Here is a 56,514-nt window from a genome sequence, read left to right on the forward strand (position 1 = left end):
TCCCCGCCGCCGGACTCCCCGCCGCCGGACTCCCCGCCGCCGGACTCCCCGCCCTGCTCGGTGACGGGAGCCGACTCGTCCACGTCGAAGGTGATCGGGTTGTCCTGCTCGCCGGTCTCGGGGTTGACCTTCCACTCGGGGTAGGAGTCCTGATCCGGGCAGGCGAACACCTCGGGCGGCGCCTGTCGCAGGACGCTCAGGACCGCTCGGTAGACGTGACAGACGTACCGCCACTCGGTCACTCCCGTGGGTCCGTACAGGGAGACCGTGCGGTCGTAGTAGCGGCGGGCTGCCGCCTCGTCCCCCTCGCAGAGGTAGGCGCCGGCCAGGTACAGCAGCACGTTCTGGGGGCTCTGGAAGCCGCTCCAGTTCTCCTCGACCCAGGTCGACGCGCCCTGGCACTCGCGCAGCCGGTCGTAGCCGGCGATCTCGGCGCCGCCGACGGAGCCGTCTCCTTCCGGCAGGCCCCAGTCGAAGTCGGTGTCCTCGCCGCCACCGCCCGAGCCACCACCCGAGCCGCCACCACCCGAGCCACCACCGCCGGAGCCACCGCCCGACCCACCGCCCGAGCCGCCACCGCCGGAGCCACCGCCGGACCCACCACCGCCCGAGCCACCACCGGAACCGCCACCGCCGGAGCCACCGCCGGACCCACCGCCGGAACCACCACCGCCCGAGCCACCGCCCGAGCCGTCGTCCTGGTCGTCCGTGCCGGGGGCCTCCGAGCCACCGCTACCGGGGCTCGTCCCCCCGTCCGCCTCCACGGAGCCCCCGCCGCCCGGATCCGACCCGCCGGCACCGCCGCCGCCGCAGGCGACGAGGAGCAGTGCAGCCGCGACGGCCACCGCGCTCCGCGCACGGCGGGACGGCACGGACCCCACCAGGCCGGCTCTCACGGCGCACTTCCCCCTGGGTACGGGCGCAGCGAGCCCTGACCACGCTCACCCACGCCGCGTCGTCGCGTCGTCACACCTCATCGAGGCTTCTCCGGGGGCTGAGATACCTCCAGGGACTTTGGTCCGAGCACCGGCCCGGGCCACGGCGCCCGCGGCCGGAGCGTGCACGTCCGCGGACGTGCACGGGGCATCTCCGCGGACGTGCGCCGTCAGCGGGCGGCGTCCGGCGAGGGCGGTGCGGAGCCGCCCTGGGGGGCCTCGGTGGTCATGATCCGCACGATCTCCTCGCGGTCGGCGGCCGACGGCATGCCCCAGCCGGGCTCGTAGCCGTACACCTCGGCCAGCGGCGTGGACGCGCTGCGCCCGGTGAGCACCTCCACCGAGTCGGTGCCGATCAGCCCGGGGTGCTCCACGCCGCAGGCCTCGGCCACCTTGAGCAGGTCGCGGCGCAGGGTGGCCACGTAGCCGGCCAGCCGGACCGACTTGAGCGCGGGGTCCAGGCCGTGCGCCAGCCAGGCGTTCTGGGTGGCGACACCGGTCGGGCAGGTGTCGGTGTGGCACTTCTGCGCCTGGATGCAGCCGATCGCCAGCATCGCCTCGCGGGCGACGTTGACCAGGTCGCAGCCCAGCGCGAACGCCACGACCGCGTTGTCGGGCAGGCCGAGCTTGCCCCCGCCGACGAAGGTGACCTGCTCGGTCAGGCCGCGGCGGGCGAAGATCGAGTACACGCGGGCGAAGCCGAGCTGGAAGGGCAGCGACACCGAGTCGGTGAAGATCAGCGGCGCGGCGCCGGTGCCGCCCTCGCCGCCGTCGATCGTCACGAAGTCCACGCCGCGGCCGGTGGTCGCCATGAGTTCCGTCAGCTCGTCCCAGAACGCCAGGTCGCCGACGGCGGACTTGATGCCCACCGGCAGGCCGGTCTCGGCGGCCAGCAGCTCCACCCAGTCGAGCAGGCTGTCGGCGTCGGAGAACTCCGCGTGCCGCGACGGGCTCACGCAGTCCACACCCGGCGGCACCCCCCGTGCCGCGGCGATCTCGGCCGACACCTTCGCCGCGGGCAGCACCCCGCCCAGGCCCGGCTTGGCCCCCTGGCTGAGCTTGACCTCCAGCGCCCGCACCGGGGCCGACGCCACCAGGTCCTCCAGCCGCTGCAGGTCGAAGCGGCCGTGCTCGTCACGGCAGCCGAAGTAGGCGGTGCCGAGCTGGAACACCAGCTCGCCGCCGTGCCGGTGGTGCACCGACAGCCCGCCCTCGCCGGTGTTCTGCAGGCACCCCGCCAGCGCCGCGCCGCGGTTGAGCGCCTCGACCGCCGCGCCCGACAGCGAGCCGAAGCTCATCGCCGACACGTTCACCACCGACGCCGGCCGGAAGGCGTGCCGCCGCCCGCGGGGGCCGCCGAGCACCTTGGCCCCGGGCAGCCGGACGTCGGCGGCCGACGCGGGGTGCGAGGGCGGCACGGCGCGGCCGAAGGTGCGGTGGTTGATCACCGGGTAGCCGGCGGTGTACTCGAGGTCGTTGTCGGTGCCGAAGCCGAAGTAGTTGTTCTCGCCCTTGGCCGAGGCGTAGACCCAGCGCCGCTGGTCGCGGGTGAACGGCCGCTCCTCGTTGTTGCCGGCCACCAGGTACTGCCGCAGCTCCGGGCCGATCGACTCCAGCAGGTACCGGGCGTGCCCGAGCACCGGGAAGTTGCGCAGCAGCGTGTGCTCTCGCTGCAGCAGGTCCCGCGCGGCCACCGCCGCCACCGCACCGACCCCGGCCACCGCCGCCCGCGCCACAGCCCTCATGTCGCTCCCTCCACCTCCCGGTCAGGGCGCCATCCTGGCCCGGAATCGCGGCGTCCGGACCGGTCCGGGCTACAGGAAGAGGCTGAGCACGAGGGCGAGGACGAACCCGATCGTCCCGAGCAGCGTCTCCATGACCGTCCAGGTCTTCAGCGTCGTCTTCTCGTCCATCCGGAAGAAGCGGCTGACCAGCCAGAACCCCGAGTCGTTGACGTGGGAGAGCACCGTGGCGCCACCGGCGATCGCGATGACGACGAGCGCCAGGTCGATCGAGCTCAGCCCGTCGGTGGCCTCCACCACCGGCGCCATCAGCCCGGCGGTGGTGGTGAGGGCGACGGTCGCCGAGCCCTGGGCCACCCGCAGCAGCACCGAGACGACGAACGCGGCCACGATGACCGGCAGCCCGATGTCACCGAGCACGTCGGCCAGCGCGGTGCCGATCCCGCTGGCGCGCAGCACGCCGCCGAACATGCCGCCGGCGCCGGTGATCAGGATGATCGCGCAGACCGGCCCGAGCGCGCTGTTGACGATCGACTCGACCTGCGCGCCGCTCTCCCCGCGGCGCACGCCGAGCACGACCATCGCCACGAGGACGGTGACGAGCAGGGCCACCGGGGTGGCGCCGAGCAGCTGCCCGGCCCGGACGACGACCGAGGTCTCGTCGAGCGCGCCCGCGGTGGACAGCGTGGACAGGCCGGTGTTGAGGAAGATCAGCACCAGCGGCAGCAGCAGGATGCCGACGACGGTGCCGAACCGCGGCGGCGCCGGCCGGGTCGCCGTCCCCAGGCGTGCCCCGCCCGAGCCGATGGCGGGTGAGGTGCCCTCGACGGAGGGGTCGGGCTCGTCGTCGGCGGTGCGCGGCGCGTCGTCCTCCGCCTCGTCGGGGACGGCGACGTCGAAGCGGCGCCCCGCCCACAGACCGAACAGGTAGCCGCCCAGGTACCAGGTGGGCAGGCCGATGAGCAGCCCGAAGACCAGCACCAGCCCGATGTCGGCGCCGATGAGCTCGGCGGCGGCCACCGGCCCGGGGTGCGGCGGGACGAAGGCGTGCATGACGGCGAAGGCGCCGGCGGTGGGCAGGCCGTAGAGCAGCAGCGACCCGCCGAGCCGGCGGGCGACGGTGAACACGATCGGCAGGAAGACGACCAGGCCGGCGTCGAAGAAGATCGGGAAGCCGAACAGCAGCGCCGCGATGCCGAGCGCGAGCGGCGCCCGCTTCTCCCCGAACCGGCCGATCAGGCTGTCGGCGAGCACCTGCGCCCCGCCGCTGTGCTCCAGCAGCCGGCCGAGCATGGCGCCCAGCCCGACCAGCAGCGCGACGTTGGCCAGCGTGCCGCCGAACCCCTCGGTGAGGGTGGTCACGACGTCCTCGAGCGGGATCCGTGTGGCCAGCGCCACCAGCAGGCTGACCAGGATCAGCGCCAGGAAGGCGTGCAGCTTCAGCTTCATGATCAGGAACAGCAGGACCCCGACCGCCACCGCGGCGATGAGCAGCAGCGGGCCGGCGCCCAGCGCCGGTTCGACCTCGGGCACGGCAGGACCTCCAGGAGTCAGGCGGGGGTGTGGGACGGGGAGTCGTCGAGGGCGTCGAGGGTGGTGAGGACGCCGGTCAGCGCCTGCGTGGACTGCTCGAGCAGCGGGCGGGTCCGCGCGTAGAGGGCGGCGGCCGCCGGGTCGGGCAGGACCGGGTCGGAGACGCCGACCAGGCCGGTGGCGTCGTCGAGGTCGGGCAGCGCGCCGAGCGCGTGCAGCCCGAGCAGGCAGGCACCCAGGCCGGTGCCCTCGGGCGAGTCGGCCACCCGCACCGGCAGGTCCAGCGCGGCGGCCAGCGTGGCCACCCACAGCGGGGAGGCGACCGCCCCGCCGGTGGCCCGGACCTCGCCGACCGGCAGCCCGGTGGCCGAGAACGCGTCGCGGACGAGCGCCAGTTGCTGGCAGACCCCCTCGACGGCGGCCCGGACCAGGTGCGGGCGGCGGTGCTCGCGGCGCAGCCCGACGTAGGCGCCGCGCAGGCCCGAGCGCCACCACGGCGCGCGCTCGCCCAGCAGGTAGGGCAGGCACAGCAGCGCGTCGCTGCCGGGCGGCACCTCCGCCGCCTCGTCGAGCAGCCGGGCATCGAGCGCGTCGGCGTCCTCCCCCGTGACCTCGTCCCCCGACGCCAGCGCCTGCGCCGCCCAGCGCACCACCGACCCGCCGTTGTTGACCGCGCCGCCCACCACCCAGTGGGCGTCGGTGAGCGCGTAGCAGAACAGCCGGTGCGCGGGGTCCACCGTCGGCGCCGGGACGACGACCCGCATCGCGCCGCTGGTGCCCAGCGAGACCGCGGCGACCTCGGGGCGGACCGCGCCGATGCCGAGGTTGGCCAGCACGCCGTCGGAGGCGCCGAGCACCAGGGGGGTGTCGGCGGGCAGGCCGGTCGCGGCGGCCACCCCGGGGCGCAGCCCGCGCAGCACCGCCGTGGTGGGCAGGACCTCGCCGAGCTGGCCGGCGCGGACGCCGGCGACCTCGAGCGCCTCGGTGTCCCAGGTGCCCGCGGCCAGCCCGTAGAGGCCGGTGGCCGACGCGCAGGAGCGGTCGAGCACCTGGGGCCCGCCGCGCAGCGCCGCGACGACGAGCTCCTTGACGCCGCCCCAGCGGGGCACCGCGGCCAGCCGGTCGGGGTCCTCGGCGCGCAGCGCGGCGAGCTTGAGCAGCGGCGACATGGGGTGCACCGGCGTCCCGGTGCGGGCGTGCAGCCCGCCGGCGCGGCCGTCGGCGCGCAGCGCCTCGGCGAACCCGGCGGCGCGGTCGTCGGCCCAGGTGACGACCGGCCCCAGCGGGCGGCCGTCGTCGTCCATGGGGACCAGGCCGTGCATCGCGGCCGACAGGCAGACGCCGACGACCCGGTCGCCGCGGTCACGGGCGCGGGCGGCGACCGCGGCCAGCGCCTGCACGGCCGCGTCGGCCAGCCGCTGCGCGTCGAGCTCGGCGCGGCCGGGTGCGGGCACCGACAGCGGGTAGCCGACGCTGGCCAGGTCGCGGACCCGCCCGTCGACGCCGGCGGTGACCGCCTTGGTGGCCGTCGTCCCGGAGTCCAGCCCGACCACCACGTCCATGCCCCGTGATCGTGCCGAGGCCCGGCCGCCCGCGCGACCGGGGGGCGGGGGTCAGCCGCGGTAGGCCGAGCCCCCGCGCAGCCGGGCGCCGACGGCGACGTGCAGCGGCGCGAGGACGACGCCGTCGCGGGCCAGCCGCGCCCGCAGCGCCCGCCGGTGGTGCAGCAGGCCCACCAGCCCGACCGCCCAGAAGACGTACTGCACGGCGAAGGCGGCCCGGAAGGCGCCGAGGTCGTAGGCGGTCGAGGACCCCGGCGTGAGCAGGTCGAGCACCGCGCCGATGGCCAGGACCGTGAGCAGCGAGGCGACGAAGCCGCCGACGTTGACCACGCCGCTGGCGCTGCCCTGCCGCTCGGCCGGGTTCCAGGTGCGGGCGAAGTCGAAGCCGATCATCGAGCCCGGCCCGTTGGTGCCCAGCACCAGGACCAGGACGACGAGCAGCCACAGCGGCGCCCGCCCGGGCCACAGCAGCACGACGGTCCACACGGTCGCGGTGGCGGCGAGGATGCCCAGCACCAGCACCGAGCGGCGCAGCGGCCAGCGGCCGCACAGCCGGCCCAGCAGCGGGCCCACGCCCATCCCGACGAGCACCAGCAGGGTGAGCAGGCCCGCCGCCGTCCCCGGCGCCAGTCCCTGGCCGACGACGAGGAACGGGTAGCCCCAGAGCAGCGCGAACACGGTCCCGGAGAACTGGGTGACCAGGTGTGTGTAGAGGCCGATGCGGGTGCCGGGCTCGTGCCAGGTCAGCGACAGGCTGCGGCGCACCTCGGCAAGGCCCGCGGGGCGGGTGGTCGCCGTGCCGGGCGGGGCGTCGCGCAGCGCGACCAGGACCAGGACGGCGGCGAGCACGCCCACCGCCGCCGCGCCCAGGAAGGTGTTGCGCCAGCCCGCGGCGTGCAGCAGGGACACCAGCGGGTAGGCGGCCGCGATCTGCCCGACCTGGCCCAGGATGCCGGTGAGCTGGGTGACCAGCGGGACGGTCGGGCCGGGGAACCAGAAGCCGATCACCCGCAGCACGCTGATGAACGTCATGGCGTCACCGGCGCCGACGAGCACCCGCGCGGCGACGGCGGTGGGCACGTCGGTGGCCAGCGCCAGCACCAGCTGACCGGCGGCCATCGTCAGCCCGCCCACCAGCACGAGCCGGCGCGAGCCGAACCGGTCCAACGCCACCCCCACCGGCACCTGCAGCCCGGCGTAGACCGCCAGCTGGAGCACGAGGAACAGCGAGATCGCCGACGCCCCGGCGGAGAAGCGCTCCTGCGCCTCCACCCCGGCCACGCCGAGGGAGGCGCGGTGGAACACGGCGACGGCGTAGGCGGCCAGCGCGGTGAGCCAGACGGCGTAGGCGCGCGCGGGGGCGCGGACGGGCGTCGTGGTGGTCACCCCGGTGACGACAGCCGCGGCCCGGCGGTTTGTTCCCCGACCGGCGGTGAGCCCCCTCACCCGGGTCCCGCGTCGCGGGCGGCGCGCACCCCGCGGACGCCTAGGATCGGCCAGGTGAGCGCCCTGGTCGTGCCCGAGGACATGACCGAGGACGACGCCGCCCGGCGGGTCCGGATCCTCCTCGCGCTGGCCGGCTGCATGGCCGAGAAGGGCTACCGCGCCACGACGATCTCCGACATCGCCCGCGCGGGCCGGGTGTCCAAGACCGTCGTCTACGCGCACTTCCGGGACAAGGAGCACTGCCTCCTCGAGCTCTACACCCACGCCTCGGACAAGGTGCTGGCCGCGGTCCGCGACGCGCAGGGGGCCGCCGCGGCCGCCGGGCTCCCCTGGCGCGAGCGGCTGCGCAGCGCCGTGCAGGCCTACGTGGAGCTGCTGGCCGCCAACCCCGCGGTGGCCTGGGCCGCGCTGGTCGAGGTGCAGGCCGCCGGCCGCCCGGCGCTCACCCTGCGGCGGCGGGTCATCGACCGCTACGTCGAGCTGCTCTGCGACGTCGCCGCGGACCTGGCCGGGCGGCACCCCGACCAGGTGCGCCCGGTGGACCGGGCCCTGGTGCTCGCCGCCGTCGGCGGGCTGAACGAGCTGATGCTCGCCCGCGTCGAGCGCGGCGAGGTCACCGCGCTGGCCGACGACACCGACGTCGCCACCGAGGTGCTCGTCCGGCTCCTCGGCCGCCGTTGCTGAGCCCGCCGCTGCTGAGCCGCCGCTGCTGAACCGGCGGGTCAGGCCGCCCGGCGGGCCGGGCGCAGCGCCAGCACGGCCAACGCCCCGGCCGCGCTGAGCCCCGCCGCGGCCAGCGCCGCGGCGTCCCAGCCGTCGAGCAGCGCGGTGGTCGCCCCCGCGCCGCCCGGTGCCGCGGCGGTGACCAGCAGCACGACGAGGGTGGCCCCGACGGCGGCGCCGAGGTAGCGGGCGGTGTTGTTGGCCCCGCTGCCCATGGCCGCGCGCTCCGCGGGCACGTGCGCGACCGCCTCCCGGCCCAGCGCCGCGTTGGCCGCGCCGTAGCCGACGCCCAGGACGACGAGGCCGGGCAGCACCGCGGTGCCCCGGTCGCCGACGTCGAGCACGGCGAGCGCGGCCAGCCCGGCCGCCGACACCGCCAGGCCGCCGGCCAGCAGCAGGCGCCCGTCGAGGGCGGGCACCCAGCGCAGCCCCCAGGACGTCGCGGTGGCGATCCCCGACCAGACGACCACCGGCACCGTCGTGGCCAGCAGGCTCTCCCCCAGCCCGCGCTGCAGCACGGTGGCGAGGTAGGACATCAGCCCGACCGTGGCCGCGCCGGTCACCAGCGCCCCGACGTTGGCCGCGACGAAGCCGCGGACGCGGAACAGCGCCAGGTCGACCATCGGCGCCCGCACCCGCGCCTCGGCCAGCACGAACCCGGCGGCGAGCAGCACGCCGGCGGCCAGCAGCGCCGCGCCGGTCGCCGTCCCCGCGCCGGACCGGGGCGCCACCAGGCCGACCAGCAGGCAGCACACCGCGGACACCAGCAGCACCGGCCCGGCGACGTCGACCCGGGGCCGGCGCGGGCGCGGCGACTCCGGCAGCAGCAGCCGCGCGGCCACGGCCAGGGCGAGGGTGGCGGCGGCCGTGACCGCGTGGGTGGCCCGCCAGCCGGTGTCGCCGTCCAGGACCACGGCGGCGAGCCCGCCCACGCCGGTGCCGGCGCCGAGGCTGGCGCCCCACACGGCCGCCGCGCGCGCCCGCGGCGGGCCGAGCGGGAACACCTGGGCCAGCAGGCCGAGCGAGCAGGCGAGCACGGCCGCGCCGCCGACGCCCTGCACCAGCCGGCCGGCGACGAAGACGCCGGTGGACCCGGCGGCCGCGGTCAGCCCCGCGCCGGCGGCCAGCAGCACCAGCCCGGCGGTGAACACCCGGCGGCGGCCCACGTCGTCGGCACCGGCGCCGGCGACCAGCAGGGCGGCGGCCAGCCCGACGCTCATCGCCGACAGCAGCCACGCCTGCCCGCCCGGGCCGGCGCCGAGCTCGCGGGCGGTGGCGACGGCGGTGGCCAGCGGGGTGACGAACGCGGCGAGCACGACCAGCGTGCTGGCGGCGACCACGGCCAGCGTGCGGCGCTGCACGGTCCGCACCGCGGCCGGTGCCGGGGTGGTGGCCGCGGGGGTGGGTGGAGCGGTCCGGGTCACCGGCGCCTCCTGCCGGACGAGTCAGTTGGATTTCCGAACTGACGGTGCGGCGACCGTAGCAGGCGCCGGCGCCCCGGGCCAGCCCCACCGGACGCGACGGGCCGGGCGCATGGGCGGGACGGGTCGCGGGCAGGAGGACCGCCGAGAGGGCACCGACCGGGTGCCGAGCGACCAGGGAGGAGCAGCGCCGATGGCGTCCGTCATCCACTTCACCATCGCCACCACCGCGGAGGAGAGCCCCGACTTCCGCCGCGTCCTGTGGACCGGGACGAACACCCAGCTCGTGATCATGACCATCCCACCCGGTGGGGAGATCGGCGAGGAGGTCCACGAGGACATCGACCAGATCCTGACCTTCGTCAGCGGCGTCGGGGAGGCGAAGGTCGGCGGGGCCACCAAGAAGGTGGCGCAGGGCGACCTCGTCGTCGTCCCGGCGGGGACCAAGCACAACTTCCTCAACACCGGCGAGCTGCCGCTGGTGCTCTACACCGTCTACGGACCGCCGGAGCACGCCGACGGCGCGGTGCACCACACCAAGGAGGAGGCCGACGAGGCGGAGGAGTCCGGCGAGGACGAGCCGCCGACGCAGGACTGACCCCTCCCCGGAGCCGCCCGCACGCGCGGGCGGCTCCGGGGGACACTGCCCGGGTGACCCTCGTCGACTCCCCGGCCTCGCAGGACACCGCCGAGCTCGCCGCCGCGCTCCGCCGGGCCGGCATCGGCGACGTCGACGACTCGGGCCTCGCCCGGGCGCTGTACTCCTCCGACGGTTCGCTGTACCGGGTGCTGCCGCGCGCCGTCGTGCGGCCGCGGCACGCCGACGAGGTGGTCGCCGCGCTGGAGGTGTGCCGCGGGCTCGGCGTCCCGCTGACCATGCGCGGGGCGGGCACCTCCATCGCAGGCAACGCGGTGGGCACCGGGGTCGTCGTCGACACCAGCCGGTACCTCGACCGGGTGCACGCGATCGACCCCGAGGCGCGCACCGCCGTCGTCGACCCCGGTGTCGTCCAGGCCCGGCTGCAGACCGCCGCCCGCCCGCACGGGCTGCGCTTCGGCCCCGACCCGAGCACCTCCAACCGCTGCACGATCGGCGGGATGATCGGCAACAACGCCTGCGGCTCCCGGGCGCTGGGCTACGGCCGGACGTCGGACAACGTGGCCGGCCTCGACGTGGTCACCGGCACCGGGCAGCGGTTGCGGCTGTCCTCCGGGTCGGCGCCCGGCGGGCTCGACGAGCTGCAGGCGCTGGTCGGGCGCGAGCTGGCCACCATCCGCACCGAGCTCGGCACCTTCGGCCGCCAGGTGTCGGGCTACTCGCTGGAGCACCTGCTGCCCGAGCACGGCTTCGACGTCGCGCGGGCGCTCGTGGGCAGCGAGGGCACGCTCGCCGTCGTCCTGGGCGCCACCGTCCGGCTGGTGGCCGACGCCCCCCACCGCGGGCTGGTGGTGCTCGGGTACCCGTCGATGGCCGACGCCGCCGACGCGACCCCCGGCCTGCTCCGGCACGGGCCGACCGCCGTCGAGGGCCTCGACGAGCGGATCGTGCAGCGGCTGCGCGACGTGCCGGCCGCCGTCGTCCCCGACCTGCCGAAGGGCGCCGGCTGGCTGATCGTCGAGGTCACCGGCGACACCGTCGCCGAGGTGGCCGCCACCGGCGCCCGGGTGGTTGCCGACGCCGGTGCGCTCGACAGCACGGTGGTCACCGACGTCGCGCACGCCGCGGCGATCTGGCGGATCCGGGAGGACGGCGCGGGGCTGGCCGCGCGCACCTCCGACGGCCGGCCCGCGCACGCCGGCTGGGAGGACGCCGCCGTCCCGGTGACCTCGCTGGGGGCCTACCTGCGCGAGTTCGACGCGCTGCTCGAGCAGCACGGGCTGCAGGGCGTCCCCTACGGCCACTTCGGCGACGGCTGCGTGCACGTGCGCATCGACTTCCCCTTCGGGCGCGAGCCCGACCGCGGCCGCGCCGCCTACCGCGCCTTCGTGGAGGACGCCGCCCGGCTGGTGGCCCGCTACGGCGGGTCGGTGTCCGGCGAGCACGGCGACGGCCGCGCCCGCAGCGAGCTGCTCGGCACCATGTACTCCCCCGCGGCCCTCGACCTGTTCGCGCAGGTCAAGGGCCTGTTCGACCCCGACGACGTGCTCAACCCCGGCGTCCTGGTGCGCCCCGCGCGGCTCGACGACGACGTCCGGGTGGCCGCCGCCCCCCGGCTGCGCACCGGGCTGGCGCTGGCCTACCGGCACGACGAGGGCGACCTCTCCCACGCCGTGCACCGCTGCACCGGCGTCGGCAAGTGCCGGGCCGACCCCTCGGGCGTGGCGGTGATGTGCCCGTCGTACCCGGCCACCCGGGAGGAGAAGGACTCCACCCGCGGCCGCGCCCGGGTGCTGCAGGAGATGCTCGCCCCCGGCGGCCCTGTGCGGGACTGGCGCTCGCCGGAGGTGCACGAGGCGCTGGACCTGTGCCTGTCGTGCAAGGGCTGCTCGCGCGACTGCCCCACCGGCGTGGACATGGCCAGCTACAAGTCCGAGGTGCTGCACCAGAGCTACCGGCGGCGGCTGCGGCCGCTGTCGCACTACACGCTGGGCAGGCTGCCGATGTGGTCCGACCTGGCCGCGCGGGCGCCGCGGCTGGTCAACGCGGTGCTGCGGTCGCGCGTGGGCGGGCGGCTCGCGAAGTGGGGCGCCGGCGTCGACCGGCGCCGCGACCTGCCGGCCTTCGCGCCGCGCACCTTCCGGCAGCAGTGGGCGCCGGGCCGGCAGGAGGGCGCCCCCGTCGCGCTGTGGGTGGACTCCTTCACCGACCACTTCGCCCCGGAGGTCGCGCTCGCCGCGGCCCGGGTGCTCGAGGCGGCCGGCTACGCCGTGCAGGTGCCCGGCGACGACACCTGCTGCGGGCTCACCTGGACCACCACCGGCCAGCTCGACACCGCCAAGCGCATCCTCGGCCACACGGTGCGCGCGCTGGCCCCGCTGGCCGACGCCGGGATCCCGATCGTGGGGGTCGAGCCCTCGTGCACCGCGGCGCTGCGCAGCGACGCCGTCGAGCTGCTCGACGGGGCGGGTGGGGGTGACATGGCCGGGCGGGTGGCCGCGGGCACGCGGACGCTGGCCGAGCTGCTCACCGCCACCGAGGGGTGGACGCCGCCGTCGCTGGCCGGCGTGGAGGTGGTCGCCCAGCCGCACTGCCACCACCACGCGGTGATGGGCTGGGCCACCGACGAGCGGCTGCTGCGCTCGGCCGGTGCAACGGTCACCCGGCTCGGCGGCTGCTGCGGGCTGGCCGGCAACTGGGGCGTCGAGCGCGGGCACCACGACGTGTCGGTGGCGATCGCCGGCCAGCAGCTGCTGCCCGCCGTGGAGGCGGCCGGCCCGGACGCCGTCGTGCTGGCCGACGGCTTCTCCTGCCGCACCCAGCTCGACCAGCTCGCCGACCGCCCCGGCCGGCACCTCGCCCAGCTGCTCGCCGACGCGCTGGACCGGGAATGAGCTGCCCACCGGGGCGTTGCCGCCGGACATGACGACTCTCGGCATCATCGGCGCCGGCCACATCGGCACGGCGCTCGCCCAGGCAGCCACCGACGCCGGCTACGACGTGGTGCTGTCCAACTCCCGCGGACCGGAGACGCTCACCGAGCTGGTCGAGGCGATCGGGGCGCGGCCGTCGCGGCGCGGCTCGGTGCGCGCGGCCACCGCGGCCGAGGCCGGCGCCGCGGGCGACCTCGTCGTCGTCACGGTGCCGCTCAAGGCGGTCGACGACGTCCCGGTCGAGCCCCTGGCCGGCAAGGTGGTCATCGACACCAACAACTACTACCCGGAGCGGGACGGGCACGTCCCCGCGCTCGACGACGAGTCGACGACCACCTCGGAGCTGCTGCAGGACCACCTGCCCAGCTCGCGGGTGGTCAAGGCGTTCAACCACATCCTGGCCGCCGACATCACCGCCCGCCGCACGCCGCCGGGCACGCCCAACCGCCGGGCGCTGGCGATCGCCGGCGACGACGCGTCGGCCAAGGAGACGGTGGCCTCGTTCATCGACGAGCTCGGCTTCGACGTCGTCGACCTCGGGCCGCTGGCCGAGGGCTGGCGCATCCAGCGCGACACCCCCGGCTACGGCGCCGACCTCGACGCCGGCCGGCTGACCGAGGCCCTCGCGGCCGCGAAGCGCTACCGCGACGTGTGAGCGCAGGCGCCGGGCGGCTCAGGCCGCCCGGCGGGCCCGGCGGGCGCGGGCGGCGGCGAGCACCGTCGGGGCGACCGCGGCGGCGATGCGCGCGTAGCCGGCCGAGGACGGGTGGAACCGGTCGGCGGCGAACAGCGTCGGGTCGTCGGTGAAGGCCCGGCCGACCTCGGCGGACACCGCGGCCACCGTGGCGCCGTGCGCCTCGGCGACGGCGGCCTGCTGCCGCTGCAGCAGCGCGCAGGCGGCCTGCACCGCGGGCCGGAAGGCCGGCGGGACGAACGGCACGCTGGACATGTCCGGCGCCGGGACGACGACGACGTCGGTGCCCGCGGCGCGCAGGTCGGCCACCGCGGCGCCCAGCGCCTGCGCGGCCTGGTCGGCGGGCAGGAAGCGGGCGAGGTCGTTGGCGCCCACCACGACGACGGCGAGGTCGGCGGCCAGCGGCGCGGCCCGGCGCACCTGGGCGGCGAGGTCGCGGGACACCGCGCCCGGGACGGCGAGGACGGTGAGCTCGACGTCGGCGCCGTCGCTGCGCAGCACCTGCGCCAGCCGCGGGCCGAGGCCGTCCTCGACCCGCGCGGCACCGGTGCCGTGGGCGATGGAGTCCCCGAGGAGGACGAGACGGAACGGTGCGGTCACGGTGGGTGCAACACCACCGGGGGCGCCGGTGTGCCCGGCGGCGTCGTGCCGCGGGCCACGCACGACACGAGGCCGCCCGCTCCCGACGGGGAACGGGCGGCCTCGGTGCCGTTGCGCCCCCTGCAGGGTCCCGCCCCGAGCGGGGCGAGGGGTGGGGGGTGGGGGGCAGGTGACGTGCTGGAACGGCCTGCCTGCAGGGTCCCGCCCCGAGCGGAGCGAGGGGTGGGGGGCAGGCAGGTCCTTGTTCAGGCCTTGGGGCCGCCGGCGGCGTAGACCACCTGGCCGGACACGAAGCCGGCGCCCTCGCTGACGAAGAACGACACCAGGTGGGCGATGTCCTCGGGCTGGCCGACGCGCTGCACCGGGATCTCCTTGGCGGCGTAGGCGATGAAGTCCTCGAACGCCACGCCCATGCGCTCGGCGGTCGCCTTGGTCATCTCGGTCTGGATGAAGCCCGGCGCGATGGCGTTGGCGGTGACGCCGAACTTGCCCAGCTCGATGGCGAGGGTCTTGGTGAAGCCCTGCAGGCCGGCCTTGGCCGTGGAGTAGTTGGCCTGGCCGCGGTTGCCCAGCGCCGAGGTCGACGACAGGTTGACCACCCGGCCCCACTTGGCGTCGACCATGTACTTCTGCACGGCGCGGGCCATGAGGAAGGCACCGCGCAGGTGCACGTTCATGACCAGGTCCCAGTCGACCTCGGTCATCTTGAACAGCATGTTGTCGCGGATGACGCCGGCGTTGTTCACCAGCACGACCGGCGCGCCCAGCTCGGCGGCGATCCGCTCGACGGCGGCCTGCACCTGCTCGGCGTCGCTCACGTCGGCGCCCACCCCGAGGGCCCGGCCGCCGGCGGCCTCGATGGCCTCCACGGTCTCCTTGGTGGCGGCCTCCTCGAGGTCGAGCACGGCCACGGCGAAGCCGTCGGCGGCCAGCCGCTGTGCCGTCGCGGCCCCGATGCCCCGGGCAGCGCCGGTCACGATCGCGACGCGGGGGGTTCCCTCGCTCATTGCGGTTCCTCTCATGCTGGTGGCGGCGTCGTCGCCGCCCTCTCCGGGCGCAGGGCGCGACGGGTGACCCGCCGTGCGCCCGCGCGCTGCGCCCGACACGTTACGGGTGAGTAGGTTCCGCGCCGTCCTGGGCCCGGCGGCGCGTCGCGCGCCGCGGGGCTCAGGGCCAGATCGAGGCGACGATGATCGCGGCGACCGACAGCTGGGCCGCGGCGCTGACCAGGCTCGCCGGGTGGAACCCGACCTCGGTGACCAGCGCGCCGAGCTTGCCGGGGGTGAGCAGGTCGAGCAGGACGAAGGCGCCGGCCTGCAGCAGCACGCCCAGCACGCCGAACACGACGGTGTAGAGCAGCGCCTGCCCGAAGCCGGAGGTGGCGTTGGTCCAGATGGTGGTGAAGGTGATCGCGCCCTGCGCGAGGAAGCCCGCGGCCAGCACGACCGCCGCGCTCACCGACCGGTCCTCGTAGATGCGCCGGCCCAGGTGGCCGGGCGTGAGCAGGTCGAGGGTGAGGTAGCCCAGCGCCAGCAGCGCGAGGCCGACGGCGGTGTAGGCGACGGCGTAGCCGATGCTGGCCAGCACGAGGGAGACCTCCGGGAGGGCGGGCGCGGACGGGCCTGCAAGGTCTACCGCACCGGTCGCCCGGGCCGCACCCGGCGGTCCGCCGGTCAGCTCCCGGGACGGACGACGTCGACCCGGTCGAAGCCCTCGTCCACGGACGGCGGGCGGAACCGCGCGCGGGTGGCCAGGACGCCGACCAGCGGCACCCGGGCCGGGCCCTCGCGGGCGTCGTTGCGGGCCAGGCAGTCCTCCGCCGGCGTGTCCACCCACACCGCCCGCACCGGGACCCCGGCGGCCCGGGCGGCGGCCACCAGGGGCGCCCGCTCCTCCGGCGACGGGGAGGTGTTGTCGACGACCACGCTGCGCCCGGCCGCGAGCAGCTCGGCGACCACCCGCTGCTGGCGCGCCTCGCGGCGGCGGGCCCGCGGCCAGTGGTCCTTGCTCACCACGGCGTGGGTGGCGGCCAGGTGCCGCGCCACCCAGGTCGACTTGCCCGCCCCCTGCAGCCCCACCATGACGACCAGTTCCGGTGCCACCTCCGGCCGCCGCGGTGGTGACGTGCTGGGACGGCCTGCCAGCGGCCCCGTCCCGGGGCCCGCCCTGAGCGTCAGGCGGTGCGCCGCAGCGGGGTCACCGGCTCGTCGTCGTCGAGCAGCGGACGGGCGGCCGGGTGCTCGACCAGGGCGAGCACCCGCCCGGACATGAACCGCGCGGTGCGCACGGCCGTGCCGCCGCGGGTGGTCTCGGTGACCTCCACGACGCCGCGGCCGTGGGTCACGTCCACCCGGCGGCCGGCGCGGGTGGCCTCGATCTCGTAGGTGCGGGTGTCGCCACCGGCGTCGATGACGACCTCGACACGGTCACCCTTCACGGGGTCCTCCTCGGGTCTCGCCGGGCGCGTCGCCCGACGTGTGGACAACGTCCCGCAGACCCCTGACATTCCGGGAAGACGCAGGTCAGTCCGTGGGTCCGCGCCGTCCGGGCCAGTGCGGGTGCAGCGCCCGCACCGAGGCCAGCGCGGCCCTCCGGTCGTGCGCGCGCTTGCGGGCGCGGCTGGTCCGCGGCGGCCGCGGCTCCTCCCGCAGCAGCGCGTCGAGCCAGTGGCCGCGCGGGTCGACGTCGACCAGCAGCGCCTTGACCAGCAGGGTGAGCGGGATGGCCAGCAGCGCGCCGAGCGCCCCGAGCACCCAGCCCCAGAACAGCAGCGCGAGGAACGTGACCGTCATCGACAGGCCCACCGAGTCGCCCACGAAGCGCGGCTGGACGAGCGTCTGGACGACGAAGTTGAGCAGCGAGTAGACGACGATGACGACCCAGAACTCGGTCCAGCCGCCGTCGAGGAGGCCGAGCAGCGCCGGCGGGATGACCCCGAGGACGAACCCGATGTTGGGCACGTAGTTGGTGATGAACGACAGCAGCCCCCACAGCAGGGGCATCGGCACGCCGAGGATCTCCAGGGCGATGGTGTCGCCGACGGCGACGATCGCGCCGAAGACGGTGCTCACCAGCAGGTAGCTGCGGGTGCCGCGGGCGAACAGGCCCAGCGCGATCGGCAGGTGCGGGCGCTCCTCGGCGACCAGCGCCAGCCGCCGCCCGAAGCCGCCGGACTCGATGGCGAGGAAGACCATCGCCGACAGCAGCAGCACCAGCGTGGTGGCGGTGTCGGTGACGCGGGCCAGCAGGCCCGTGGCCAGGCCCACGAGCTGGCCGTAGTCGAAACGGTCGACCAGCTCGGCGATCTGCGCCGAGGACATGCCGGCCTCGTCCAGCCGCCGCACGGCGTCGTCGAGCAGGACCTGGAACTGCGGCGCGTAGTCGGGCAGCAGGAGGGCGAACTGGGCGATCGCCACGACCAGCAGCGACCCGAGGCCCAGCAGCACCCCCCACACGAGCACCAGCAGCACCGCCGCGCTCAGCCAGCGGGGCACGTGGTGGCGCAGCAGCCAGCGCTGCACGGGCATGAGCGCGATGACGACGACCAGCGCCAGCAGCACCGGCGCCAGCAGCCAGGCGATCTCCCGGACGCCGGCCACCGCGATGGTCGCCGCGGCCCCGCCGACCAGGAGCACCAGCCAGCGCGGCAGCACCGAGGACCCGCCCGGCGGGACGGGCGGCTCGGCGGTGTCCAGCGCGTCGGCGCCGAGCACGTCGACGGCGCTGCTGGTGCCCGGCGCGGTGCCGGGCTGCACGGCGGCGACGACGGCGGCCTGCAGGTCGGTGGCGTCGGGCGGCGTCAGCCGGGTCGCCCCGCCGTCGGCGCGGTCGCCGCCCGGGGGCGGCAGGTGCTGCTGCGCGGCCATGGTCTGGGTGCGTCCTCCTCCGCCGCCGCCGTGGGGCACCAGCCTGACACGCGCGGGGCCCGTCCGGGGGGAGGCGTCAGCGGGGCGGCCGCGGCAGGAGCGCCGACGTCTCCGGCAGCTCGGAGGAGACCGCCGTCCCGCGGGCGCCGAGGCCGCCGGCGTCGGGGTCGGCGCTCCGCGCCAGCAGCGCGGCCACCGTGCCGGGGTGGGTGTCAGGCGGCGAGGACGGTCAGGGGATCGCCCGGCTCGCTCACGACGCGGCACCCCCGGCCCGGTCCACCAGCGCGAGCAGCCGGTCCCAGGCGTCCCGGCAGGCGTCCTCCCACTCCGGCGCCGCGCGGTCGAAGAAGGAGTGCGGCGCCCCGTCGTAGACGGCGGTCTCGACGTCGGCCCCGGCGGCGCGCATCGTCCCGGCGAGCGCGAGCTGGTCCTCCACGGGCGTCGCGGCGTCGGCACCGGCGATGAGCATCAGCGTCGGACGGCGGGCGCGGGAGGCGGCGTCGCCGACCATGACCGGCCGGCCGTAGAAGCCCGCGCACGCGGCGACGTCGAGGTCCCCGCCCGACTGCCGCCACGAGTGGCTGCCGCCGAAGCAGAACCCGACGGTCACCACCGGCAGGTCCGGCCGGGTGCGGCGGCGCAGCTCGGCGACCGCCGCGGTGAGGTCGGCGTCGATGCCCCCGGGGGTGGTCTGCGGGACGTGCGTCTGCCAGTCGAAGTCGCCGTCGCGGGTGCCGCCGTCGGCCAGGCCCGCCGTGCGGCCGAACCAGTCGATCGCCAGGGCCGGGACGCCGGCCTCGGCGAACCGCTCGGCCAGCGCGACGTAGTAGGGGTGCAGGCCGCGGATGTCGGGCAGGACGACGACGCCGGCGGTCGCGGCGGCGGGGTCGGCCGGCCCCGCGAACGCGGCCGAGGACCGGGTGCCGTCGGCCGCCGTCAGGACGAACAGGTCGGTCGGGCCGACCTCCCCGCCGGCGCGGGGCGGGGCGGGCGGGCGGCTGCTGGGGTCGTGGCACACGGCGACGTTGCTACCAGCCGCCGCGCCCGGCCGCTCAGTGGCCGCCGGTGCGCTCGGCCGCCGCGGGCCGGCCGCCGAAGGTCGCCGCGGCGACGTCGCGGCGGGCGTCGGTGAGCCACTCGTACTGCCGGTGCGCCTGGTCGATGAGCCGGTCGAACTCCGCCCGGTCGATGCGCTCGTCGACCTCGGCGAGGATGCGCAGCGTCTCGAACCCGCTGCGCTTGCCGCGCACCGCCGAGGCGAGGAACTCGAACTCGACGAGGTCCGACAGCGGGGACCGCGACAGCAGCCGCCCGTTGAGCTTGGCCCGGGTGACCTTCTCGGCCACCCACACGCCCAGCTGCTTGTACTGGCGCACCGGGATGCCCAGCGCCGCGGAGACCGCCAGTAGAGAGGCCTTCTCGTCGCGCAGCTCGGCGAGCAGCTGCTGCAGCGGGGCCTCCCAGCGGGAGCCGGCGTGCACGCGGAGCATCCGGCAGACCAGCTCGATGCCACCGGTGGCCGCCGCCAGGTGGTCGTTGACGTAGACGCCGAGCAGCTCGGCGTTCCGCTGGGGGTGGGCGGGTGCGCTCATGGGGGACCTCCGGAGGACGGCGTCGTCCCATTCTCCGGGGTGCGGTGATCACCGCGCGCGCCGGCCCGGTCGCCGGCCGCGCGGGCCAGCAGCCGGACGGCGGTGGGCCGCAGCTCCTGCTCCAGGTCCCACAGCCCCGCGGCCAGCCGCTGGGCCACCGCCTGCCGGGACACGCCCAGCTCGGCGGCCGCGGCGGCGCGGGTGCGCCCGGCCGCGACGAGGTCCACGGCGGCCCAGGCCGGTGCGGTGCGCCGGGCGAGCAGCACGGCCAGCGCGGTGAGCACCGCCTGCGCGTCGGCGGCGGCGGCCGGGTCGGGCCCGCGGACGGCGAGCCGGGCCGGGCGGCGCGCGCCCGCGGCCAGGGCCCGGCGCGCGGCGAGCAGCACGTCGGCGTCGCCGGCCGGGTCCGGCACCGCACCGACGCCGATCCGCCACCCGCCCTGCCGCGCCAGCGCGAGGACGGCGTCGACCGCGCGGGCCGCGTCACCGAGCAGCGCCGTCCACCCCTCCCCCGCCGGAGCGGTGGCCAGCCCCGCGGGCGGCGGCCGCGGGGGTCCACCCGGCGCCCGGGGGACGGCGGCGAGCGCGAGCACGTGCGCAGCGTCGTCCCGGGGCGGCCGCCGGGCAAGCTCCTGGCCTTGCCCGGCGCGTCAGCCGGCGGCGAGCTCCGGCGGGAAACCGCCGGTGGCCACCGGGCCGCCTCGCCCTCGCGGGCCACCGCGAGGACGCCACGACGGGAGCTCCCCAGGAACGGCTTGAGCCGCGCGCTGGTCCCCCGCGAGACCGACGCCTCGAGGCGAGATGTCGATCGAACCGGGGCAGTCCCCACCCGACAACTCGTCGAGCCGACGCTCGACACGGTGCAGCGCGGTGGTGGAAGGACGCCGCCACCGACGAGACGGTCATCGTCATCCTGCAGGACGTTCCGTGGCTCGGCGCCGCGCCCGCCGGTGGCAACGGCTGCTCCGGCTACACCACGAGGAGCACTCCACGCGGCGCCGTTCGACGACAACGCGTCGTGGACGGGCACCGGCTGGACCGTCAGTCCCGATCCGGCGTCGCCGTCCACGACGGTGGCGCAGCGGTACGGGCGGGTCGAAGGCGCCGACGACGGCAGCCAGGGTGCGTGACTCTCGCCGATCGTGGCCCGGACGACACGGAGCGCGTCACGTCGACCGAGACGGACACCACGACAGTGATCCTCGGCACCCCACCGGGCTCACTGCCACCGCCGCCTCGTCCACGCCGAACGGGCCTCGATCGCGTCGATCGACCCGACGTGGGACGCGGCCGGTGGCGCCACCTCCTAGGACACGGAACCGGACGGCGTCGTCCTGGCGACCCGCCTCACGACCTGGCTACACAGACACTCAGTGCAATTCGTCGACTACGCAACGCTACGATGGCGCGAGCACAGCAAGCCTGACCGTCAACCACAAAGAGAGCACCGTGCCGCTTACCACCGCTGGCCTCGACGCCGCTGTCGACGGGATCGCCGCCGTCAACACCCGCACCAGCCTCCACATCGCCGACCCCAGCAGCCCCGACGCGGACGAGGTGGTCGCCACCGGCTACTCCGACACCACCTGGGCGGCGGCGTTCAACGGGTCCCGTGCCGAGTCGCAGGTGTCCGCCGCCCTCCCCGGCAGCACCACCGTCGAACACGGGGGCGTCTTCTCCGCGGACAGCGATGGCACGCCGGCCTGCGGCAGCCCCCTCGGTGCGGCGGAGACTGCCGGCTCGGCCGGCACCGTGCAGCACGCCTCGACGATCACCGTCACCCACTGACCGTGGCCGGCTCCCGCACGCCTGTGATCTCGGCTGCCGCAGCGGCGGTGGTCGCCGCCGGGCTGCTGCTCGCGCCGCCCGCCGCGGCCATTGACTCCCTCACGGTCGGCGCCGCCGCCGACACGTTCCTCAACGCCGCTCAGCCCACCTCCACCGCCGGTGGCGCGGCGGGCAGCGCCCGTGTCGACGATCAACCCAAGATCGGCCTGTTCCGTTTCGACGTCACCGGCATCCCCACCGGGGCGCCGGTCACGTCGGCGACGCTGACCTTGCGCGGGGTTGGCAGCCAGCCCACCACCCTCGTCGAGCTCCGCGCCGTCAGCGGCCAGTGGAACGAGACCAGCAGCTACGCCTCCCGCCCCGTCCTCGGCGCGGTCCTCGACACCGCCACCATCGGCGCCAACGGGTACGCCACGTTCACCGTTCCGGTCACCAGTAACGGGCCCGTGTCGGTGGCCGTCACGCGCGCCGCCGCCGGCAACGACAACCTCATCGCTACCCGCGAGAACACGTCGGCGGTGTCCCGCCCGAAGCTCACCGTCGACTACGGCAGCACCCTCGTGACTCCGGAGTCGCAGCGGCCGGGCGCGCCCTTCATCCCCTACACCGAGGACTCGTTCTTCCGCGAGGCGCTGCCCACCAGCGGCGTGCCGATCGCCGCCAACTCGGCCACCGGTATCGCTTACGCGCAGCAGCACGACCCCTACGACTACCCGCGCATCCGCGGTGTCCAGGGCAACCCGTGGGGACAGCCCTACGTACTCAGCGACTGCGACGACCCCGTGTGGCGCGTCAAGATCCGCACCGATGGGGAACACCTGTACGGCTTCGGGCAAGGCAACGGCTGGCTCGGCACCCAGGGCTTCCATGCCCCGGCCAGCTTCGTCGACCGGTTCACCGGCACCAGCGACAGCCCGTTCACCGTCATCGACACCTGCGGCTCCACCGCGATGCCCGGCGGGTTCACCGTGTGGGGCTTTCGCGCCATGAAGGGCACGGAACCCGGCACCGTGCTCGTCGCGCAGGCCCTGGCCATGGACGCCACCAGCAACGGCCTCGACCGACGCAACCCGCTGTCCAACGGGCCCGCGAACAACGGCTCCCGCGGCAACATCCTCGGATCCGAGGTCATCCGGGACGACCTGCTCGCCTACGCCCAGCAGGGCGGCAACGACGGCACCCTCGGCCACGTCCTCGAGATGTTCTGGCTGGAGACGAACACCACCGCCGGGCACGTGCACCCGATGGTCGGCCACGAGGCGGACAAGACCGGATACGGCGCTGAGGGCATCCGCATCCGCGTCAAGGAGTCGTGGGTGCCCACGGATGCGTGCACTGGCCCCGGTCTGGTCATCGCCCGCACCCTGCAGCGGTACGGGGCTGTCATCGGCGACAACTCCGGTTCCGGGTCGGCGATCAAGGCCGAGCAGGGTTCCACCTACCCCGGCCTGACGCAGGACGCCCTTGCCTCCTGCGTCACCTGGGGGGACATGGAGTTCGTGCAGCCCGGTTACCAGCCCTGACCGTTCCACTCGACGGGGGCTGCGACTCGCCGGAAGTACCCGTGTCGCCCACTACCGGCAACACCGACTGAACTGACCCGGGTCAGCCGGCCGGGCAGCCAACTCGGCACCCGCTCCACAACCACAGCGCCCCTCTCCTCATCCGTGGGGAGGGGCGCTGTCGGCTCATCCGGGGTCAGGAAGAGCGCCGTGGTGCGCAACAGGCGCGTCGCAAGACGCACCTCGAGCGCCTCGCGAGGCTGCGCAAGCGGCCGTTCGTCCGGGTCAGACGGTGTGGGCAGGTCCGTGAGGTCACCGTCGCACCCAGGGCCCGTCCGGTGCGCCCTGTGGATCCGTGGTGCGATGGGGGCCATGAGGTTCCGCCTGCCCGGACGCCGGGACGATGTCCCCGCCGCGCGGGCCGGCAGATCGTCCGCGGGGGACGGCGCCGGCTCCCGCGCGGTCGATCGGGGAGGTGCCGGGCGGGAGGGTGCCGGTCCCCACGAGCAGCCCACCCCGGCCCTCACCGGCGAGGGCGGCAGCGACGACCCGCGGACCGGGGACCACACGGCGACGGTGGCGCCGGCACCGGGCTGGCGGCGCGGCGAGCGGGCCCGCGCCGCCACCCGCGCCCTGGCCATCGGCTCGGCGCAGCTGCTGCTCATCGCCGCCGCGCTGGTGGTGGTCGGCTGGGTGCTCGGCAGGCTGTGGGTGGTCCTGCTGCCGATCATCCTCGGGCTGCTCTTCGCCACGGTGCTGTGGCCGCCCACCCGCTTCCTGCGCCGGCACGGCTGGCCGCCGGCGCTGGCCGCGGCGGTCGTGCTGCTGGCCTTCCTCGCCCTCATCGGCGGGGTGATCGCGATCATCGCGCCGCAGGTGGCCGACCAGGTCACCGAGCTGGCCGACCAGGCGGCCGACGGCCTCGAGCAGGTCCAGCAGTGGCTGCAGGGCCCGCCGTTCGACATCGACGAGGAGCAGATCGGCCAGTACGTCGACCAGGCCATCGACTCGGTGCAGTCCAACGCCTCCAACATCGCCGGCTACGCCGCCACCGGGGCCTCGGCCCTCGGCAACGGGCTGATCAACCTGGTCCTCGCGCTGGTGCTGGCGTTCTTCTTCATCAAGGACGGCCCGCGCTGGGTGCCCTGGCTCGCCGCGCAGACCGGGCCGCGGGCCGCGCCGCACGTCGCCGCGCTGTCGCAGAAGACCTGGTCGACGCTGTCGGAGTTCATCAAGCAGCAGGCCCTGGTCGGCTTCGTCGACGCCTTCTTCATCGGCCTGGGGCTGTGGATCCTCGACGTGCCGCTGGTGATCCCGCTGGCCGTGCTGACCTTCTTCGGCGCGTTCATCCCGATCATCGGTGCCTTCGTCGCCGGCGCCTTCGCGGTGCTCATCGCGCTGGTCGACGAGGGCTTCACCGTGGCGCTCATCGTCTTCGGCATCGTGCTGCTGGTGCAGCAGATCGAGGGCAACGTGCTGCAGCCGATCATCCAGGGCCGCGGGTTCAACCTGCACGCCGCGGTGGTCATCCTCGCCGTCACCGCCGGCAGCAGCCTGGCCGGGATCATCGGGGCGTTCCTCGGCGTCCCGGTCGCCGCGCTGATCGCCGTCGTCTACCGGTACACCCGCGACGTCCTCGACGGCCGGCACCCGGAGGTGGCCGGCGACGGCACGCACGCCCGGGTCGCCGGTGACGACGACGGCGCGGTGCTCACCCGGGGACCGGCAGCGGCGGCTCCCCCGGCCGGCTGAGCCGGGAATGCCGGGGTCCCCGGCGCCGCTGAGGGGAGAGACGCCGGACACGGCGACGTGACGAGCAGGAGGTGCCCCCGTGGCGCATCGACCGGAGGAGCTCGTCGAGCTGCTCCCCGAGGCCGAGCCGTTCCTCGCCGCCGAGGCGGCCGTGACGGAGCCAGGTGAGCGCCGCGGCCTGGTGCTGGTGCACGCCCTCTCCGGCGACTTCGACTCCGCCTCCTCCGCCGCGCTGGCCGCGGCGCACCTGCTCGCCTCGCTGCCGCACCGCACCGTCGCCCGCTTCGACGCCGACGCGCTGGTCGACTACCGCGCCCGCCGGCCGCGGATGACCTTCTCCGGCGACCGCTACGAGTCCTTCGACGCGCCGGACATCGTGCTCTCGGCCGTCGAGGACGACTCCGGCGAGCCGTTCCTGCTGCTCACCGGCCCGGAACCGGACTACCGGTGGGAGGGCTTCGCCGCGGCCGTCGTCCACCTGGTCGAGCGGCTGGGCGTCACCAGCGCGGTGGCGCTGCAGGCCATCCCCATGCCGGTGCCGCACACCCGGCCGGTCACCGTCACCGCGCACGCCACGCGCCGCCAGCTCATCGACGGCTACCCGGTCTACTGGGGCGAGATGCGCATCCCCGGCAGCGCCGCCGCCCTGCTGGAGCTGCGGCTGGGCGAGGCCGGCGTCGACGCGCTGGGCGTGGCCGCGCACGTGCCGCACTACCTGGTCCAGGCCACCTGGCCGGCCGCCTCGCTCGGGCTGCTCGAGCACCTGGGCCGGCTCACCGGCCTGCTGCTGCCCACCGAGACGCTGCGCGAGGCCGCCCAGGCGAACCGCACCGAGATCGACGAGCAGATCGGCCGTTCGTCGGACAACACCGCGGTGGTCGCCGCCCTCGAGCAGCAGTACGACCAGTTCACCGCCGCCCGCGAGGGCTCGGACCTGCTCAGCGACGCGGGCGAGGTGCCCAGCGGCGAGGAGCTCGGCGCGGAGTTCGAGCGCTTCCTCGCCGAGCAGGACCGCCGCCGCGGCGAGTGACCGGGGCTCAGGCCCTCCGCAGCGACCGCGTGACGCCGAGGGCGAGCGCGCCGAGCGCTCCGACGACGGCGAACAGGTAGAAGCCCCACGGGAAGGCGGCGCCCGCCGTCACCAGCGCGCCGGTGACGACCGGCCCGACGATGGCGCCGACGCGACCGGCCCCGGCGGACCAGCCGAGTGCGGTGGCGCGCACGGCCGGCGGGTGGTTGGCGCTGGTGAAGGCGTAGACCAGGACCTGCGCCGAGAAGACGAAGCAGCCGGTGAGGAAGCACATCAGGTAGAGGCCGGCGGTGGGCAGCCGCACCGACAGCAGGGCGAGGAACACCGCGCCGGAGACGAACCAGGTCATCCCGGCGACGCGGGCACCGATGCGGTCGGCGACCGTCCCGGCCACCAGCAGGCCGACGATCGCGCCCACGTTGAGGACCAGCAGGAACGCGAGGGAGTTGCCGAGGTCGTAGCCGGCCTCGCGCATGATCGTCGGCAGCCAGTTGTTGAGGCCGTAGACGAGCAGCAGGCCCATGAACGAGGTCACGCCGATGGCCACGGTGTTGCGCGTGTAGCCGCCGGTGAACAGCGACCGGACCGTCGCTGCCGCGCCCGTCCGGGTGGCCGTCGGTGTGGCCGGGCCGGTCTCGGCCTCCAGGGACAGCCCGTGCCGGCGCGCCACCTCCTCGGCCTCCGCACGGCGGCCCGCGGCCAGCAGGTAGGACGCCGACTCCGGCAGCTTGGCCAGCATGAGCGGGACGAGCACGAGGGCGGGCGCGGCACCGATCACGAACATCCACCGCCAGCCCAGGGACGGGATCACGGCGATGGCCAGGGCCGCGGTCGCGACGGCGCCGACGTGGTAGCCGGTCATGATCGTCGTGGTCGCCCGGCCACTGCGCCCGGACCGGCTGAACTCGTTGACCATCGCGATCGCGGTCGGCAGGCAGCCGCCGAGCCCGACGCCGGCGAGGAAGCGCAGGACCCCGAAGACCACCGCGTTGGGCGCGAACGCGCACAGCAGCGTGAACAGCGAGAAGGACACCACCGCACCGATCAGCGCCCTGCGCCGGCCGACGACGTCGGTGAGCGTGCCGATGGTCAGCGCGCCGATCATCATGCCGACCAGGCCGATGGTGATCACCGCCGTCGCCCCGGTCCCGGTGAGGGCGAACTCCTCCGGCTGCAGGAGCGTGGGCACCACGGTGCCGACGACGACCAGGTCGAAGCCGTCGAGCAGCACGGCGACCCAGCACAGCGGGGCGACCCAGCCGGCGGCGCGGGCGACGGCGGTCCCCGGCGTCTGGGCGCGGGTGGGGCTCGAGCTCATCGGGTCCTCCACGGCGAGGGCGTCGGCGGGCGGGTCCGACCGTAGGAGCGCGCCGCCGCCCGTCCCAATCGGCTCCCGCTCACCGGAAGCCCGCGCGCCCGCGCGGCCGGGAGGGCGTCAGGCGAAGACGATGGTGCGGTCGCCCTCGACGACGACCCGGTCCTCGACGTGCCAGGTCACGGCCTGGGCCAGCACCTGGCGCTCGACGTAGCGGCCCACCCGGCGCATGTCCTCGACGGTGGCGCGGTGGTCGACCCGGGCCACCTCCTGCTCGATGATCGGCCCGGCGTCGAGGTCGGGGGTCACGTAGTGCGCCGTCGCCCCGATCAGCTTGACGCCGCGGTCGTGCGCCGCCCGGTAGGGGTTCGCGCCGACGAAGGCCGGCAGGAAGCTGTGGTGGATGTTGATCAGCCGCTCCGGGAAGCGGCCGCAGAAGTCGGCCGAGACGATCTGCATGTAGCGGGCCAGCACCACGAGGTCGACGTCCCCGACCAGCTCCAGCGCGCGGGCCTCGGCCTGCGCCTTGGTCTCCGGCGTCACCGGCACGTGGTGGAAGGGCACGCCGGCCGCCCGCGCCACCGGCTCGAGGTCGGGGTGGTTGGAGACGACGACGGCGATGTCGGCGCGCAGGTCACCGGCGCGCACCCGGTAGAGCAGCTCCTGCAGCACGTGGTCGGTCCTCGACACGAACACGGCCAGCCGCGGCCGGGCGGCGGCCTCCGACAGCCGCCAGGTGAGCTGCCACTGCGCGGCGAGCAGCTCCAGGGCCCCCTCCAGCTGCCGCCGCCGCGCGGACAGTCCCGGCAGCACGAACTCCAGCCGCAGGGTGAACGTGCCGCCCACCGGGTCGGAGGAGTGCTGCTGCGACTCGGTGATGTTCGCCCCGACGTCGGCCAGCAGGCGGGAGAGCACCGCGACGATGCCCGGGCGGTCGGGACAGCGGACCACGAGCCGTCCCACGTCGGTGGAGGCCGGGTCGTGGGCGAGCGGTGCGGCGGACACGCAGGGGATGGTGGCAGGTCCGCGGCATGCCGTTGCGGCCCCGTCCCGGGTCCCGCCCCGAGCGTGCGCGGGGTGGGTAGGACGGGGTCCTCTCCTCACACCGCGGGCAGGCGGGCGCGGGTGCGGTCGGCGACGTCGAACAGGTCGCCGTACTCCTCCACCCGGGCCAGCACCTCCTCGGTGTGGAAGCGCAGCTCGCCGGGGTCGGCGCCGTCCCGGACGGCGTCCACCTCGTCCCAGCCGATCGGCGCCGACACCGTCGCGTCGGGCCGGGCGCGCAGCGAGTAGGGCGCCACTGTGGTCTTGGCCGGGTTGTTCTGGCTCCAGTCGATGAGCACCTTGCCCGGGCGCAGCACCTTCTCCATCCGCCAGACGATGAGGTCGGGGGTCTGCGCCGAGAGCTCCTGGGCCAGCGCCTTCGCGTAGCGAGAGGGGTGCTCGCGGTCGGTCACCCGGATCGGCGCGTACACCTGCACGCCCTTCGACCCCGACGTCTTCACCACCGGGTCCAGGCCGTCGTCGACCAGCCGCACCCGCAGCCGCTCGGCGACCTCGCAGCACTCCCGGATACCGGCGTCCGGGCCGGGGTCGAGGTCGAGCACCAGCAGGTCGGGCAGCGCCGGCTGCCGCTTGCTGCCCACCTGCCACTGCGGCACGTGCAGCTCCAGAGCGGCCAGGTTCGCCGCCCAGGCGAGGTCGGCGACGGTCTCCAGGACCACCATCTCCAGCACCTCGCGGTCGCGCGTGCTGCCGGGGCTGGGCACGGTCACCGTGCGCACCCAGTCCGGCGCGTGCCGGGCGCTGTTCTTCTCGAAGAACGCCGGGCCCTCGACGCCGTCGGGCCACCGGGTGAAGGTCACCGGGCGGCCCGACAGGTGCGGCAGCAGCACCGGTGCGATCCGCACGTAGTAGTCGATCACCTGGGCCTTGGTGAACGAGACCTCGGGGAAGAGCACCTTCTCCAGGTTCGAGACCGACAGCTGCCGGCCCTCCACGCGCACCCGCTGCCGGCTCACGGGCTCCACTCCACCACGACGTCGTCCACGTCGAGGTCCTCGCGCAGCCCCCGCCACGCGGGGTGCCGCAGCCGGCCGTCGGCGGTCCAGGCCGCGAAGGCCACCTCGCCGACGAGCGCGGGCTCGGCCCACCGCGCGTCCCGGGCCACCTCGCGCGGGAGCGCGCCGGCGAACGGCGGCGTGCGGCGGGGGCTGAGCAGCCCGCCGAGCTCGCGCAGCGCCGCGTCGGTGAACCCGGTGCCCACGTGCCCGGCGTACACCAGCCGGCCCTCGTCGTCGTGCACGCCGACCAGCAGCGAGCCCACTCCCCCGGCGCGCCGCCCCCGGCCCGGCCGCCACCCGCCGACGACGACGCTCTGCATCCGCAGGTGCTTGACCTTGACCCACTCCGGCGCGCGCACGCCGGGCCGGTAGGGCGAGTCCAGCCGCTTGGCGACCACGCCCTCCAGGCCGTTGTCCCGGCTGGCCGCGTGCACGCCGGTGCCGCCGCCGCGGAACCACGGCGTGGTCGCCCACCGCTGCCCCGCCGCGCCGAGGGCGTCGAGCCGGTCCCGCCGCTCGGCGTAGGGCCGGTCGAGCAGGCTCTCCCCGCCCTCGGTCAGCAGGTCGAACACCAGGTAGGTCACCGGCGCGGCCGCGGCCAGCCGGGCGACCTCCGTCCCGCCGGTGCGGTGCATCCGGTTCTGCAGCAGGCCGAAGTCCGGCCGCCCGAGCCGGTCGAGCGCCACCACCTCGCCGTCGAGGACCACGTCGGCCCGGTCCAGCGTGTCCGGTATCCGACCCAGTTCGGGATAACGGGCGGTGAGGTCGGTGCCGCTCCGGGCCCACAGCCCCAGCCGGCCGTCCCGGACGGCGGCCAGCGCCCGGACGCCGTCCCACTTGAACTCGTAGCCCCAGGCGGCGTCCTGCCCGCGCGGCGGCAGCTCCCCGGCGACGGCGAGCATCGGCGCCGGCACCGGCGGCGGGTCGGGCAGGGGCACGGGTCAGGCGCTGCGCCGCGAGGTGCGCTTGGCCGGCGGCTTCTCGGCCGGTGCCTTCTTCGCGGCGGTGACCTTGCGCGCCCGGGGGCGGGCCGGCTCCTCGTCCGCGGTCCGCGCCGCCTTCTTCGCGGGCTTCTTGGCAGGCGCCTTCGCGGCAGGCGCCCTCGCGGCGGTCGCCCTCGTCGCGGGCGCCCCGTCGTCGGCACCGTCGTCGGCACCGTCGTCGGCGGCGCCACCGCGGGCCCGCTCGACGCTGCGCCGCAGCGCGCTCATCAGGTCGACGACGGCGGCGCCGGGGTCGGCGGTCTCGGGCACCGGCTGCACCTCACCGCCGCTGGCCTTGGCCTCCAGCAGCGCCGTCATCGCCTCGCGGTAGTCGTCGGTGAACTCGCCCGGGTCGAACTCGCCGGTCATCGAGCCGATGAGCGCCTCGGCCATCTGCAGCTCCTGCGGGCGCACCGACACGTCCTCGTCGAGGAAGCCGAAGTCGGGACGGCGGATCTCGTCGGGCCAGCGCATCGTGTGCAGCACCAGCACGCCGTCCTTGACCCGCAGCGCCGCCAGCGACTCCCGCTGCCGCAGCGCGATCTTGGTGATGGCGACCCGGCCGGTGTTCTCCAGCGCGTCGCGCAGCAGCACGTAGGGGCGGGTCGCCGGGCCGTCGGGCTCCAGGTAGTAGGTCTTCTCGTACTGCACGGGGTCGATGTCGCCCTGGTCGACGAACTGCAGGACCTCGATCTCCCGCCGCGTGGACAGCGGCATCTCGGCGAGGTCGTCGTCGGTGAGGACGACCAGCTGGCCGTCGGGGAGCTCGTACCCCTTGGCGATGTCGCCGTACTCGACCTCCTCGCCGTCGATCGAGCAGACCCGCCGGTACTTCACCCGGCCGCCGTCGGCGGCGTGCACCTGGTGGAACCGGACGTCTCGGTCCTCGGTGGCCGAGTAGAGCTTCACCCCGATGCTGACCAGGCCGAACGAGACCGCGCCGCGCCAGATCGAGCGCATGTCCACTCCCCTTCCCCGGGCTCTGCGACCGCCGGCCGGCCGGTCCCGCAGGATAGGTGCGGGCCCCGGCCACCGGCACGCGCTCGGCCGACGGTCTCCTCCGCCCGGGGGAAGCGGGCTGTGCTGTCCGGACGCTGCCGGTCGCGGCTCAGGCCGACTCGGCGTGCCGGCCGGCGGTGTCGGCGTCCTCGACCCCGCCGGACCCATCGTCCTCCTCGTCGTCGCCGGTGACGCTGCTCTGCAGCGCGTCGTAGGCGAACTGCAGGACGTCGGACCCGGCCACCATCGTCATGGTCAGCGCGGCCAGGCGGGTGGCCCGCGGCGCGGCGACGTAGCTGAAGACGAACGCGGTGCCCACCCACTGCGCCAGGCAGAACGGGCAGGTGACCAGCTCGCCGACGGCGTGCTTCCAGCCGTGCTCGGCGCGCACCTGCTCGGCCAGCTCGGCCTCCCCGGAGGCACCCTGGAAGCGGGCGAACGGTGCGCGCAGCGGGCTGGTGACCGGGTCCTTGGCGATCCGCCGGGCCAGCCGGAAGGTGCCGACGGTGAGCAGCACGGCGTCGCCGAGCGGGATGCGGGTGGGCAGCTCGCGGCCCGAGGCGCGGACGACGGCGGCACCGGCGGCGACGGCGGCGCTGTACACGCTCATCGCGCCGAGGAAGCCGCCGAGCGGGCGGTCCTGCCCGCCGTCGTAGCCCCGGCCCTGCTCCTCCGCCCAGCGGCGCACCGGCCGACTGATCCGCTGCACCTCGTCTGGAATCGCCATGCGCCGGGCGCTACCCGGTGGTGCACCGCCTCATGCCACCGGCGGGCCGTGCGGCGGCGCGGTGGCGGGACGTGGTCCACGTCCCCGCATGGCCCGCCGGGCGGCGGGTAGGCGGAGGGCAGTGCGCCGCCGGGACCCCGGTCCCGGCGGCCCGACAGGAAGGGACCCCGTGACCGAGAACGACAGCGGCGCGCTGCACTCCGCGCAGAACGACGCCGACTTCCCCGACGACGAGCGCGGCCTGACCGGCGTCGCCGCCGACGCCGGCACCCCGCGGCCGGAGGGCCAGACCGCCCGGGACGTGTTCCCCGAGGACGAGGGCATCCCGGAGGTGGCGCAGGACGACTCGCCGACCGTGCAGTCCGCGGAGGACCCGGAGTTCGCGCCGATGCCGGGCGAGGACCCCGGCGCGGTGACCGACTTCGGCACCACCGCCCGCGAGCAGTCCGACGGGGAGTCGCTCAGCGGCCGGCTCGACCGCGAGGTGCCCGACGTCCAGCCCGGCGTCCGGCCGGCCGAGGACCCCCAGGCGGCGCAGATGCAGCTCGAGCAGGACACCTCGACCACCCCCGAGAGCGACTCGGGCACGAACCGGACCGCCGACGACGTCGAGGCGACCGCCGACCGGCGCGCCGGCGGCGAGGGCCCCGAGGAGGCCGCGGTCCACGCGATCGACCCCTGACGCGGGGCGCACCCCCACCGCCGGCCGGCCCGGCGGGACGTCACCGGGACGTCCCGCCGGGCCGGCCGGCGTCCCCCGGGCCGGTTGGCGGACCGCCATCCGGTTGTCTACGTTGGGGAACGCGGTTGAGCAGGCAGCCGTGCGCACGGCCGGCCGACCGCCGCCGGAGCGCCTTCGACCACCACCGTGCCGCCGGGGGCCAGACAGCCCCGCCGGGGCGCGGCGGTAGATTGACCGGTGGCCGCGTCGTTCGGCGTGTCCACTGAGAGGAGCTGCGTCCGTGACCGCATCCGACCTGCCCGCCGGAGGGCAGCACGACGTGTCGACCGAAGGCACGGAGGCACCCTTCGACGACGTGATCACGCTCTCGACCTCCACCGGTGAGGACGGCGCGGTCACGGTGACGGTCGTCGGCGAGGTCGACACGTTCACCGCTCCGGTGCTGCGTTCCTCGCTCGACACCCAGCTCGAGCAGCAGCCGCGCGAGCTGGTCATCGACCTGTCCGGCGTCCAGTTCCTGGGCTCCGCCGGGCTGGCCGTCCTCGTCGAGACCCAGAAGTCGGCCCGCGCCCGCGAGGTCGACCTGCGCCTGGTCGCCACCACCCGGGCGGTCACCCGCCCGCTGGAGGTCACCGGCCTGATCGACCTGTTCACCATCGTGGACAGCAGCGCGCGCTGACCCCGGCCGCGACCGCACCGTGAGGCCCCGCTCCGGCGGGGCCTCACGGCGGTGCGGGCCCCCTGGCTAGGCGGACAGCAGGCGACACACTGCCTGCTCGAGCGCCCTCTGCGCCTCCCGGTCGTCGTCGGCCCCGGCCACCTCGGCCAGCGCGTCGGCGACGGTCTCCCCGTGCTCGTACCGGTCGACCACCCGTGGGTCGACGTAGCTCGCCTTGCACACCGCCGGCGTGTTGCCGAGGTGCTCGGACACCCGCACGTAGGCCGCCCGGATCGTCTTGTCCCGCGCCGTCTTGTTCCGCGGCGGCGGCTGCTCGGCCAGCGCGGCGGCCATCAGCACGGTGGCGTTCCAGGTGCGGAAGTCCTTCGCGGTGATCTCCGCGCCGCTGACCTCCTTGAGGTACGCGTTGATCTCGTCGCTGGTGACGTCGCGCCAGGCGCCGTCCTCGAGCTGGTAGGCCAGCAGCTCGTCGCCGGTGTCGTCCGGCCGCTCCAGCAGGTGCCGGACGACGGTGGCCGTCGGCCGGTCGGTGATCTCCACCTCCCGCTCGATGCCGCCCTTGGCGGTGTAGCGGAAGTACGTCCGCTCCCCGCGCACGGTCACGTGCTCCCGCCGCAGCGTGGCCAGCCCGTAGGTGCCGTTCTCCTCGGCGTACTCCTCGCTGCCGATCCGGAACGTACCCAGGTCCAGCAGGCGCAGCGCGCAGGCCAGCACCCGCTCGCGGTTGAGCCCGCGGGTGCGCAGCGCCGCCGCGACCTGGTCGCGCACGTCGGGCAGCTCCTGCGCGATGGCCAGCACCCGCTCGTGCTTCTCGGCGTCCCGCCGCGCTCGCCAGGCGTCGTGGTAGCGGTACTGCCGGCGGCCGGCCGCGTCCAGACCGGTGGCCTGGATGTGGCCGTTGGGCCACGGGCAGATCCAGACGTCCTGCCACGCCGGCGGGATCGCGATCGAGCGGATCCGGTCGAGCCGGTCGGCGTCGCGGATCAGCTGCCCCTGCTCGTCCCGGTAGGAGAACCCGCGGCCGGCCCGGCGCCGCGTCCAGCCGCGGCCGTGCACGTCGCTGCGCCTCAGTCTCACGCCCCCTGGATGCGCACCGGACGGGTCCGCCAAACGGTGCGGTCACCCACCCGGAGCGCTCAGCGCAGCTCGACCAGCCGCTGCAGCCCGCTGACCTCGAGGATGTGCCGGGTCACGCCGCCGTCGGGGGCGTGCACCACCAGGCGCCAGCCCTCCGTCTCGGCGATGGCGGCCACGGCCAGCACCACCCGCACCGCGGCGCTGCTGAAGAGGGTGACCGGGGTGAGGTCGAGCTCGACGCGCACCGTGCCGCCGTGGCTGGCCTCGAGCAGCCGGATCCGCAGCTGGTCGGCGCTGACCATGTCGACGTCGCCGGAGGCCCGCACCACCGGGCTGCCGCCGTGCCGGTCGACGACGACGGTCGCGCCGGTGCCACCCGCGGGGTGCTCGGGCTCCTCGTCGGGCGACTGCCGCAACCGGGTCCGCAGGGTGACCGTGGTGCCGTGCTCGCCGCGCACCACCATGCCGTCGACCAGCTGCCGCATGATCAGCAACCCGCGGCCGCGGTCGCCGGGGTCGCGGTCGGGCGGGCGCCAGGTGCCCTCGTCGTGCACGGTCACGGTCAGCACGCCGTCGACGTCGACCGCCGCGGTCACCTGTACCGGCCCGGGCTCGGTGTCGCGGTAGGCGTGCTCGGCGGCGTTGGCGCACGCCTCGCCCACGGCCACCATGACGCCGACCCGGTCCTCCTCGCCCATGCCCAGCGCGGTCAGCCAGGCGCCGAGCCGCCGGCGCACCGCCGGGAGGGACGACGGGACGGCGACCAGGTCCAGTTGCAGCGGCTGTACCGAGTGCGCCCGGCGGTGCGCGACCAGGACGGCGATGTCGTCGGGCTGGGCCCCGCCGGTGATCAGCCCGCCGGCGATGACGCCGGCCAGGCCGGCCAGCGCCTCCCCGTCGAGGGCCGCGGGGTCGGTCAGCGCGGCGCCCGCCACCTCGGTCAGCCGGGCCAGGCCCTGCGACGGCGGCGGGCCCGGGGCGGCGACGGCGCCGTCGGAGTAGAGGACGAGCGTGGCGCCGGGCTCCAGCTCGGCCCGGGCCACCGGCGTCGGGACACCCGGCAGGGTGCCCAGCGGCGGTCGGGCGGTGACCGGCAGGAAGTCGCTGCGGCCGTCGGCGTGCACCAGCAGCGGTGCGGGGTGCCCGGCGGCGGCGTAGCTGATCGCGCCGGTGGCGGCGTCGAGCACGCCGTAGAACACCGAGGCGCCCTGCACGTCGTCCATCTGGGCGGCGAAGTCGTCGAGCGCGGCGAGCACCGCGGCGGGCGCCGGGTCGCGCAGCGCGCTGGAGCGCAGCGCCCCCCGCAGCCGGCTCATCGCCGACGCCGCCCGCACGCCGTGGCCGACGGCGTCGCCGATGACCAGCGCCAGCCGCCCGTGGCCGATCGGCACCGCGTCGTACCAGTCCCCGCCGGCCGCGCGGACCGAGCTGGCCGGGTGGTAGCTGCCCGACAGCCGCACGTCGGGCAGCAGCGGCAGCGACGGCGGCAGCAGGGAGTGCTGCGCCGGGTCGACGACGGGCTGCTCCGGCGGGACGGGCGGAGCCTGCTGGACCGGGCGGTCGTCGACGCCCTCCACCACCAGCACGACACCGGGGTCGCCCGCGGCCGGCAGCGGGCTGAGCGTCACGGTGACCGACGGGCCGTCGGTGTCCAGGACGCCGGTGAGCGTCTCGGGGCGGCCCGACCGCAGCACCGCGGCGACCACGTCGGCGACCGGCCGGCCGCCCACGACGGGCAGGGCCGCGGGGTCGCCGCCCAGCTCGCGGGCGCGCGCGTTGGCCCACAGGGTGCGCGGCCCCGGGCCGGACAGGAACCACAGCGCGGAGGGGGCGTGCTCCAGGGCGGCGACGAGAGCTGCCGGGCCCGCGTCCTCGGGAGGACGGGGCCCCGGCGGCAGGCTGCCCTGGCTGGCGTTCATCCGGGCCTAGCAGACAACAGGGCGGTGGCCTCGGCAACCGCGCAGGGGCGGGCCGCCGGAGGGCCACCGGGTCGGGTGGCCGCGGTGTTTGGCGGCCCGCCGGACCCGGGTATGGCGCCTCGCTGGCGCGGATCCGGGCGAGGCCTGCACCCACGCGCGGTCGCGGCCGCGTGACGGGGCAGACTGGAGGCCGGACCCCGGGCCCAGAGGCGAGGCCGGTACCGAGCCGGCCCCCGGTGGGGGCGCGACCCCTGCGGGCAGCCGGCGCGACGGAGCTGAGGAGCAGACGACGGATGGCGGACCCGAGGAGTGCCCTCGCCCAGGACGGGCGGCGCGCCGAGCGACTGGAGCTGCGCGTGCCCACCACGCCGACGCAGCTCCCCGCGGTGCGCGCGATGGCCGGTGACCTGGCGATCCGCATGGACTACGACCTCGACTCGGTCGAGGACCTGCGGCTGGCCGTGGACGAGGCCTGCGCGACGCTGACGGCGATCGCGCTGGGGAGCTCCCCGCTGACGGTGGTCTTCGAGACCACCCGCGCCGGCCTGCACATCGACGCCTGGGTGCCGGTGGCGGAGGGCACCGCGGTGCCCCGCGACGGCTTCGGCTGGGCGGTGCTGCAGACCCTGGCCGACAACGTCGAGGGGCGGACGGTCACGCAGGCCGACGTCCCCGCCGGCGACGGCGGCGGCGACCCGGTCGGCGTCATCTCGATGGACAAGTACCTGCCCGGCCAGCGGCCCGGCGAGCTCGTCGGCGGCGCGGGCCGGAACCGCTCGGTCGCCCCGTGAGCCCGGCGGCCGCCAGCCGACGGGCCGTCGAGGAGGACCCCCTGCACGACGACGCACCCGGGACCCCGGAGGGTCCGCGCGAGGAGACGGCCGCTCCGGTCGCCGGCCCCGCCGCGACCGACGACGGCGAGGCCGACGACACCGAGGCCGACGACACCGAGGCCGACGACACCGAGGCCGAGGACGCCGAGGCGGACGACACCGAGGCCGAGGGCGGGGCGGACGCCCCGCGGGAGCCCGACGCCGCGCCGGTGTCGGACAACCGGCGCCGGGCCGAGCGGACCGCCCCGCTGTTCGCCGAGCTCGCCACGCTGGAGAAGGACGACCCGCGGCGCGAGCGGCTGCGCGAGATCCTGGTCGAGGAGCACCTGCCCCTCGTCCGGCACTTCGCCCGCCGCTTCAGCAACCGCGGCGAGCCCTTCGACGACCTGCTGCAGGTGGGCACGCTGGGCCTCATCGCGGCCATCGACCGGTTCGACCCGACCCGCGGGGTGGAGTTCCTCTCCTTCGCCGTCCCCACCATCACCGGGGAGATCAAGCGGCACTTCCGCGACCAGGGCTGGTCGGTGCGCGTGCCGCGGCGCCTGCAGGAGCTGCACCTGTCGCTGAACTCCGCCGTCGGTGAGCTCGCGCAGAAGAACGGGCGCGCGCCGACGCCGTCGGAGCTCGCCGAGCACCTGGGCATCCCGCGCGAGGAGGTGCTCGAGGGCCTGGCGGTGGCCAACGCCTACCGCAGCAGCTCGCTGGACGAGCGGCTCTCCGGCGAGGACGACTCCCCCACCCTGGCGGCCACCCTCGGCGAGGAGGACGCCGCGCTCGAGGGCGTGGAGTACCGCGAGTCGCTGCAGCCGCTGCTGGCCACCATCCCGGCCCGCGAGCGCCGCATCCTCATCCTGCGGTTCTTCGGCAACATGACCCAGTCGCAGATCGCCGCCGACATCGGCATCTCGCAGATGCACGTGTCGCGGCTGCTGTCGCAGACCCTGGCCAAGCTCCGCGAGGGCCTGCTCAAGGACTGAGGAAGGACCCCCTCACCCCCCACACCTCGCTGGCGCTCGGCGCGGGCGACCGAGGGGCGGCTACTTCAGGGTGGCGAGCTGGATGAGGTTGCCGCAGGTGTCGTCCAGGACGGCGGTGACCACCGGGCCCAGGTCGGTCGCGTCCTGGGTGAACACCACGCCCAGCCCCTTGAGCCGCTCGACCTCGGCGTGCACGTCGTCGACGGCGAACTGGGTGAACGGGATGCCGTCGGCGACCAGGGCCTCCTTGAGCGGGCGGGCCGCGGGGTGCCCGTCGGGCTCCAGCAGCAGCTCGACGCCGTCGGGGTCGGCCGGGGAGACCACGGTGAGCCACCGCGCGCCGCCGGCGGGCACGTCGGTCTTCTTCGTGAAGCCCAGCTTCTCGGTGTAGAAGGCCAGGGCCTTGGCCTGGTCGTCGACCCACACGCTGGTGACGTTGATCCGGATCACGGGCCGGGTTCCTCTCGCTCGACGGGCCACCGCTCGAGGATCGACCGCAGCGGGCCGGTGTCGAGGTGGTGGAACTTGTACCGGCCCTGCCGCCGGGTGCGCACCAGGCCGGCCTGCTCCAGCACCGCGAGGTGCTGGGAGACCGCCTGGCGCGTGGAGGCCAGGCCGTGCTTGGTGCTCAGCCGGCCGCAGATCTCGAACAGCGTCTGACCGTCCCTCTCGGTCAGCTCGTCGAGGATGGTGCGCCGGGTCGCGTCACCGAGGGCCCGGTACAGGTCCGGGTCGGCGTCCACGGGCACCTTCATAGGCAAGCGGCCACTTGCCTGTCAAGGGGGTCAGGACTGCGGCGGCAGGCCGTTGTGCTGCTGGGCCACCTCGGCCACCTCGGACAGCGCCGGGGGCACGGGCAGGGCCGGCCCGTCGTCGGCGATGCTGTGCAGCTCGATCCTGGCCTCGGGCTGCTCGGCGGCCGGTGGCAGCTGCGACTCGAACCAGCCGCTGGTGTCGATCCGCGAGGCCGGCCGCTCGCCGTCAGCCGGGGTCGGCACGTCGAGGAAGGACCGCTCGCCGTCCGCCCCGCCGAGCCGGCCCAGACCCTCCAGCGCCCGGCTGAACTCGCTGGGGACGATCCACATCTTGTTGGCGTCGCCCTGCGCGATCTGCGGCAGCGTCTGCAGGTACTGGTAGGCCAGCAGCCCCTGGTCGGGCTTGCCGTCGTGGATGGCCTGGAAGACGGTCTCGATCGACTTCGCCTGCCCCTGTGCCTGCAGGAACAGCGCCGCGCGCTCGCCCTCGGCCCGGAGGATCCGGCTCTGCCGCTCGGCCTCCGCCTGGAGGATGGCCGCCTGCTTCTCGCCCTCCGCGGACAGGATCGCCGCCGCCTTCTGCCCCTCGGCCGAGGTGATCGCGGCCTGCCGCTGCCCCTCGGCGGTGAGGATGATCGCCCGCTTGTCGCGGTCGGCGCGCAGCTGCTTCTCCATCGAGTCGCGGATCGACGGCGGCGGCTCGATCGCCTTGATCTCCACCCGGGCCACCCGCAGCCCCCACGGGCCGGTGGTGCCGTCGAGCACCTCGCGCAGCTGGCTGTTGATGCCGTCGCGGCCGGTCAGCGACTGCTCGAGGTTCAGCCCGCCGACGACGTTGCGCAGCGTCGTCGTGGTCAGCTGCTCCATGCCGGTGATGTAGTTCGCGATGCCGTAGACGGCCAGCCGCGGGTCGGTGACCTGGAAGTAGACGACGGTGTCGATGCCCACCTGCAGGTTGTCGGCGGTGATCACCGGCTGCGGCGGGAAGGAGACGACCTGCTCGCGCAGGTCCACCGTCGCGCGCACGCGGTCGATGAAGGGCACCAGCAGCGACAGGCCCGGCGAGAGCGTGCGGCTGTAGCGGCCGAGCCGCTCGACCACCTTGGCCTGCGCCTGCGGGACGATCGTCACCGCCTTGACCACGACCAGCACGAACACCAGCGCCACGACGACGAGGGCGATGAGGGCGGCGTCCACGGGTACCTCCTGGGCCGGGTGGCGGTGCTGCTGACGATCTTCCCCCGCGCGGGCCGGCGGGTCACGTCCCCCCGCCGTGGGTCACCGCAGCTCGAGCGCCTCGCCGACGACGGCGGTCGCGCCCTCCACCTGGAGGATGCGCACGGTGGTGCCGACGTCGAAGACCTCGTCGCCGAACTGGGTGCGGGCGCTCCACTCGTCGGCGCCCACCTGGATGCGGCCACTGGAGCGACCGACCGCGCGGGTCACCGTGGCGGTGCGGCCGACGAGGGCCTGCACGCCGTCGACGTGCCCGGGCACCCGGCTGTCGAGGCGGGCCCGGGCGGCGGGCCGGGCGACGGCCAGCAGGATCGCGGACACGACGATGAAGGCGACGATCTGCAGCGCGACCGCCCCGCCGGCCAGGGCGACGGCACCGCCGCCGAGCGCGCCGCCGGCGAGCATCAGCAGCACCAGGTCGCCACTGGCCACCTCCCCCGCGACGAACAAGCCCGAGGCGACCAGCCAGAGCACCCACGCAGCCATGCCCCCAGTCTCCCAGGTCCGCCCGCGGCGGCGGGGTCCCGTGCACGCCGACGTAACCTCGCCGGGTGCACGACCTCCCCGCCGGCCGGTTCGCGGTCTGGGCGACCGCCTGGCTCTCCGGCCGCACCGCCTACGACACCGCCCTCGACGCCCTCGCCGACGACCGCGCGCACCGGGTGACCGGCCTGCCCGGCACGTCCGACGCCGTCCCGCTCGGGTGGGCGCTGACCGCGCTGCGCGGGCTCGGCGAGCGGCGGGTGCGGCTGGTGCTGCCGGTGCCGGGCGACGTCCGCGGGCTGCCGCGCGCGCCGGGGCTGGCCGCGCTGGCCACCGAGGCCGGGCAGGCCGCCGTCGGCGCGCACGTGGCGCTGGTGCCCGAGGAGCTCGGGCCGGAGGTGACCGCGTGGACGGCGTTCCCGCTCGACGGCGTCCCGCCCGCGGCGCCGCCGGTCGAGGGCTCGCTGCGCGCGGTGTCGGGAGCGCTGGACCTCGCCGTCGGCGACGCGGCGCGCACGCTGGCTGCCCTGGACCTCGCCCGCTGGAACCCCGAGGTCCCGGCGCTGCTGACCGGGCTGGGCAGCGCGCAGGCGCCGGGCTTGCCCGACGACACCGACCCGCTGGCGCTGTCGGTGCTCGCCCGCGCGCGGCGGCTGGCGCGGGTGCTCGACCTGGCGACGGCCGACGCGCCGGGCGCCGCGGTCACCCACGCGCAGGCCGCGGCCCGCGACGACGCGCTGCGCCCGCTGGCCACCGCCGTCCGCGAGGCCACCGTCGCCGCGTACAACGCCGTCCCCCGCTGACCTCCCCCGCCGCGGCCCGCTCCCGGGGCGTTCCTCGCGCGGGAGGGGTGCTGCAGGACCCGCAGAGCACGAGGAACGCCCCCGGAGCGGACCACCTCAGGGACGGCGGGCGGTGACCAGCCAGGCCGCGGAGCCGAACTCGACGCCGTCCGGGCCGGCGTGGGCCTCGAGCCGGCGCCGCAGGTCGGCCACCGCGCGCTCCCGGGCCGCGTCGTCGCGCCCCTCCAGCAGCCAGCCGGCGAGGCCGAGGACGAACGCCAGGGCGTCGTCGACGTCGCTGCCGAACCACTCCGGCTCGGTCAGACCCTCGACCTCCACCTGACGGTGACCCGAGGCGGCGAGCACTTCCCGGAGCCGCGCGGGATCGGCCAGGGAGAACGGGCCCGGGGCGCCCGGTGGCGGGGCCGGCAGCGGGCGCCCGGCGGCCAGCGCCCCCAGGATCTCGGTCATCCACTCGTTGGCCTCGAGCGCCTGCCAGACGAGCAGCACCAGCCGGCCGCCGGGGACCAGGGCGCGGCCCACGTTGGCCAGCGCGGCCACCGGGTCGGCGAAGAACATCGCGCCGGTCCGGCTGATCGCCACGTCGAAGCCGGCCGGCGGGAAGGCGGCGACCTGGGCGTCGGCCTGCTCGAACCGGGCGCCGGTCAGCCCCTCCTCGGCGGCGCGCCGCCGGGCGACCTCGAGCATCGCCGAGGACAGGTCGACGCCGAGCGCGGACCCGGTGCGGCGTGCGGCCTCCCGGGTCGTGCGGCCGGTGCCGCAGCCGACGTCGAGGACCCGCTCCCCCGGCCGCAGGTCGGCCGCGGCGAGGAAGGCGGCGTCGTAGCGGGCGACCGACCGGTCGAAGCGGTCGGCCTGGGCGGCCCAGTACGCCCCCTGGGCGCCGTCCCAGGCGCCGAGCTGCCCGGCGTTGGCGGGGTGGACGTGGACCACGGCTCACCGTCCTCGGCAGGTACGGGAGCCCGAGCGTCCACCCCGCGGGCGGACCGGTCAACGCCTCAGGCCGGGCGGCGGTGGACCGGTCGCGGGGGCCGGAGGCTCCCCGACGGGGACGCCGGCGGGGCTCAGCTCGTGCCGGGGGACGGCTCCTGGTCGCGGTGTCGCCCGGTAGGGCGACGAACGAAGCAGCACGCCGCGGGGCAGTTCGTGCCCAGCCGCGGCTCGGCCCCCGAGCGCCGCTCCTCGAGCAGCTCGCGCACCATGGCCACGAACGCCGGGTGGGTGCCGGCGGTGCCGGCCCGCACGAACACCAGCCCGAGCTCCCCCGCGGTCTCCTCCGCCTCGTTGTCGAGGTCCCAGACGACCTCGAGGTGGTCGCTGACGAACCCGACCGGGAACAGCACGACCGCGGTCTCGCCGTTCTCGTGCAGCGCCCGGAGGTGGTCGTTGACGTCGGGCTCGAGCCACGGCACCGACGGCGGGCCGCTGCGGCTCTGCCACACCAGGTCGACGGGGCGGCCCGGGTCGACGGCGTCGACGACGGCCCGCGCCGCGGCCTGCAGCTCGGCCTCGTAGGCGTGCCCGTCGGGCCCGGCGACGGCGGCCATCGACTCGGGGATCGAGTGCGCCGTCGCCACCAGCCGCGCCGAGGCGCGGTGCTCCTCGGGCAGCCGGTCGAGCGCGGCGGCCAGCGCGTCGGCGTTGGCCCGCACGAAGCCGGGGGCGTCGGAGTAGTGCGGCAGCTTCTCCGCGGTGGGCCCTCCCCCGGTGGCGATCCGGGCCCGGGCGACGTCCTCGTGGTACTGCCGGCAGCCGGAGTAGGAGGCGTAGGCGGAGGTGGCGAGCACGTAGACGTGCTCGATCCCGTCGTCGGTCATCTGCTGCCAGACGTCCTCGACGTAGGGGTCCCAGTTGCGGTTGCCCCAGTAGACCGGCAGGTCGACGCCGGCTGCCGCGAGGTCCGCCCGGACGGCGGCGACCAGCGCCTCGTTCTGTTCGTTGATCGGGCTGACGCCACCGAAGTGGTGGTAGTGCTCGGCGACGTCGAGCAGCCGCTCGGGCGGGACGCCGCGGCCGCGGGTGACGTTCTCCAGGAACGGCATCACGTCGTCGGAGCCGCGGGGCCCGCCGAAGGAGAGCACCAGCAGCGCCTCCCGGCGGCCGGCCGGGGCGGGGGACGCCGCCGGCGGCGTCCCCCCGTTGTTGCGGACGGCGAGCGAGGGGTCCTCGTCGGGACGCTGGCCGGGGTACAGGTCGACGGTGGCGCGGGGCACGGACTCTCTTCTCGGGGTGGTGCGGGGACGGATGCGCTCACACGCCGACGGCGTGGCTCTGTGACCTCACACGCCTACGGCGTGGAAGCCGCCGTCGACGTGGACGATCTCCCCGGTGGTGGCGGGGAACCAGTCCGACAGCAGGGCGACGACGGCCTTGCCCGCGGGCTCGGTGTCGGTGACCGACCAGCCCAGCGGGGCGCGGCCCTCCCACGCCTCCTCGAACTGGGCGCTGCCGGGGATGGACTTCATGGCCATGCTGCGCAGCGGGCCGGCGGCGACGATGTTGGACCGCACGCCCTCGGGTCCGAGCTCGCGGGCCAGGTAGCGGCTGACCGACTCCAGCGCCGCCTTGGCCGCGCCCATCCAGCCGTAGACCGGCCAGGCGACGGAGGCGTCGAAGGTCAGCCCGACGACCGACGACGGGTTGGCCAGCAGCGGCCGGCAGGCCTGGGTGAGCGAGGCGTAGGACCACGACGACACCTGGAACGCCGTCGCCGCGTGCTCCCAGGCGACCTCGGGGAAGCCCTCCCCCATCGCCTCCTGCGGCGCGAAGCCGATGGAGTGCACGACGCCGTCGAGGCGGTCGAAGCCCGCCTCGCGCAGCCGGCCGGCCAGCGAGTCGAGGTGCTCGGTGTTCGTCACGTCGAGCTCGACGACGGCGGCCTCCTGCGGCAGCCGCTTGGCGATCCGCTGGCACAGCGACAGCGCCCGCCCGAAGTTCGACAGCACCACCGTCGCGCCCTGCTCCTGTGCGATCCGCGCGGTGGCGTAGGCGATCGACGCCTCCGTCAGCACGCCGGTGACGAGGACCTTCTTGCCCTCGAGTACGCCGCCCATCAGTGCCCCATCCCCAGTCCGCCGTCGACCGGGACGACCGCCCCGGTGATGTAGCCGGCCGCGTCGCCCGCCAGGAAGCGCACCACGCCCGCGATCTCCTCCGCCGAGGCGTACCGGCCCAGCGGCACCTGCCCGAGGATCTCCTGCTGCCGCTTCTCCGGCAGCGCCGCCGTCATGTCGGTCTCCACGAAGCCCGGGGCCACCACGTTGGCGGTGATCCCGCGGCTGCCCAGCTCGCGGGCGATGGAGCGGGCCAGCCCGACCAGCCCGGCCTTGGACGCCGCGTAGTTGGTCTGCCCGGCCGAGCCCAGCAGGCCCACCACCGAGCTGACGAACACGATCCGGCCGCTGCGCGCGCGGACCATCTTCGCCGCGGCGCGCTTGGAGACCCGGTAGGCCGCGGTGAGGTTGGCGTCGAGGACGTCGGTGAAGTCGGCCTCCTTCATCCGCATGAGCAGCCCGTCGCGGGTGATCCCGGCGTTGCTGACCAGCACCTCGACCGGGCCCTGCGCCTCCTCGACCTCGCCGAACGCGCGGTCGACGGCGTCGGCGTCGGTGACGTCGCACTGCACGCCGAGCAGGCCCTCGGGGGCGCCGCTGCCGCGGTGGGTGACCGCCACCCGGTCACCCTGCTCGGCGAAGGCGCGGGCGATGGCCAGCCCGATCCCCCGGTTGCCGCCGGTCACCAGCACCGACCTGGCCACGTGCACCCCCTGAGCTGCCGATCCGTCCGGCTGTCGAACCTAGTCGCTGGGCGCCGGTCACACCTCGCCACGGTCGGCCGCCGCCCGCAGCAGCCGGGCGACGTCCGGCCGCGCGGCGTGCACGCCGGCCTCCAGGAACGACTGCTGCAGCACCTCGTGCACCCGGTCGCGCGCCATCATGTCCGCGCCCATGACCTCCTGCTCGGCCTGGCCGGGGGTGAACACGACGGTCCGCACGCCGGCCGCCTCCAGCGCCCGCACCTCCCGGTCGAGCTGCCGCTGGGAGTACCGGCGCATGGCCGCGGTGAAGTCCTGGCGCCAGCCCGGCGACCCGCTCATCGGCGCCACCACGACGACGACGCCGACGCCGGTGCCACGCAGGACGGCGGCGTTGGTGGCCGAGTGCACCCCGCCGTCGACGTAGGTGTGCCGGCCGATCGCGACCGGGGTGAAGTACCCGGGCACCGCGCACGAGGCGGCCACGGCGAGGTGCAGCGGCGCGGGCGGGGACCCCGGCCGGCCGAAGACGACGCGGCGCCCGTCGCTGCGGCGCACCGCGGTGACCCACAGGTCGCGCTCGGGCCAGGTGGGTCCCTCGACCTCGCGGAGCGCCGCCAGCTGGGACACGATGTCGTGCCGGCCCGGGGCCAGCAGCGTCATGCCGGCGGCGAGGGGGCGGAACCGCCACGGGCGGGCCAGGGCGCGGGCGACCAGCGGCGGGCCCGGCAGCCGCATCGGCCGGCGGAAGAGGTCCAGCGGGCGGAACGGTGCCAGCTCGGGGACGTCGGTGGCGGCGATGGTGCGCAGCACGTCGTCCTCGCCGGACAGCGGCGCCTTCACCGTCCAGGCGGCGAGGTCCTCCGGTGAGACGCCGGCCCGCAGCAGGCTGCCGGTGATCGACCCGGCGGAGGTGCCGACGACGACGTCCGCGGTGCGCGCGTCCCACCCGGTGTCGTGCTGCAGCACCGCGAGCACGCCCGAGTGGTAGGCCTGCCCGACGACGCCCCCGCCACCCAGCACCAGACCCACGCGGACCACCCCACGAGCCTGCCACGGTCGGGACGGCGCGGCTGCGCCTCGGGGTGCACACCTACGCTGGCCCCGTGTTCCTCCTCTTCGGGTTCGGCACGCGGCAGCGGCACCTGGGCCCCGGGGCGGTGCGCACCTGTCCACGCTGCTCGAACACGACGCAGTGGGCCCGGGTCCGGCAGTTCCGCCAGTTCTCCCTCTTCTTCGTGCCGGTCGCCCGGTGGCGACGGCAGACGCTCGAGGTCTGCGGGGTGTGCGGCACCGCCGTCGAGGTCTGAACCCGGCCGACCTCAGCCGATGCGGACCGGCAGGGCGCGCGGGCCGCGGATCTGCCCGGTCGACCACCGCACCGCCCCCGGGTCGGCGAGGGTGAACTCCGGCACCCGGTCGAGCCAGACGTCGAGGGCCACCCGCAGCTCCATGCGCGCCAGGTGCGAGCCCACGCAGCGGTGGATGCCGAGACCGAAGGCGGCGTGCCGGTTGACCTGCCGGTCGACGAGCACCTCGTCGGCGCGCTCGAACTGCGCCGGGTCGCGGTTGGCCGCGGGGAAGGACAGCAGCACCCAGTCCTCGGCCCGCATGTCCACGCCGCGCCAGGTGACGTCCTCCTTCACCAGGCGGGCCATGGTCACCGGGGCGTAGGCGCGCAGGAACTCCTCGACCGCCGTCGTCCGCAGGCCCGGCTCGGCCACCAGGCGGCGGCGGTCCTCGGGGTGGCCGGCGAGGTGCCACAGGGAGGCGCCGATGGCGCTCCACGTGGTGTCGATGCCGGCGATGAGCAGCAGCGCCATGGTGCCGGCCACGTGCGCGGGCTCCAGCCTGCGGCCGTACAGCTCGGCCTCCAGCAGGTGGCCGGTGAGGTCGTCGCGCGGGTGCTCGAGGTGGTCGCGGATCTGCACCAGCAGGTACTCGAACAGGTGGCTGCTGCGCGCCATCCGCTCCTCGGGAGGCAGGTCGATGCCCTCGAGCGCGTTCTCCACGAAGTGCCGGAAGCGGTGCCCGTCCTCCGGCGGGAAGCCCAGCATGTCGGCCATGACCCGCACCGGGACGTGCTGGGCGTAGTCGGCGGCCGCGTCGACGACGTCGCGGCCGGCGAACCCGTCGACCAGCGCGTGGCAGAACGCCCGGGTCGACTCCTCGTAGCGGGAGACGGCCGTCCTGGTGAACGCCGGCAGCAGCAGCTTGCGGGCGTCGTGGTGGAACGGCGGGTCGGACGAGATGGGCGGGGTGCCGCCGACCGGCGCGAGGCTCCGCGGCGGCCGGAAGTTGCCGGCGATGATGCCGCGCGAGGAGAAGTGCTCGGTGTCGTGGGCGACCGCGGCGACGTCCTCGTAGCGGGTGGGCAGCCACGCCCCGCCGAACCGCTCGGTGTGCGCGATCGGGCAGCGCTGCCGCAGGTCGTCCCAGATGCCGATGGCGCCCTGCGCCCACTCCTCCCCGGTGTGCGAGAAGTCGGTGGCCCAGTCGCTGACCGGTCCGGTGACCACCTCGCTGAAGGTGCCGAGGGCGGGGTCGGCGCGAAGAGCGCCCGCGTCGGCGGTGAAGCGGTCGTCGACGGTCACCGCGCCGCCTCCTGCTCCACGGCGGTCCCCTCGTACACCAGGACGGCGGCCTCGGGGCAGTTGTCGGCGGCCAGCCGGGCGTCGTCCTCCTCGCCGGCGGGCACCTCGCCGCCGGGGACGAGCACGGTGCCGTAGCCCTCGCCGTCCTCGCCGAAGAGGTCGGGCGCGAGGTCGTAGCAGCGGCCGTGCCCCTGGCACAGGGACGGGTCGATCGAGATCCTCATGGCCGGGTCCCCTCCTGGTCGTCCGGGCCGGGCGCGGCCCTCGCGGTGGAGCGAACCGCCGCCGGATCGGCAGCGTCAAGGGGGGCGCGCCGCGCGCCGGCCGCTCACCCGAGCAGCAGGGCGACTCCCACGAGGACGGGCACCGACAGCACCGTGGTCAGCAGGACGACGTCGCGCGCGACCGCGGTGGGCCGGCCGTTCGCGGCGGCGTAGACGAACACGTTGTGTGCCGTCGGCAGCGCCGAGGTGACCGTGACCGCCAGCAGCCCGGCCCCGTCGAGCCCGGCGACCCACCGGCCGAGCGCGTAGGCCAGCAGCGGCTGGGCCAGCGTCTTGAGCGCCACCGCCAGCCAGACCTGCCCGGCCGCGCTCCCGGAGGCCGGCCGGGGCGCGCCGTGCAGGCTCATGCCGTAGGCCAGCAGCGCGGCCGGCACGGCCAGGCCCGCGGTCAGCTCGACCGGGCGCAGCACCACCGCGGGCAGCGCCAGCCCGCTGGCGGCGACCACCAGCCCCAGCGCGCACCCGACGACGACCGGCGTCCGCACCGGCGCGGTGAGCACCCGCCACCGCGACCCGCCCCCGGGCCGGCGGCCGGCGAGGACGGCCAGGCCGACGGGCGCCATGACCAGCACCTGGAACAGCAGCACCGGGGCGACGGAGGAGGCGTCGCCGAGCACGTGGACGGCCACCGGCACGCCGAGGTTGCCCGCGTTGACGTAGGAGGCGGCCAGCGCCCCGGTCGCCACCTCGGCCGCGGGCCGGCGCCGGCGCCACCCGGCGAGCAGGGCGTACCCCGCGGCGCAGGCCACCGCGCTGCCCGCCGTCGCGACGAGGGCCGGCGAGACGAGGGCCGCGGGGTCGGCGTCGAGCAGGGTGAGGAACAGCAGCGAGGGGGTCGCCACGGAGAAGGCCAGCCGCGACAGCACCTCCGGGGCGCCGCCGCCCAGCGTGCCGGCCCGGCCCACGAGCCAGCCCACGGCGATCACCGCGGCCAGCGCCGCGAAGCCGCCGAGGACGGCGTTCACCGGCTCACCGCGGCGCGGCCCGCACCGCCTGCCCGGGCCGCCGGGCGGCGGCCCGCGGGCTCACCGGGGCAGGACGAGCACGCCGTCGACCCGCCGCGGGATGCCGGTGTGGCCGTCGGTGAGCTCGGCCGGCAGCACCTCCTGCGGCGCGCCCTGCCAGGTGACCGGCCGCAGGAACCGGCGGACGGCGGTGGTGCCCACCGAGGTGTGCTGGGAGTTGGTCGAGGGCCACGGGCCGCCGTGGTGCTGTGCCCAGGAGACCGCCACCCCGGTCGGGTAGGCGTCGTAGACCAGCCGCCCGGCCCGCGTGCGCAGCTCCTGCGAGACGGCCAGCGGCAGCTCGGTCTCCCCGGTGCCGCGCAGCACGGTGGCGGTGAGCGACGACGGCATCGCGCCCAGGGCCGCGAACAGCTCGGCCTCCCCGTCGTAGCGCGCCACGACCGAGACCGGGCCGAAGCACTCCTCGGTGACCTCGTCGGGCAGGGCGGCGGCGGTGGTCTGCAGCAGCCGGGGCACCGCCTCGAAGCCGCGGCCGGAGGGGTCGCCGCCGCGGGCCACCTCCACGACGCCCGGCGCGCCGGCCAGGCCGTCGGAGATGCGCCCGTAGGAGGCGGCGATGCCCGCGTTGAGCAGCACCGGCGCGGCGGTGGCGCGGACCGCCTCGGCCATCGCGTCGACGACGGCGTCGCCCTCCGGCCCGGCCGGCACGAGGGCCAGCCCGGGCTTGGTGCAGAACTGGCCGCCGCCCAGGGTGAAGGAGCCGACCAGCTCGGTGCCGATGGCGGCGCCCCGCTCGGCGGCCGCCGCCGGGGTGACGACGACCGGGTTGAGGCTGGACAGCTCGCCGTAGAAGGGGACCGGGTCGGGGCGCTGCTCGATGACCCGCTGCAGCGCCTGCCCCCCACCGAGGGAGCCGGTGAACCCGACGGCGCGGACCGCCGGGTGGGCGACCAGGTCGGCGCCGGCCTGCAGGCCGTGCACGATGCCGAGGGTGCCGTCGGGTGCGCCGGCCTTCCGCGCGGCGGCGTCGAGGACGTCGAACACGAGCTGCGAGGTGGCCGGGTGCGAACCGTGCGCCTTGACGACGACGGGGCAGCCGGCGGCCAGCGCCGAGGCGGTGTCCCCGCCGGGGACGGAGAAGGCCAGCGGGAAGTTGCTGGCCCCGAAGACGGCGACCGGGCCGATCGGCACGAGCATCCGGCGCAGGTCCGGGCGCGGGCCCATCGGGGTGTCCCCGGCGTGGTCGATCGCGGCCTCGAGGTAGCTGCCCTCCTCGAGCACCTCGGCGAACAACCGCAGCTGGTAGCAGGTGCGGGTGAGCTCCCCGTTCAGCCGCGTCGGGCCCAGGGCCGTCTCCCGGTCGGCGAGCGCCACGACGTCCTCGCGCCGGGCCTCCAGCGCGTCGGCCAGCGCCCGCAGCAGGGCCGCCCGGCCGCCGCGGCCGAGGGCGTCGAGGCCGGGGGCGGCGGCGAGCGCGGCCGCGCAGAGCCGGTCGACCTCCGCGGTGGTGGTCTCCTGGGCGACGACCTCGACGGTCTCGCCGGTGCGCGGGTCGGTGCTGACGACGTCCATGTGCGGTGCTCCTCCGGTGGTGCTCAGCGGGCGGTGTCGACGTGCGCGCGGTCGACCGTCCAGGCGCGGGCCCGGTCGGTCAGGGTGACGCCCAGGCCCGGGCGGTCGGACAGGTGCATCCGGCCCTCGCGCGTCTCGAGCCGCTCGTGGAACAGCGGGTGCAGCCAGTCGAAGTGCTCGACCCACGGCTCGATCGGGTAGGCGGCGGCCAGGTGGACGTGGATCTCCATGGCGAAGTGCGGCGCGAGGCCGAGGTTTCGGTGCTCGGCCAGCGCGGCGAGCTTGAGGAACTGGGTGATCCCGCCGACGCGCGGTGCGTCGGGCTGGAGCACGTCCACCGCGCCCTGCCGGATCAGCTCGTGGTGCTCCGCGACGCTGGTGAGCATCTCCCCCGTCGCGATCGGCGTGTCCAGCGCCCGGGCGAGCTGCGCGTGCCCCTCCGCGTCGTAGGCGTCGAGCGGCTCCTCGATCCAGACCAGGTCGAACTCCTCCAGCCGGCGGCCCATCCGCATCGCGGTGGGCCGGTCCCACTGCTGGTTGGCGTCGACCATGAACGGGACGGCGTCGCCGAGGTGCTCGCGGACGGCGCGCACCCGGCGCAGGTCCTCGGCGGAGTCGGGCAGGCCGACCTTGATCTTGATGCCGCCGACGCCGGACTCCAGGGTGCGGGTGGCGTTGTCCCTCACCTGCTCCACCGACTCGTGCAGGAAGCCCCCCGAGGTGTTGTAACAGCGCACCGAGTCGCGGTGGGCGCCGAGCAGCTTGGCCAGCGGCAGGCCGGCGCGCTTGGCCTTGAGGTCCCACAGCGCCACGTCGAGGGCGGCGATCGCCTGCGTCGAGGCACCGCTGCGGCCCACCGACGCCCCGGCCCAGACGAGCTTGGTCCACAACCGGGCGATGTCGTTGGGGTCCTCGCCGACGAGGTCCGGCGCGACCTCGCGGGCGTGCGCGAACTGCGCCGGCCCCCCGGCCCGCTTCGAGTAGCTGAACCCGAGGCCCTCCAGGCCGGCCTCGGTGCGGATCTCGGCGAACAGGAACGCGACCTCGGTCATCGGGCGCTGGCGGCCGGTGAACACCTTCGCGTCGCTGATCGGGTCGGCCAGCGGCAGCGTGACCGACGAGAGGGTGACCGACTCGATGCGGTCGAGCACCGCGGGGGCGGCACTCGGGGTCAGGACGGGGGTGGTCGTCACGGGGTCCTCCGGGTCAGCGGACGAGGCAGGGTCGCTTGGGGTCGAACCGCCACCCCGGCACGAGGTGCTGCATGGCGACCGCGTCGTCCCGGGCGCCGAGGCCGTGCTCCAGGTACAGCTCGTGGGCCGCCTCCAGCGCGTCGGGGTCGAGCTCGACGCCGAGCCCCGGCGCGGTCGGCACCGCGACGGCGCCGTCGCGGATCAGCGGCGGCTCGCGGGTGAGCCCCTGCCCGTCCTGCCAGATCCAGTGCGTGTCCAGGGCGGTGATCGCACCCGGGGCGGCCGCGCCGACGTGGGTGAACATCGCCAGCGACACGTCGAAGTGGTTGTTGGAGTGCGAGCCCCAGGTCAGGCCGAAGTCGGCGCAGAGCTGGGCCACCCGGACCGACCCGCGCATCGTCCAGAAGTGCGGGTCGGCGAGCGGGATGTCGACGGCGTTCGTGCGGACCGCGTGGGCCATCTGCCGCCAGTCGGTGGCGACCATGTTGGTCGCCGTCGGCAGCCCGGTGGCCCGCCGGAACTCGGCCATGACCTCGCGGCCGGAGAAGCCGCCCTCCGCGCCCACCGGGTCCTCGGCGTAGGCGAGCACGCCGTGCAGGTCGCGGCACAGCTCGACGGCGTCGGCCAGCAGCCAGCCGCCGTTGGGGTCGAGGGTGACCCGGGCGTCGGGGAAGCGGGCGGCCAGCGCGCGGACCGCGGCGACCTCCTCCTCGCCGGCCAGCACGCCGCCCTTGAGCTTGAAGTCGGAGAACCCGTAGCGCGCCCGCGCCGCCTCGGCCAGCGCGACGACGGCCTCCGGGGTCAGGGCGGGCTCGCGGCGCAGCCGCTCCCAGTCGTCGGCCGGGTCGGCCTCGGCGAGGTAGGGCAGGTCGGTGGCCCGCCGGTCGCCGACGTAGAACAGGTAGCCGAGCACCGGGACGGCGTCGCGCTGCCGGCCCTCGCCGAGGAGCTCGGCCACCGGGACGCCGAGGTGCTGGCCGAGCAGGTCCAGCAGCGCCGACTCCAGCGCCGTGACCGCGTGGATCGTCGTCCGCAGGTCGAAGGTCTGCAGGCCGCGGCCACCGGCGTCGCGGTCGGCGAAGGCGGCCGCGACCTCGCGCAGCAGCCGGCCGAGGGCGGCGACGGGCTGCCCGACGAGCAGCGCGGCGGAGTCCTCGATCGTGCGGCGGATCGCCTCCCCGCCGGGCACCTCCCCCACCCCGGTGCGGCCCTCGCTGTCGGTGAGGACGGCGATGTTGCGGGTGAAGAAGGGCCCGTGGGCGCCGCTGAGGTTCAGCAGCATGCTGTCGTGCCCGGCGACGGGGACCACCTCGACGTGGGCGACGGTGGGCGTGCGGCTCATGCCGTCCTCCAGGGGTGCGGGCGGGTCAGGAGACCTTGCCGGCCAGCGCGGTCAGCTCGTCGAGCTCGGCCCCGGTCAGGTCGGTCAGCGGGGGCCGCACGCGTCCCCCGTCACGGCCGACGGCGGTGAGGCCGGCCTTGACGATGGAGACGGCGTAGCCCCGCTGCCGGTCGCGGATGTCGGCGTAGGGGATCACGAAGTCGTTGAGCATCCCGTAGACGGCCGGGCGGTCCTGGGCGCGCACGGCGGCGTAGAAGCGCAGCGCGAACTCGGGCAGGAAGTTGTAGAGCGCCGAGGAGTAGGTGCTCACGCCGAGTTGCAGCAGCGGCAGCGCGAAGGTCTCGGCGGTGGGCAGGCCACCGACGTAGATGAGCCGGTCGCCGACGCGGGCGTAGGTGCGGGTCATCTGCTCGATGTCGCCGACGCCGTCCTTGAGCCCGATCAGGTTGGGGTTGCGGTCGGCGACCGCGGCGACGGTGACGTCGGTGAGCACGGCGTTGGCCCGGCTGTAGACGACGACGCCGAGGTCGGTGGCCGCGCAGACGGCCGAGACGTGCTCGACCAGGCCGGCCTGGCTGGCCTCGGTGAGGTAGGGCGGGAACAGCAGGATGCCGTCGGCCCCGGCGTCCTGCGCGGCGCGCGCCTGGGCCACCGACTGGGCGGTGCCGCCGGTCGCGGGGGCCAGCACCGGCACCCGGCCGCCCACCTCGTCCACCGCGACCCGCACGACGCGGTCGATCTCCGCGCCGGTGAGGGAGAAGCCCTCCCCGGTGCCGCCCGCGGCGAACAGCCCGGCGACGTCGAAGCCCGCCTGCCAGGCGAGGTGCTCGCGGTAGCGGGCCTCGTCGAACTGCAGGTCGGCGTCGAAGTGGGTCACCGGGAAGGACAGCAGGCCGGACTTCAACCGGGTGGCGAGCTCGGCGGGCGGCAGCAGGGTCACGGGGTCGTCCTCGGGGTCCGACGGGTCCGGAGTCGTCCGCGCAGACGGCGGGTCCGGAGGGGGTCGGCGTCACCGTAGGAACGCCCGACGATGCCTGTCCAAGAGCGCTTGCGCATCGACCGATGCCCTGCAGGCATCGTCAGCCGGTGCGGAAGGCGGCCCCCAGGACGTCGAGCACGCGCCACAGGGCGGGGTTGCGCGACTCCCGCGTCCACAGCAGGTGCAGCTCCACCGGCTCGGGGACGGGGGTGGACAGCGGCGCGAACTCGACACCGTCGACGTGCAGCCGGGTGGCCGACTCGGGCACGAACGCCAGGCCTCGGCGGGCCGCGACGAGCCAGAGCATCGTGAGCACCTGGCTGACGGTGTGCACCACGTGCTCGTGGGCGACCGGCACCAGGCCGACGACGAGGTCGTAGAAGTAGCGGGCCTTCGTCGGCGAGTGCATGACCACCGGCTCGCCGCGGAGGTCCTCGGCGACGACCGGGCGGCCGAGCGCCGCCAGCCGGTGCCCGGCGGGGACGGCGACCAGCATCGCCTCGCGCAGCAGCAGGCGGGAGCCGAAGGTCCCGGCGTCGAAGGGCGGCCGCGCCAGCCCCAGGTCCACCTCCCCGTTGAGCAGGCCGGCGACCTGCTCGCGGGTGACCATCTCGGCGAGGTCGACGTCGACGTCGGGCAGCTCGCGGGCCACCTCGTTGAGCAGCCGGCCGAGGGTGCCGTAGGTGGAGGCGGCCGTGAACCCGATCCGCACCAGCCCGCTGGAGCCCGACGACACCCGCCGGGCCGCCTCCGGCGCGGCGTCGGCCATGGCGAGCAGCCGGCGGGCCTCGGCGAGGAAGACCTCCCCCGCCGCGGTCAGCGCCACCCGGCGGTTGTCCCGCTCGAGCAGCTGGGCGCCGACGCTGCGCTCCAGCTTCTGGATCTGGCGGCTCAGCGGGGGCTGGGTCATCCGCAGCCGCTCGGCCGCCCGGCCGAAGTGCAGCTCGTCGGCGACGGCCACGAAACCGCGCAGCTGCTCGAGCGTGTAAGCCATACCGCGACGGTATCAATCGATGCACGAGTGAACTTGGACAGGCATCGAACGGCCTGCCTACGCTCCGCCGCGACACCGACCCGGGTGACGGCTCTCACAGCGCCGCACGACCCGGTCCTCCCCCTCGCACAGGAGCGCGACATGACCAGCACCTCCCGGAGCCGGCGCGGCCTGACCGCCGGTCTCGGTCTCGTGACCGCCCTCTCGCTGGCCGCCTGCGGCGGCAACCTGGGCGGCGGGGACAGCGCCGACGCCGCCGAGTCCTTCCCCGACGGCCCGATCACCCTGCTCGTCGGCCAGGACGCCGGTGGCAGCACCGACCTCATCGCCCGCGCGCTGGCCGACCAGGCGTCCGACGAGCTCGGCGTCCCGATCACCGTGGAGAACCGGCCGGGGGCCAACGGCGCGGTGGCCGCCCAGGAGCTCGCCGGCGCCGAGCCCGACGGCCAGACGCTGATGACCTTCGTCGGCAGCCTCGCCTACATCACCCCGCTGGCCGTCAGCGAGGACGAGGCGGTCGACATCGGCGACTACACCGTCGTCACCGGCATCTCGCTGGACGACTACGTGCTGGTCACCAGCCCGCAGACCGGCTTCACCAGCGTCGAGGACGTCGTCGGCGCCGGCCGGCCGGTCACGTTCGGGACGACCGGCGTGGGCACCGGCAGCCAGCTGTCGCAGGAGCTGCTCTTCGCCCAGGCCGGCATCGACGCCACCGCCGTGCCCTTCGACGGCGGCTCCCCCACCCTGACCGCGGTCCTCGGCGGCCAGGTCGACGTCGGCGCGGTGCAGCTCGGCGAGGCCGCGGCGCAGATCGAGGCCGGCGAGCTGGTGCCGATCGTCACCTTCGCCGAGGAGCGGCCGCAGTACCTGCCCGACACCCCGACCGCCGTCGAGGCCGGCTACGACGTCCCCGTGCAGCAGTCGCGGGCGATCGTGGCGCCCGACGGCACCCCGGACGAGGTCGTCACCCGGCTCGAGGAGGCCTTCCAGGCCGCCTTCGCCAGCGCCGACTACCAGGCCTTCAACGAGGAGCGGCTGCTCACGCCGGACGAGATCGGCGGCCAGGAGCTGCAGGAGCAGTGGACCGGCAACCTGGAGAACTACCGGTCCCTGGTCGAGGAGTACGGCATCGACCTCGGCGGCGGGCAGTGACCTCGCGCCGGGGCGGGCGCCCGGCGGTCCCCGGCGGCGCCACCGCCGCCGGGGACCGGCCGGCTGCCGCGGTCGGTCCGGACGAGGCCGCCGTCCCCGGCACGCTGCACGGGCTCGAGGAGGCCGTGCACGAGCTGGCCGACGAGGACCGCCCGCCACCGGCCGGCCCGGCCGCCAACGTCGTCATCGCGCTGGCGGTGGTGGCCCTCGGGGCCGCGACGGTCGCCGGCGCGCTGGGCCTGGACGTCGGCAGCCCGGCCACCCCCGGCGCCGGCACCTGGCCGTTCCTCGTCGGCGTCGTCCTCGTCGTCCTCGGGCTGGCCCTGGTCGCCCTGGCCCGCCGCACCGCCGACGCCGAGCGCTTCACCGGCGCCAGCTGGCTGGTCGTGGCCGGGCTCGCCTCGATGGTGGTGTTCGTCGCGCTCATCGGCGTC

56 protein-coding genes (1 of these 56 cut by a window edge) are annotated in these 56,514 nt (G+C 75.8%); 16 read left to right on the plus strand and 40 right to left on the minus strand.

The window, feature by feature from the left end; all coding sequences use genetic code 11:
- The 5 genes from BLQ97_RS23550 to BLQ97_RS22430 all read right to left on the minus strand — a co-directional run.
- On the minus strand, window positions 1–764 hold a 764-nt coding region (locus BLQ97_RS23550), incomplete at its 3' end, for a hypothetical protein (protein ID WP_217637328.1).
- Between the two features lie 341 nt (window positions 765–1,105).
- Window positions 1,106–2,680, minus strand: a complete 1,575-nt coding sequence (locus BLQ97_RS22415; RefSeq protein ID WP_091369303.1) for an FMN-binding glutamate synthase family protein — start codon at window positions 2,678–2,680, stop codon at window positions 1,106–1,108.
- Window positions 2,681–2,749: 69 nt separating this feature from the next.
- Window positions 2,750–4,210: a GntP family permease gene (locus BLQ97_RS22420; RefSeq protein ID WP_091369306.1), complete on the minus strand. Its 1,461-nt coding sequence runs from the start codon at window positions 4,208–4,210 to the stop codon at window positions 2,750–2,752.
- A 17-nt stretch (window positions 4,211–4,227) separates the two neighbouring features.
- Window positions 4,228–5,772: a gluconokinase gene (locus BLQ97_RS22425; protein WP_091369309.1), complete on the minus strand. Its 1,545-nt coding sequence runs from the start codon at window positions 5,770–5,772 to the stop codon at window positions 4,228–4,230.
- Window positions 5,773–5,823: 51 nt separating this feature from the next.
- The gene (locus tag BLQ97_RS22430; RefSeq protein ID WP_091369312.1) at window positions 5,824–7,158 is read right to left on the minus strand and encodes an MFS transporter; all 1,335 of its coding nucleotides are present in this window, start codon (window positions 7,156–7,158) and stop codon (window positions 5,824–5,826) included.
- A 114-nt stretch (window positions 7,159–7,272) separates the two neighbouring features.
- Here BLQ97_RS22430 and BLQ97_RS22435 point away from each other — a divergent pair, with 114 nt between their 5' ends.
- Window positions 7,273–7,902 (plus strand): TetR/AcrR family transcriptional regulator, encoded by a 630-nt coding sequence (locus tag BLQ97_RS22435; protein WP_091369314.1) that lies wholly within the window; start codon window positions 7,273–7,275, stop codon window positions 7,900–7,902.
- Window positions 7,903–7,940: 38 nt separating this feature from the next.
- Here the strand turns inward: BLQ97_RS22435 and BLQ97_RS22440 are convergent, their stop codons facing one another.
- Window positions 7,941–9,365 carry an MFS transporter gene (locus BLQ97_RS22440; RefSeq protein WP_091369317.1) on the minus strand — a complete coding sequence of 475 codons (1,425 nt, stop codon included), beginning with the start codon at window positions 9,363–9,365 and terminating at the stop codon, window positions 7,941–7,943.
- A 190-nt stretch (window positions 9,366–9,555) separates the two neighbouring features.
- On the opposite strand from BLQ97_RS22440, the gene BLQ97_RS22445 reads away from it, so the two are divergent.
- The 3 genes from BLQ97_RS22445 to BLQ97_RS22455 are packed head-to-tail and all read left to right on the plus strand — an operon-like array spanning window position 9,556 to window position 13,548.
- Window positions 9,556–9,960: a cupin domain-containing protein gene (locus BLQ97_RS22445; RefSeq protein ID WP_091369318.1), complete on the plus strand. Its 405-nt coding sequence runs from the start codon at window positions 9,556–9,558 to the stop codon at window positions 9,958–9,960.
- Between the two features lie 53 nt (window positions 9,961–10,013).
- Window positions 10,014–12,854 carry an FAD-binding and (Fe-S)-binding domain-containing protein gene (locus BLQ97_RS22450; protein ID WP_091369321.1) on the plus strand — a complete coding sequence of 947 codons (2,841 nt, stop codon included), beginning with the start codon at window positions 10,014–10,016 and terminating at the stop codon, window positions 12,852–12,854.
- 28 nt (window positions 12,855–12,882) lie between these two features.
- Complete coding sequence (locus tag BLQ97_RS22455; RefSeq protein WP_091369322.1) at window positions 12,883–13,548, plus strand: NADPH-dependent F420 reductase; 666 nt, start codon at window positions 12,883–12,885, stop codon at window positions 13,546–13,548.
- Window positions 13,549–13,566: 18 nt separating this feature from the next.
- Here the strand turns inward: BLQ97_RS22455 and BLQ97_RS22460 are convergent, their stop codons facing one another.
- From BLQ97_RS22460 to BLQ97_RS22500, 9 genes are all read right to left on the minus strand, one after another.
- Window positions 13,567–14,187: a GDSL-type esterase/lipase family protein gene (locus BLQ97_RS22460; RefSeq protein WP_091369325.1), complete on the minus strand. Its 621-nt coding sequence runs from the start codon at window positions 14,185–14,187 to the stop codon at window positions 13,567–13,569.
- 245 nt (window positions 14,188–14,432) lie between these two features.
- Window positions 14,433–15,194, minus strand: coding sequence for a 3-oxoacyl-ACP reductase FabG (gene fabG, locus BLQ97_RS22465; RefSeq protein ID WP_091369326.1), 762 nt, complete (start codon window positions 15,192–15,194; stop codon window positions 14,433–14,435).
- A 160-nt stretch (window positions 15,195–15,354) separates the two neighbouring features.
- Complete coding sequence (locus BLQ97_RS22470) at window positions 15,355–15,774, minus strand: DUF350 domain-containing protein (protein WP_091369328.1); 420 nt, start codon at window positions 15,772–15,774, stop codon at window positions 15,355–15,357.
- 86 nt (window positions 15,775–15,860) lie between these two features.
- The gene (locus tag BLQ97_RS22475) at window positions 15,861–16,289 is read right to left on the minus strand and encodes an ATP-binding protein (RefSeq protein ID WP_245692657.1); all 429 of its coding nucleotides are present in this window, start codon (window positions 16,287–16,289) and stop codon (window positions 15,861–15,863) included.
- A gap of 71 nt (window positions 16,290–16,360) precedes the next feature.
- Window positions 16,361–16,624: a hypothetical protein gene (locus BLQ97_RS22480; protein ID WP_091369329.1), complete on the minus strand. Its 264-nt coding sequence runs from the start codon at window positions 16,622–16,624 to the stop codon at window positions 16,361–16,363.
- Window positions 16,625–16,709: 85 nt separating this feature from the next.
- Complete coding sequence (locus tag BLQ97_RS22485) at window positions 16,710–18,053, minus strand: AI-2E family transporter (protein ID WP_091369332.1); 1,344 nt, start codon at window positions 18,051–18,053, stop codon at window positions 16,710–16,712.
- A gap of 250 nt (window positions 18,054–18,303) precedes the next feature.
- Window positions 18,304–19,071 (minus strand): dienelactone hydrolase family protein, encoded by a 768-nt coding sequence (locus BLQ97_RS22490; protein ID WP_091369335.1) that lies wholly within the window; start codon window positions 19,069–19,071, stop codon window positions 18,304–18,306.
- Window positions 19,072–19,105: 34 nt separating this feature from the next.
- Window positions 19,106–19,645: a hypothetical protein gene (locus BLQ97_RS22495; protein ID WP_091369337.1), complete on the minus strand. Its 540-nt coding sequence runs from the start codon at window positions 19,643–19,645 to the stop codon at window positions 19,106–19,108.
- A complete protein-coding gene (locus BLQ97_RS22500) occupies window positions 19,642–20,238 on the minus strand; it encodes a hypothetical protein (RefSeq protein WP_091369340.1) in 597 nt (198 codons plus the stop codon). The genes BLQ97_RS22495 and BLQ97_RS22500 overlap by 4 nt, the downstream gene beginning before the upstream one ends.
- A gap of 856 nt (window positions 20,239–21,094) precedes the next feature.
- Here BLQ97_RS22500 and BLQ97_RS23555 point away from each other — a divergent pair.
- From BLQ97_RS23555 to BLQ97_RS22520, 4 genes are all read left to right on the plus strand, one after another.
- A complete protein-coding gene (locus tag BLQ97_RS23555; protein WP_091369342.1) occupies window positions 21,095–21,433 on the plus strand; it encodes a hypothetical protein in 339 nt (112 codons plus the stop codon).
- 2 nt (window positions 21,434–21,435) lie between these two features.
- Window positions 21,436–22,956: a DNRLRE domain-containing protein gene (locus tag BLQ97_RS22510; RefSeq protein ID WP_091369345.1), complete on the plus strand. Its 1,521-nt coding sequence runs from the start codon at window positions 21,436–21,438 to the stop codon at window positions 22,954–22,956.
- A 555-nt stretch (window positions 22,957–23,511) separates the two neighbouring features.
- A complete protein-coding gene (locus tag BLQ97_RS22515; protein ID WP_245692658.1) occupies window positions 23,512–24,687 on the plus strand; it encodes an AI-2E family transporter in 1,176 nt (391 codons plus the stop codon).
- Between the two features lie 79 nt (window positions 24,688–24,766).
- Window positions 24,767–25,717, plus strand: coding sequence for a proteasome assembly chaperone family protein (locus BLQ97_RS22520; RefSeq protein WP_091369355.1), 951 nt, complete (start codon window positions 24,767–24,769; stop codon window positions 25,715–25,717).
- A 7-nt stretch (window positions 25,718–25,724) separates the two neighbouring features.
- Here BLQ97_RS22520 and BLQ97_RS22525 read toward each other — a convergent pair whose 3' ends face one another.
- The 6 genes from BLQ97_RS22525 to BLQ97_RS22550 all read right to left on the minus strand — a co-directional run bounded on the left by BLQ97_RS22525 (window position 25,725) and on the right by BLQ97_RS22550 (window position 31,804).
- Window positions 25,725–27,035 (minus strand): MFS transporter, encoded by a 1,311-nt coding sequence (locus BLQ97_RS22525; RefSeq protein WP_091369357.1) that lies wholly within the window; start codon window positions 27,033–27,035, stop codon window positions 25,725–25,727.
- Window positions 27,036–27,152: 117 nt separating this feature from the next.
- On the minus strand, window positions 27,153–28,037 hold the full coding sequence (purU, locus tag BLQ97_RS22530) for a formyltetrahydrofolate deformylase (RefSeq protein WP_091369359.1): 885 nt from the start codon (window positions 28,035–28,037) through the stop codon (window positions 27,153–27,155).
- A 95-nt stretch (window positions 28,038–28,132) separates the two neighbouring features.
- Window positions 28,133–29,053 carry a non-homologous end-joining DNA ligase gene (gene ligD, locus BLQ97_RS22535; RefSeq protein ID WP_175471886.1) on the minus strand — a complete coding sequence of 307 codons (921 nt, stop codon included), beginning with the start codon at window positions 29,051–29,053 and terminating at the stop codon, window positions 28,133–28,135.
- Window positions 29,050–30,033 carry a non-homologous end-joining DNA ligase gene (ligD, locus tag BLQ97_RS22540; RefSeq protein ID WP_245692661.1) on the minus strand — a complete coding sequence of 328 codons (984 nt, stop codon included), beginning with the start codon at window positions 30,031–30,033 and terminating at the stop codon, window positions 29,050–29,052. Before ligD (BLQ97_RS22540) ends, ligD (BLQ97_RS22535) begins: the two co-directional genes overlap by 4 nt.
- A 3-nt stretch (window positions 30,034–30,036) precedes the next feature.
- The gene (gene ku, locus BLQ97_RS22545) at window positions 30,037–31,038 is read right to left on the minus strand and encodes a non-homologous end joining protein Ku (protein WP_091369362.1); all 1,002 of its coding nucleotides are present in this window, start codon (window positions 31,036–31,038) and stop codon (window positions 30,037–30,039) included.
- Between the two features lie 148 nt (window positions 31,039–31,186).
- Window positions 31,187–31,804, minus strand: a complete 618-nt coding sequence (locus BLQ97_RS22550) for a DUF1360 domain-containing protein (protein WP_091369365.1) — start codon at window positions 31,802–31,804, stop codon at window positions 31,187–31,189.
- Window positions 31,805–31,973: 169 nt separating this feature from the next.
- Here BLQ97_RS22550 and BLQ97_RS22555 point away from each other — a divergent pair, with 169 nt between their 5' ends.
- Window positions 31,974–32,486, plus strand: coding sequence for a hypothetical protein (locus BLQ97_RS22555; RefSeq protein ID WP_175471887.1), 513 nt, complete (start codon window positions 31,974–31,976; stop codon window positions 32,484–32,486).
- A gap of 280 nt (window positions 32,487–32,766) precedes the next feature.
- A complete protein-coding gene (locus tag BLQ97_RS22560; RefSeq protein ID WP_091369369.1) occupies window positions 32,767–33,165 on the plus strand; it encodes an STAS domain-containing protein in 399 nt (132 codons plus the stop codon).
- A gap of 66 nt (window positions 33,166–33,231) precedes the next feature.
- Here BLQ97_RS22560 and BLQ97_RS22565 read toward each other — a convergent pair whose 3' ends face one another.
- The gene (locus BLQ97_RS22565) at window positions 33,232–34,242 is read right to left on the minus strand and encodes a DNA topoisomerase IB (protein WP_245692664.1); all 1,011 of its coding nucleotides are present in this window, start codon (window positions 34,240–34,242) and stop codon (window positions 33,232–33,234) included.
- Window positions 34,243–34,301: 59 nt separating this feature from the next.
- Window positions 34,302–36,161: a SpoIIE family protein phosphatase gene (locus BLQ97_RS22570; protein ID WP_091369373.1), complete on the minus strand. Its 1,860-nt coding sequence runs from the start codon at window positions 36,159–36,161 to the stop codon at window positions 34,302–34,304.
- Between the two features lie 293 nt (window positions 36,162–36,454).
- Here BLQ97_RS22570 and BLQ97_RS22575 point away from each other — a divergent pair, with 293 nt between their 5' ends.
- Window positions 36,455–36,952, plus strand: a complete 498-nt coding sequence (locus BLQ97_RS22575; RefSeq protein ID WP_091369376.1) for an ATP-binding protein — start codon at window positions 36,455–36,457, stop codon at window positions 36,950–36,952.
- Complete coding sequence (locus BLQ97_RS22580) at window positions 36,949–37,971, plus strand: RNA polymerase sigma factor SigF (RefSeq protein ID WP_091369377.1); 1,023 nt, start codon at window positions 36,949–36,951, stop codon at window positions 37,969–37,971. Before BLQ97_RS22575 ends, BLQ97_RS22580 begins: the two co-directional genes overlap by 4 nt.
- Window positions 37,972–38,031: 60 nt before the next feature.
- On the opposite strand, the gene BLQ97_RS22585 is transcribed toward BLQ97_RS22580, so the two are convergent.
- The 4 genes from BLQ97_RS22585 to BLQ97_RS22600 all read right to left on the minus strand — a co-directional run bounded on the left by BLQ97_RS22585 (window position 38,032) and on the right by BLQ97_RS22600 (window position 40,448).
- Window positions 38,032–38,421, minus strand: a complete 390-nt coding sequence (locus BLQ97_RS22585) for a VOC family protein (RefSeq protein ID WP_091369380.1) — start codon at window positions 38,419–38,421, stop codon at window positions 38,032–38,034.
- Entirely contained in the window at window positions 38,418–38,714 is a 297-nt protein-coding gene (locus tag BLQ97_RS22590) for an ArsR/SmtB family transcription factor (RefSeq protein WP_245692666.1), read from the minus strand. The genes BLQ97_RS22585 and BLQ97_RS22590 overlap by 4 nt, the downstream gene beginning before the upstream one ends.
- 42 nt (window positions 38,715–38,756) lie before the next feature.
- Window positions 38,757–39,923, minus strand: coding sequence for an SPFH domain-containing protein (locus BLQ97_RS24330; RefSeq protein ID WP_091369384.1), 1,167 nt, complete (start codon window positions 39,921–39,923; stop codon window positions 38,757–38,759).
- 81 nt (window positions 39,924–40,004) lie between these two features.
- Window positions 40,005–40,448, minus strand: coding sequence for an NfeD family protein (locus tag BLQ97_RS22600; protein ID WP_091369386.1), 444 nt, complete (start codon window positions 40,446–40,448; stop codon window positions 40,005–40,007).
- Between the two features lie 65 nt (window positions 40,449–40,513).
- On the opposite strand from BLQ97_RS22600, the gene BLQ97_RS22605 reads away from it, so the two are divergent.
- Entirely contained in the window at window positions 40,514–41,248 is a 735-nt protein-coding gene (locus BLQ97_RS22605) for a serine/threonine-protein kinase (protein ID WP_091369388.1), read from the plus strand.
- A 96-nt stretch (window positions 41,249–41,344) separates the two neighbouring features.
- Here BLQ97_RS22605 and BLQ97_RS22610 read toward each other — a convergent pair whose 3' ends face one another.
- The 5 genes from BLQ97_RS22610 to BLQ97_RS22630 all read right to left on the minus strand — a co-directional run bounded on the left by BLQ97_RS22610 (window position 41,345) and on the right by BLQ97_RS22630 (window position 46,043).
- Window positions 41,345–42,181, minus strand: a complete 837-nt coding sequence (locus BLQ97_RS22610; protein WP_091369391.1) for a class I SAM-dependent methyltransferase — start codon at window positions 42,179–42,181, stop codon at window positions 41,345–41,347.
- A 131-nt stretch (window positions 42,182–42,312) separates the two neighbouring features.
- Window positions 42,313–43,461, minus strand: a complete 1,149-nt coding sequence (locus BLQ97_RS22615; RefSeq protein ID WP_091369394.1) for a ferrochelatase — start codon at window positions 43,459–43,461, stop codon at window positions 42,313–42,315.
- A gap of 66 nt (window positions 43,462–43,527) precedes the next feature.
- The gene (gene fabI / locus BLQ97_RS22620) at window positions 43,528–44,301 is read right to left on the minus strand and encodes an enoyl-ACP reductase FabI (protein WP_175471888.1); all 774 of its coding nucleotides are present in this window, start codon (window positions 44,299–44,301) and stop codon (window positions 43,528–43,530) included.
- Entirely contained in the window at window positions 44,301–45,005 is a 705-nt protein-coding gene (fabG, locus tag BLQ97_RS22625) for a beta-ketoacyl-ACP reductase (RefSeq protein WP_091369506.1), read from the minus strand. The genes fabI and fabG (BLQ97_RS22625) overlap by 1 nt, the downstream gene beginning before the upstream one ends.
- Before the next feature lie 57 nt (window positions 45,006–45,062).
- Window positions 45,063–46,043, minus strand: coding sequence for a patatin-like phospholipase family protein (locus BLQ97_RS22630; RefSeq protein WP_091369397.1), 981 nt, complete (start codon window positions 46,041–46,043; stop codon window positions 45,063–45,065).
- Window positions 46,044–46,108: 65 nt separating this feature from the next.
- Here BLQ97_RS22630 and BLQ97_RS22635 point away from each other — a divergent pair, with 65 nt between their 5' ends.
- A complete protein-coding gene (locus BLQ97_RS22635) occupies window positions 46,109–46,312 on the plus strand; it encodes a zinc-ribbon domain-containing protein (RefSeq protein ID WP_091369507.1) in 204 nt (67 codons plus the stop codon).
- Window positions 46,313–46,324: 12 nt separating this feature from the next.
- Here the strand turns inward: BLQ97_RS22635 and BLQ97_RS22640 are convergent, their stop codons facing one another.
- The 8 genes from BLQ97_RS22640 to BLQ97_RS22675 form a co-directional block, all read right to left on the minus strand.
- Window positions 46,325–47,596 (minus strand): cytochrome P450, encoded by a 1,272-nt coding sequence (locus tag BLQ97_RS22640; protein ID WP_091369401.1) that lies wholly within the window; start codon window positions 47,594–47,596, stop codon window positions 46,325–46,327.
- Window positions 47,593–47,820, minus strand: coding sequence for a ferredoxin (locus tag BLQ97_RS22645; RefSeq protein WP_091369404.1), 228 nt, complete (start codon window positions 47,818–47,820; stop codon window positions 47,593–47,595). The genes BLQ97_RS22640 and BLQ97_RS22645 overlap by 4 nt, the downstream gene beginning before the upstream one ends.
- A 104-nt stretch (window positions 47,821–47,924) precedes the next feature.
- Window positions 47,925–48,845 (minus strand): AEC family transporter, encoded by a 921-nt coding sequence (locus BLQ97_RS22650; protein ID WP_091369408.1) that lies wholly within the window; start codon window positions 48,843–48,845, stop codon window positions 47,925–47,927.
- Between the two features lie 60 nt (window positions 48,846–48,905).
- Window positions 48,906–50,417 (minus strand): aldehyde dehydrogenase (NADP(+)), encoded by a 1,512-nt coding sequence (locus tag BLQ97_RS22655; RefSeq protein WP_091369411.1) that lies wholly within the window; start codon window positions 50,415–50,417, stop codon window positions 48,906–48,908.
- Between the two features lie 23 nt (window positions 50,418–50,440).
- Entirely contained in the window at window positions 50,441–51,610 is a 1,170-nt protein-coding gene (locus tag BLQ97_RS22660; RefSeq protein ID WP_091369414.1) for an L-talarate/galactarate dehydratase, read from the minus strand.
- 13 nt (window positions 51,611–51,623) lie between these two features.
- Window positions 51,624–52,952 (minus strand): enolase C-terminal domain-like protein, encoded by a 1,329-nt coding sequence (locus BLQ97_RS22665; RefSeq protein ID WP_091369417.1) that lies wholly within the window; start codon window positions 52,950–52,952, stop codon window positions 51,624–51,626.
- A gap of 25 nt (window positions 52,953–52,977) precedes the next feature.
- On the minus strand, window positions 52,978–53,892 hold the full coding sequence (gene kdgD, locus BLQ97_RS22670; protein WP_091369420.1) for a 5-dehydro-4-deoxyglucarate dehydratase: 915 nt from the start codon (window positions 53,890–53,892) through the stop codon (window positions 52,978–52,980).
- Window positions 53,893–54,031: 139 nt separating this feature from the next.
- A complete protein-coding gene (locus tag BLQ97_RS22675) occupies window positions 54,032–54,925 on the minus strand; it encodes a LysR substrate-binding domain-containing protein (protein ID WP_091369423.1) in 894 nt (297 codons plus the stop codon).
- Window positions 54,926–55,066: 141 nt separating this feature from the next.
- Here BLQ97_RS22675 and BLQ97_RS22680 point away from each other — a divergent pair, with 141 nt between their 5' ends.
- On the plus strand, window positions 55,067–56,080 hold the full coding sequence (locus BLQ97_RS22680) for a Bug family tripartite tricarboxylate transporter substrate binding protein (RefSeq protein ID WP_091369426.1): 1,014 nt from the start codon (window positions 55,067–55,069) through the stop codon (window positions 56,078–56,080).
- A protein-coding gene (locus tag BLQ97_RS22685) for a tripartite tricarboxylate transporter TctB family protein (protein ID WP_091369428.1) crosses the window boundary here: on the plus strand, window positions 56,077–56,514 show its 5' portion. The gene runs 162 nt beyond the window's last position; the window shows 438 of its 600 coding nt (coding positions 1–438); it begins with the start codon at window positions 56,077–56,079; its stop codon lies beyond the right edge, outside the window. Before BLQ97_RS22680 ends, BLQ97_RS22685 begins: the two co-directional genes overlap by 4 nt.

The organism is Geodermatophilus telluris, assembly GCF_900102745.1.
In the GTDB taxonomy this organism is placed as follows: Bacteria; Actinomycetota; Actinomycetes; order Mycobacteriales; family Geodermatophilaceae; genus Geodermatophilus; species Geodermatophilus telluris.

Bases quoted from the DNA above. Each gene is read 5' to 3' on its own strand.
- BLQ97_RS22415 (WP_091369303.1), bottom strand. From the start codon at position 2,680: ATGAGGGCTGTGGCGCGGGCGGCGGTGGCCGGGGTCGGTGCGGTGGCG.
- BLQ97_RS22425 (WP_091369309.1), bottom strand. From the start codon at position 5,772: ATGGACGTGGTGGTCGGGCTGGACTCCGGGACGACGGCCACCAAGGCG.
- BLQ97_RS22445 (WP_091369318.1), top strand. From the start codon at position 9,556: ATGGCGTCCGTCATCCACTTCACCATCGCCACCACCGCGGAGGAGAGC.
- BLQ97_RS22455 (WP_091369322.1), top strand. From the start codon at position 12,883: ATGACGACTCTCGGCATCATCGGCGCCGGCCACATCGGCACGGCGCTC.
- fabG (WP_091369326.1), bottom strand. From the start codon at position 15,194: ATGAGCGAGGGAACCCCCCGCGTCGCGATCGTGACCGGCGCTGCCCGG.
- BLQ97_RS22485 (WP_091369332.1), bottom strand. From the start codon at position 18,053: ATGGCCGCGCAGCAGCACCTGCCGCCCCCGGGCGGCGACCGCGCCGAC.
- BLQ97_RS22495 (WP_091369337.1), bottom strand. From the start codon at position 19,645: ATGAGCGCACCCGCCCACCCCCAGCGGAACGCCGAGCTGCTCGGCGTC.
- BLQ97_RS22525 (WP_091369357.1), bottom strand. From the start codon at position 27,035: ATGAGCTCGAGCCCCACCCGCGCCCAGACGCCGGGGACCGCCGTCGCC.
- ku (WP_091369362.1), bottom strand. From the start codon at position 31,038: ATGCGCTCGATCTGGCGCGGCGCGGTCTCGTTCGGCCTGGTCAGCATC.
- BLQ97_RS22550 (WP_091369365.1), bottom strand. From the start codon at position 31,804: ATGGCGATTCCAGACGAGGTGCAGCGGATCAGTCGGCCGGTGCGCCGC.
- BLQ97_RS22570 (WP_091369373.1), bottom strand. From the start codon at position 36,161: ATGAACGCCAGCCAGGGCAGCCTGCCGCCGGGGCCCCGTCCTCCCGAG.
- BLQ97_RS22575 (WP_091369376.1), top strand. From the start codon at position 36,455: ATGGCGGACCCGAGGAGTGCCCTCGCCCAGGACGGGCGGCGCGCCGAG.
- BLQ97_RS22600 (WP_091369386.1), bottom strand. From the start codon at position 40,448: ATGGCTGCGTGGGTGCTCTGGCTGGTCGCCTCGGGCTTGTTCGTCGCG.
- fabI (WP_175471888.1), bottom strand. From the start codon at position 44,301: ATGGGCGGCGTACTCGAGGGCAAGAAGGTCCTCGTCACCGGCGTGCTG.
- BLQ97_RS22645 (WP_091369404.1), bottom strand. From the start codon at position 47,820: ATGAGGATCTCGATCGACCCGTCCCTGTGCCAGGGGCACGGCCGCTGC.
- BLQ97_RS22655 (WP_091369411.1), bottom strand. From the start codon at position 50,417: ATGGACGTCGTCAGCACCGACCCGCGCACCGGCGAGACCGTCGAGGTC.
- BLQ97_RS22665 (WP_091369417.1), bottom strand. From the start codon at position 52,952: ATGAGCCGCACGCCCACCGTCGCCCACGTCGAGGTGGTCCCCGTCGCC.
- BLQ97_RS22675 (WP_091369423.1), bottom strand. From the start codon at position 54,925: ATGGCTTACACGCTCGAGCAGCTGCGCGGTTTCGTGGCCGTCGCCGAC.
- BLQ97_RS22680 (WP_091369426.1), top strand. From the start codon at position 55,067: ATGACCAGCACCTCCCGGAGCCGGCGCGGCCTGACCGCCGGTCTCGGT.